A 56586-nucleotide genomic window follows, 5' to 3' on the forward strand; every position below is an offset into this window, starting at 1 on the left:
AAAATTGATCACGCCCGTCCTATCACCCTGCAGACTGGGACGAAATGACGCGCCTCGTTGTGATCTGAGCGTGAGCCCAACGTAACTCAGCTCATCGACTCAATGTCGAGTTGTGGCATCAGCGGTGCTTCCCGAGAAGAATTCGTTCGACCTGCGTTCGGCGTCACGCTGCGGATCGTGGGCGGGCCCTCGTGGAAAACGCGGAGTTATTCGCTGGAACGCCTACGAGCCAGGGCATGCAACTCCCCCGCCCCCACTGGCCAATAGGGATTTCCCGAACCACCCACAGAGAGAGGTCCGGAGTATTCCGGACTTCCGTTTGGGAAATAGGTCGAGACAACCGATATCGGTTGTCCGGCCTATTTTTTTGCCCGAAATCCAGTGCGTGGAACTCCTCGTCGAACAACTGAACCTTTGGTTCGCTTGGGTGCGTCGACGGCAAAAGCGGGAGGCCCGCAAACTTCGAGGCTCGTATTCGCGTTACAGCGGGGCAGACCAACGACCGGCGGCTAACGAGCCTGGCGGCCGGTTGTCCGAGATAGGTGGCAGAAGCCCGAACTGGACTCTCACGCGACACGTGGAACGTTTGACGATCATGGGTGAGCCTCTGACGGTGAGCCCAGTTGGCCGCCCTGCACGCACCCTGTGCCTGAGTCCCACGGTACCCTCGAACGACCGATCCCCTAGATTTGGAGCCCCCTTGTGACCGACGACTCTCTCCGCCTCCCGGACACGGTGTTCCGCGCCGTCCTCGACCTTGGCGTGGTACCGGTGGCCTTGCCGGAGCTGCCCGCCGGCCTGGGGACACCGCTGTTGCACGCGGACTGGGAGGAAGACGAGAAGATCGCGTACCTCTATGTGAGCTTCGACTCCGGCGATATCCACATGGAGATCATGGAGACTGCCCTCGACATCCATTTCGGCGCCGACGGTGAATGCTCGGAGGAGGCCCCGTGGTCGGAGGAGGTGACGGAGGCCATCATCCGGTGGGCGACGACGCTGATGTCCGCAGTCCTCCCGGTCCTCCCCCAACTCGTTGAAGACGCGGAGGAAGCCGCCGCGTGGTCCGATGAGGGTTTGCCCCTCTATTCCCGGGATTACGGCCCGGTCCCCCTCGAGATGCTCGAAGTTCACGTGGAAGGGAAGCAGATGATGCTTCCGTGGCTCGGCTCCGGCCATGTCGACCACCGGCACGCTGACGGGGCGAATCACCCGATCGAGCTGGTCTGGGACCCGGAGCATGAAGAACCGCACATCGTCATCGCCCGGTCGTGGTCGGACCCGAAGTCCGGGGAACCGAGATCCCGGGCGGTACCCGGCACCGACTGGGACGCCGTCGGCCTCACCCGCACAGAGGTCCTCGCGTGGACCGAAGGACTCTACCTGAACGGCCATGTGATCGTTGACGCGGCGGAGCTGATCATCGCCGCTGCACTCGACCGGATCGCCGGGATCACCCGATAGCCCGGCGCGGGGGCACGGGCCCCGACGTGAACCGGCGGCCCTGGCCTATCCTTATCTGGACTCGAACTCGTTCTGTCCCGCTGCCAGAACCGCCTCCGGAGCGTCGCGCAGGCTGAGATTGGAAGGCTTCAAGCATTCGCGGAAGAGTTGGAGTTTTTCTCTGGAACACCCGGGTGACCCACTAGGCAATTCCCCCGCGTCCACTGCCCAGAGAGGATTTCCCGAATGAGCCGCGCCGGGCCTTGCGCCGGTGCGACGGCGACCGCCAGCGAGAAATGATCCCAGGCGACGAAGGCAGGCGATTCCGCGACCGCGCCCGCGAAGGTGAGCGTCCGGATGGACCCGGTCGGAGTGTGCACGTCCACCACCGCGCACTGAAAGTTGACGCACGCCGCGTGCATGCTCGCTGCGTCCTCGCCGATCATCGCGGCCACGTCGGCTGTTAGTGACCGCGCAGTACCCGCGGGTTCTCTTTGACCTACTCATGGGCATCAACCGCTGGATCTACCGGGTGCTTGCTTACGTCGCGCTTCTGCGCGATGAATACCCACCCTTCCGGCTCGATCCGGGTGGGCAGACGTTGGAGGATGCTTCCGCTCAGAATCGGCGCCCGGACTCGAAAACGCGCTGGCCGACGCGATCCGAATTCGGCACTCCGTCGGTCCGGGCTTATCGCGATTGATTCTGCCCCCGGACCCGGTTAGATCGCATCCGTGAGGCCTGCTGCCACCTCCCGGCCGACCAACCACGCACGCAACGAGTCGTTGAACAGCTCGACATTCTCGATGTTCCACTGGTGATGCAGCGCCGGGGCCGTCGCGACGAGACTGCCCCGGATACCCGCGGCCACTCGGTGGAGTGAGGCGCGCACGATTGCTGCGGAGTCGGCTCCGCCTGCCACTGCGATCGTCGGAGCGGTCACGCTTTCGAGGAGGACGGAGGGAATGCCGAGCGCGACTTCCTCCAGAATTGCGCGCGCTGTTTCCCGCTTTATCCCGAGGCCGGTGGTGACGAACAGTTCCGCGTCGTCGCCGGTCAAACCATAGCTTCGTGCCTGAGTCGTCCAGAAGCTGCGCTGGTTCCAGAGCAGCAGCATCAGGCGTCCGATCAGAACGTCGCGTCGGGCGGGCGGCGCGACCTGGGCGCTGGCGAGGAAGAGGCTCGCGACCTTCCGAGGGTGTCTGGCCGCAAGGTGCAGCGCAACGCTCGAGCCGAGGGAGAGCCCCACGATGTGCGCTGCGTCAGGCAGTAGAGTGGCGAGCTCATCGGCTGTCTCCTCTATCGATCTCCACTCAACCTGGTTGCTCGCACCGAAACCGGGTAGGTCGGGTACGAGGACGCGGTATTCGGGGAATGCCGGGATCTGTTGTCCCCACATCCAGCCGGCCACGTTCCCGCCATGGAGGAAGACGATGGTTTCGGTGGAGCCGGTTTCCCCGGCCGTGCGAGGAACGAAGGTGAGCATTTTCACAATCCGAGGATACTGGCTCCGATCCATCAGGCTCGCCTTCTGCCTGGCGACTCGCGGTTCGATCGCCCGAAGTCGTCGCCACGAATCAGTTGGACATCGATGTCGCCCCAACGTCGTTGGCCGTGCAAACGCTCCGGACACAGGCACGGAGCCATCGATGCGCCGGGTCGACCTCCAGCCGCGGGTGCCAGAGCATCGAGACGGTGACCTCCGGTGTCGGGATCGGGAGAGCAAATGTGTGCAGGTCGGCGCGCAGACTCCTCGTGTGCTGTTCGGGAACGGTAGCGATCAGATCTGACGTGCGAGCCAGGGCCAGCGCCGCTCCGAAGTCGCCGACGATCACGGCGATCTGTCGTTCCATGCCATACGGCTTGAGTGCGTCGTCGATGGCCCCTCTCTCAACACCGCGCCGCGAGACACGGATGTGGCTGCCCGACGCATACCGCACGGGGGTGATCCTGGCTCGGGACAGGGGATGTCCCAGCCGGATGACGCCGACGAAACGATCCGTGAACAGGGGCTCAGTGCGCACCTCGTTCGTCTCCTCCACCACGCCGATTTCGAGGTCAGCCGTGCCGTCGCGCAGGGAGGCAGCGTCCTTTTTCACCTTCTGCATGAAGCGCAGTCGAACGCCGGGGGCTTTCATAAAGACCCGGCTGATGAGGTCAGGCCCAAAGCTCTCGACGAACCCATCACTGGTCCGCAGGGTGAACGTCCTGACCAGGCCGGCGAGGTCGACCGTCTCGGGCGGCCCCAGTACCGCCTCAGCCTCCTGCACAAGCTGACCGACGCGTTCGCGCAGCTCGAGCGCGTGCGGCGTAGGTACAAGACCACGACCGGCCCTGACCAACAGCGGATCGCCCGTCGTCACGCGCAAACGGGCGAGCGCCCTGCTCATCGCCGAGGGGCTCAGGTTCAGCCGTTCCCCCGCCCTCGTGACATTGCCCTCCTGGAGCAGCACGTCCAGCGTAACCAGCAGGTTCAGGTCGGGTCTTGTCATAGAACCAACAATCGCACATCAGATTGGACTATGGCGTGAAACGCATGACTCTTTTGCAAACCTTGCGCCTTCCGCCATCTCCGATGCAGCCATACGCTGAAAAAACAATTCAGAAATCGCACGGAAGCAGGATCCAGAATGAGAACGACCAACGTGGAACATGGCACTGTGAACGGGGCTAAGACGTATCGGTGGGCGCTGCTCACCCTCTCGCTGACCATGTTGCTGCCCTCCCTCAGCACCAGCATCGTCAATGTTGCCCTGCCGACCATGGCGGAGGGATTCTCGGCCTCCTTCCAGCAGGTCCAGTGGATTGTCCTCGCCTACCTCCTCGCCATCTCCACCCTGATCGTCGGCATCGGACGCCTCGGCGACATCACGGGTCGCCGGCGGCTCTTGCTGGCCGGAATCGCCCTCTTCACGGCGGCCACGTTCCTCAGCGGCGTGGCGCCGACACTGTGGCTACTCATTGCCGCCCGAGCGGCGCAGGGCCTCGGCGCGGCCAGCATGATGGCGCTGAGCATGGCATTCGTCGCAGAGACGGTCCCGCCGACACGAACCGGCAGCGCCATGGGACTACTGGGGACGATGTCCGCGATCGGCACCGCCCTCGGGCCATCGCTGGGCGGCGTCCTGATCACCGGGTTCGGATGGAGGGCGATCTTCCTCGTCACCGCACCCCTGGGTATCCTGACCCTCGTCCTCGCCTATCGTCATCTGCCTACCGACCGTTCGGCACCGAAGGCCCGACGAGTCGGTTTCGACTACCTGGGGACACTGCTGCTCGCCCTGACGCTGGGCGCCTACGCGCTCGCCATGACCATCCAACACGGTGGATTCGGCGTGCTCGGCCTGGCCCTGCTCCTGGCCGCCGTCGTCGGCCTGGGACTGTTCGTGCTCGCCGAGCAGAGAGCGACATCACCGCTGATCCACCTGAAGAACTTACGAGACCCCGTGCTCAGCTCAGGTCTCCTGATGAGCGCGATCGTCTCGACGGTGATGATGGCGACGCTGGTGGTCGGTCCGTTCCACCTGTCCCTCGCGCTCGGGATCCAACCGGCCCTCATCGGGCTCGTCATGTCGGTTGGTCCCGTCGTTGCCGCACTTACCGGCGTGCCCGCCGGGCGCATCGCCGACCGACTGGGCACCGGACGCATGGTTATCGTCGGGCTCATCGGAATGGCCATCGGGTCCCTCTCCCTGTCCCTGGTCCCGGTAACGCTCGGTATTTCGGGCTACATTGCTTCCCTCATCATCATCACCGCAAGCTACGCAGTGTTTCAGACGGCCAACAACACCATGGTCATGACCGGCGTCCGCGCCGACCAGCGCGGTGTCATCTCCGGGATGCTCAACCTGTCCCGCAACCTCGGGCTCCTGACCGGTGCCTCCGTGATGGGCGCTATCTTCGCATTCGCCTCAGGGGCGAGCGACATCACCACTGCGGGGGCAGGTGACGTTGCGACCGGCACGCGGTGGACATTCGCGGTCGCGGCAGCACTCATCGCCGTCGCGCTCGCGGTCGCCGTAGCAAGCAGAATCCGCGCAACGCCCGGCTCGTTGCCGAAGGAAATGTCGCGGTAGGCACAAGAACTTCGACATCGCATTTGCGAGTCGCTGCTGACCGAGATCCCTCGGTCGATCAATCGAAAGGAAAAAACCATGTCACTAACCAGCACTCCCCGAGGCAATGCCGGGCCGCCATCGGTCCACGCGAGGGCGGTGATCACGTGGATCGCCATCTTCCCCCTGGTCACCCTCGGCTTCTTCGCGATCGCGCCGTTCGCCGGCGACTGGAACCCCGTTCTCCGCGCCTTCGTTCTGTCCATCGTCGTCGTGCCGGTCGCCGTTTACCTCGTTGTGCCCCAGTTGATGCGGGCCCACGGCCGCATCCGAGCAACGCGTCGGTAGAGCAGCAACCCATCTGGAGGGTGCGGAATTATCTCGTGAAATAGCTTCATGAGTGGGCTCAGCACTCCCCCGTGCGTCCGGCCCCAAATGGATTCCCCGAAGCCCTCCCCGAGAGAAGCTCGGAGAGAAGCGGGCTTCAGTCTGGAAAATAGGTCGAGACAGCCGTTACGCGGATGTCCGGCCTATTTTTTTCGACGGGTCCGACATCTCGGCCGGGTCTTGTCCTGGCGCTGCCGCTACGGATCTGAACTGAGGCCTCGGCGATGAACTGCATGTCCGGGTCCTCGATGCCGGGTCCTCGATGCCGCCGTGGATCAACGTGACAAACATTCACGCGGCCGGTGCACGACCTTGTTCGTGTGGAATCATTGAGCGATGACCGATTCTGCCCCGGATTCTTCGCGCGCGCTCCGTCTGCGGCGAATGACAGGGCGCAATCCACGCGAGGTGAACCGGGCGGCGACGCCACTGGAACTACTCTTCGATCTCTCGTTCGTCGTCGCACTCGGCGTGGCCGCCGACCAATTCGCGTACCTCGTCGCGGCCCGCCATTTCGGGGAGGGGCTGCTCGGATTCGCCTTCGCGATGCTCGCGATCTGCTGGGCCTGGATCAACTTCTCCTGGTTCTCCTCCGCCTACGACACCGACGACTGGTTCTACCGCCTGGCGACGATGGTGCAGATGGTCGGCGTCATCGTGCTCGCGCTCGGACTTCCGGCGCTCTTCCACTCGCTCGACGAAGGCGCCCACGTCGATAGCCGGGTTGTTGTCGCCGGGTACGTCGTGATGCGGGTGGCGCTGATCACCCAGTGGCTCCGCGTGTCGGCGCAGGATCCAGTACGGCGCCTCACCTCGCTGACCTATGCGGGGTGGGTGGGCCTCGCGCAGGTCGGCTGGGTCGTTCTCTCCATCATCGACCTCGCCCTCGTTCCCACGGTCGCACTGGCGGCCGTGCTCTTCATCGTCGAGTTCACCGGCCCCGTCATCGCCGAGCGTCGGATCGGGGGGACTCCGTGGCATCCCCTCCACATTGCCGAGCGCTACGGACTTTTCGCTATCATCGCGCTCGGCGAGGGGGTCTTCGGCACGGTCACCACCGTTTCCGCAATCGTGCAGCGCCAAAGCTGGAGCGCAGAGTCGATCATCATCATCATCGCCGGGATGGGGCTGACCTTCGGGATGTGGTGGACCTACTTTCTCCTTCCCTCCGGAACTCTGCTGGCCCATCGCCGCGGCAAACGGTTCGTCTGGGGCTACGGCCACATCCTGGTCTACACGTCGATCGCGGCGATGGGCGCCGGGCTTCACGTCGCGGCCTACGTGATCGAGGGAGAAACGGCGCTCGGCACCCTCGGTGCGATCCTCGCCGTCTCGATCCCCGTCGCGATCTACTCGATCGCCCTCTTCGCGTTGTATTACTACCTTCTCGAGGAGTGGGACCCGCTGCACGTCGTGCTCTTGATCGGCGCGATCCTGGTGCTCGTGATCGCCGCCGGGCTCGCCGTAGCAGGGGCGTCCCTCGGACTCTGCCTCATCATCGTCACGCTGTCGCCGGCCGTCGTCGTCGTCGGTTTCGAGACAGCCGGTCACCGCCATCAGGCGGCCGCGCTTGGGCGCCTCGAGGCGCCCGACACCGCGTCTTAGAGCGGCTGGGGCGTCGAATCTCGACTCCGAGATCGGCTGGATTGGACTGCATGGTCGCGTCCGTCAGTGTGTCGCTGAGGGCTGCGGCCAGCAGCTGAATCGCGGGTTGCCGGCGCGGAACGGCTGCGTCGGCGCTCTACGCGGGCTGCGCCGCTCTGGAACTGCACCTTTCTCTGGTCGCCGCGCTCGAATCTGCGCCACGGCCGGATGCGCGAGACTGGGCGTATGCCCGATCTCACACTGCACGGCGGCGTCGGTAGCCGCGTTGACGCCGAGATCGAGGTAAAGCGATCCAGATTTCTCTGCCGCCTGGTCCGAACCGCGACCGAGGATGCCGCGCGTGCTGCGATCGACGACGCACGCAAGGAACACTGGAATGCTCGCCACCACTGCTCGGCATTCGTGATCGGGCCGACCGGGGCTCCCGATCAGGTGCGTCGTTCCAGTGACGACGGTGAACCGTCAGGAACCGCGGGTCGGCCCATGCTCGAGGCGTTGTCCGGGCGCGATTTCGTCGACTGCGTAGCCGTCGTCACCCGCTATTTCGGCGGCACGCTTCTCGGTGCCGGCGGCCTCGTGCGCGCCTACTCTGAGGCGGTTCTGACCGCGATCGACCAGGCCCAGTCTCTTGGGCTGGTCGTGGAGCTCGAACGCCGTGAACTGTTCACGCTCGCACTCCCCCACTCGGATGCCGGTCGTATCGAGGCCGAATTGCGCCAGCGCGGAGTGCTCATCCTGGGTACGGACTACGGTCAGGCGGCCGTGCTCCACATTGCGGACGACGACGCCGCACGTCTGGCCGCGATCGTCGCCCGTGTGACGGCCGGAAGCGCACAACTGGAGCCCGTCGGCCACGAATGGGTCGACGTCGAACGGTAGTCACGCCACGGCCTCGGGCCCACAGGGGCTCCCCGGCGGCGCCTCAGCTTTGCGGGATGCGGCACGCCTCGCACTGCCCGGGAGGCGGTGGCGGTTGCGGTAGAAGGTTGCCTGTCGGAGCGATGCGCTTCGTCATGCGGTCGGCAATGTCTCCTTGTGCTTCGGGTCAGGTTCCTCCACCCGGTGGTTGGCCTGCAAGTCCTGGTTCGGTGGGTAGCGTGATCGTGAAGCTGGACCCAGTGCCGGCTCCAGCGCTCTCGACTCGGATGCGACCACCGTGCGCCTCAACCAGGGCCCGCGAGATGGCCAGTCCGATGCCGCTGCCGCCCCGGGCCCGAGAGCGGCCGGAGTCCACGCGGTAAAATCTTTCAAAGACCCGTGGCAGGTGCTCGGCCGCGATGCCTTCGCCGGTGTCGGTGACGCGTAGCCGGGCGGTGTCGTTGCTGCAGGCGGCGCTCAGAGTGACCCGACCCCCGGCCGCGGTGTGGCGTAGCGCGTTCTCGAGCAGGTTGGTCAGGATCTCCTGGAACCGATCCGGGTCTGCCATGACGACGCAGTCGTGCGGAATATCACAGGCCAGGGTCACGCCGTGTTCCTGAAAGGACCGGGCGGCAGAGGCACTGGCGGTTTCAAGCAACTCCGTGACGTGAACCCGCTTCAGTCGAAGCTCGTAGCGGCGTTCCTCGATGACCGAGACGCGGGCGATGTCGCCGACCAGTCGTTCCACACGGCTCAGTTCGGCCTCGATCACGGCGTAGGTTTCCCGGTTTGCGGTCAGCACGCCGTCGGCCAGCGCCTCATGGTATCCGCGGATCGTGGTCAGCGGCGTCCGGAGTTCGTGGGCCAGGTCGCGCAGGATCTCGACCCGCGTGCGTTCGGTGGCTGCGAGAGTGCGGGCCATCCGGTTGAAGGCCTGGCCGACCGCGTCAAACTCAACTCCGAGCCCGGATTCGGTCAGCCGCGCGTCGTATTGGCCCTCGGCAAGGTCTGAAGCAGCCCGCGCCATCGCCGTGATCGGGCCCATTACCCGGCGGGTGACGTACCAGCTGACCGCCAGTCCGGCGAGGGCGGCCACCAGGATGCCGATCAGCAAGGAGGTCAGCGTCGCACCGGCGAACGCGATCTGCAGGTGCCGCGCGAGGTCCTCGGGGATCGGTCCGACGGTCTGGTCGATGTGGGCACGAAACAGTCCTGGTGCGAGCAACAGTGAAACTGTGAGCAGGGTGACGCTGCCGGCCAGGATGACCAGCCCCTGGGCCATCAGCAGTTTGGGCCCGAAGCCCGCTGCCGGGCGCCGTCTGCCGCCCATCAGCCCGCGCCCATCCGGTAGCCGACCCCGCGGATCGTGCGAATGTAGCGCGGCGCCTGGGGATCGTCGCCGAGTTTGCGACGCAGGTTGGCCACGTGGACCTCGACCACATGGTCGTCACCGAACCAGTCTCCACCCCAGACATCCTCGAGCAGGAGACGCCGCGCGAAGACCCTGCGCGGATGGGCCGATAGCCCCTCCAGCAGGTCGAATTCGGTGCGGGTCAACTCGACCAACTCGCCGTCGAGCAGCACCTCCCGAGCCACTGGATCGATCTGGAGGGCGCCGAACCGCCGGATCGGCTCGATACCGGGATCCGCTGCGTGAGGACGGCGCAGCATCGCCCGAATCCGTGCGACGAGCTCTCGCGGAGAAAACGGCTTGCCGATGTAGTCGTCGGCGCCCACCGACAGGCCGATCAAACGGTCGATCTCCTCGATCCGCGCGGTCAGCATGACGACGTAGGCATCGGAAAAGGTTCGGATCTGGCGGCAGACCTCGATCCCGTCCATTCCTGGGAGCATGAGATCGAGTACTACGACGTCCGGCCGCCAGGACCGGGTCAGCTCCACAGCCGTTTCGCCGTCACCCGCAACATCGACGAGGAAGCCCTCTCGCTCCAGGTAGCTGGCGACCAGCTGGGAGATGGACGGGTCGTCCTCCACGACCAGAACCCGCGCCCCTGACGGGTGCGGGTCCTGGCGGGCTGGCCCAGGGGACGGGGTTGCGCCGCTCACGAGTGCTCCGACATCTCCACGAAATCACCGTGCCAGGAGTGGAACCACACATCACCGGTGCTGGCACGTACCGACAGCATCCCGGTGATCTCACCATCGCGCACGGTGTGAAGCGTGTAATATCCGGGGAACTTTGTGGCGTCCTCGGAGGTGAGCCCCTCGTCGTGGTCCGCCAGCCAGCGATCGGCGATCTGCTGGGCCTGGGTGGCGCTCATGTCCGACTCCGAGCCGGCACTGCCGCCCATCATCGAGAACCGGGTGTTCCACATCGTGGCCGGACCCATCTCGGGCTGCACCGCCCCGGAGCGGGAATTGATGAGCACTTCGGTGACCTTCGACCCGTCGGGCTCCTGCAGGTCAGCGTAGTAGTGGTTCTCAAACCGCATCACCTCGCCGACCTCCAGCCCGGGCTGGAGGGTCTCCGCATAGGCTGCGGCTCGCTCCCTGGCCTGCTTGAGGTTCTCAACCGGGCCGGCTCCGTCGTCCACCCAGCCGTTACCGCCCATCCCGCTCTGATCCCAGCCGGACCCCGGACCCCAGCCGGAAGAGGGCTGCTGGCTGACCAGCCAGCCCCCTGAGATCAGTAGTGCGACCAGCGCGACAGCCGGAATCCACCACCTGCGACGCCAACCACCTCTGGTGTCTGTGCTTGCCATGATGGCCTCACTGTCCCATGCTCTTCGGCGAACGTCCTGAGCGGAGGGTTTCACGCGTGCGGTGGTAGGTGTCCTCGTCGATCTCACCGGCGGCGAACCGGCGGTCGAGCACCTGATCGGCGCTCTCCTGCCACCCGCTGTCCTGGCGAGACTGAGGCTGGTTTCTTCCGGGGCTGAAGGCACGCGCCACCAACCAGACGATCAAAACCAGTAGGGCAACCCAGAAGATCGCCATGGCAATCCAACCGCCGACACCCATTCCCCATCCATAACCCATCATCACGAACTCCTCTCTTCGTTACCTTGTGTTGATAACTCCATCCTCCGCCACCGCCCTCAGGGTCCTGTCCGGTCTTTCCTCAAGATCGGCTCAACATCGATCAGGGCCGTGCGAAGAAGAGGCTGTGCACCCCGTGGTAACGGCTCACGCCCGCAGCAGCACCTTACCGATTCGCCCGGCCTCGCCGCTCGCTGCGACCGCAGCACCGATCTCATCGAGGTCGAAGGTCGCCGACACCGGCAGGGTCAGCGTTCCGTCGAGAACTCGCCCCATCAGCTCCTGGAAGAGCTGCCCCTTGATTTCGGCGGGCATCTCTCGGCTGACGACGCTGCCCCAGAAGCCCTTGACCGTGGCCTGGTTGAAGATGAGGTCGCCGGAGGCGAGCTGGAGGCTCGGCGACGCCATCGCGCCGAAGACCACGAGAGTGCCGTTGGTCGCCAGGGCGGACAGGACGTCGCCCGCGGATGTGCCTCCGACGGAGTCGACGCCCACGTTGATGGGGGCGCCGCCAGTGATTTCGGCGAGAGTGGCGCGCCAGTCGTCGGTGTCGGTGGCGATGACGCGCTCGATGCCCTGGGCGCGGAGTTCGTCGACACCGGCTGCTCGACGGACGAGCCCGACGACGTTGATGCCACGTGCCTTGCCCAGCTGCGCGACCATCCGGCCCACTGCGCCGTTGGCGGCGTTCTGAATGAGCCAGTCCCCCGCGTGGAGGTCGAGAGAATGCAACAGGCTGATGGCGCTGAACGGCATGGAGACAAGTTGGGCCGCGGACTCGTCAGGCAGGCCATCCGGCACCCGGATGAGACCGGCCGCATCGGCCACGAAATGCTCGGCCCACACGCCGAAGGTTCCGCCCGTGGCGACCCGCTGGCCGACCTCAAGCTGATCGACGCCGGCGCCGAGCGCATCTACGACGCCGACGGCCTCGGTTCCCGCCAGGGCCGGCAGGTCGGGCTTGAAGCCGTAGGTGCCGCGCACGGTCCAGAGATCATGGTTGTGGATGGCTGAGAGCAGGGTGCGTACGCGGACCTGGCCGGGGCCGGGCTGCGGGAGAGGTTGTTCCTCGACCGTGAGGACAACGGCGGGGTCGCCGAACTCGTGGTGGACGAGGGCGCGCATCGTATTGGCGGTCATCTGCTCAATCCTCCGAAACCGTGATGGTGACGTCGATGTTTCCGCGTGTGGCGTTGGAGTACGGGCAGACCTGGTGGGCTGCGTCCGCGAGCGACTGGGCCTGGTCGAGCTCGATCCCGGGCAGCACGACCTCCAGCAGCACGGAGAGCTGGTAGCCGCCCGCTCCGTTCGGGCTGATCTGAACGCGGCTACCGACCGATGAGTCCGAGAGCTTCACCTTCTGGCCGCGCGCGACGGACTGCAGAGCAGAGTGGAAGCATGCGGCATACCCGGCGGCGAAGAGCTGCTCGGGATTTGTGCCGGTGCCGGAGCCACCCATCTCTTTCGGGATGGCGAGGTCGAGGGCGAACGAGTCGTCGCTGGTGGCGACGCGCCCGTCGCGGCCGGCGCCCGTTGAGAGTGCTTCTGCGGTGTAGAGAACGTTCATTGCTGCTTTTCTGCTTTCGGTTCAGTTTCGTCGCCCGTGTGCTGAGGGCTCACGGCGTGCATCGTCTCGGTGAGACGGTGAAGTGTTTCGATGAGGGCGGTGGCGGATTGTTCGTCGGGCAGCCCTGTGCCAGCGGCGATCCTGGCCGGAATGTGAGCCAGTTCGGCTCGGAGGTCATGACCTCGATCGCCGACCGTCACGGTCACGATGCGCTCGTCGAGGAGTCGTCGCTCGCGCCGGACCAGACCCGCCTGCTCCATCCGCCGGAGCAGCGGCGAGAGCGTTCCCGAATCCAGCTGCAGGTGCTCCCCCAGCGATGACACCGTCTGATCGCCCTCGATCCACAACGTCACCAGCACCAGGTACTGCGGATAGGTCAACTTCCACGGTTCGAGGAGGGAACGATAGGCCTGGGTCGTCGCTCGGGTGGCGGAGTACAGGGCGAAACACACCATCTCATCGGTTACGGGCATGGTTATATCATTGCACGCAATTGAATTGTGCACAATTCAAGTACAGCGAGTGGGGGCCAGGGACGCGCTCGTCGTGCCGAGCGGCGTCCGTGAGACCGGCCCTACCCGGTAGGCAGCGGAGGGAGCAAGACGAGGGCGACTACGAGTGCCGGCTCACTCGCCGTGCGTCCGCACGCGGGTCGCGATGGTCTGCTCGATGATGATCGCCGCGGCGACCGATACAGCGACGATCACGGTGAGAAGGTCGTTCTGAAGTTTCAGGGTCGTGAAGGGGATCAGGATCGCGAGATCGAGCACGATTGTCAGTATTGGAACCCAGGATTTCGCCTGGATCTTCGACCGGAGGTGGCGGATGACCGCCCACTGTACGGAGATGTCCATGGCCAGGTAGAGGAATGCGCCCATCGAGGCGATCTGGCTGAGGTCGAGGAATGCGGTGGCCAGGATGCCGAGACTCGCCGTGATGATCATCGGCTGGTGCGAGATGCTCCTGGGTAGTGATGGCGCCTGCTTCATCTCCTGCAGCATCTCGTAGAGGCGTGACACCGAGTAGAGGCTGGCGAGGAGACCCGACAGGGTCGCGACGACGGCGATCGCGACGGTGATCCCGACTCCCCACGCGCCGAAGAGAGGTTCGGCGGCTTGCGCGAGCGCGTAGTCGCGCGCTTTGACGACACCGTCGGCGCCGATGCTCGACGCCACCGACACGGTGATGAGCAGATACAGAATCGTGCAGATGAGCAGCGAGATGATGATCGACCGGGCGATATTCTTCTTCGGGTCGCGGATGTCGTCGCCCTGGTTGGTGATGGTGGTGAAGCCCTTGTAGGCGAGAACGCACAGTGTCGTGCCGGCCAGGAGCCCGGCGATGCCGAGGGAGCCACCGGACGATTTCGAGAAGAGCCCGTCGCCGGATACCGCAGTGCCGATGAGGCCGGCAATCGCGAGCACGGCGATGCCCAGGATCTTCAGCACCGCCGTGCTGGTCGCTGAGCCTTCGACGATCTTGTTGCCGATGAGGTTCACGATCGCGGCGGCGACGATCGCGGCCACGCCCAGCACGGGCACGAGTATCGCGGAGTCCTGCAGGCCGAAGGGGCGAAGCAGGTAGGTGCCGAATGTGCGCGCGAGGAGGCTCTCCGCGACCACCATCGACACGTACATGAACAGCGAGAATGACCCGGCGACCACACCTGATCCATACGCATCCTTCAACAGCATTGCGATGCCGCCGGAGGAAGGGTTCACGCTCGAGTAGCGCACATAGGAATAGGAACTCACTCCGGCGACAATGGCGCCGAGGAGGAACGCGAGTGGGAACCAGTCTCCGGCGAATTCGGCGACCTGGCCGACGAGTGCGAAGATCCCCGCGCCGATCATCACCCCGGTACCGAGTGAGATCGATCCTGTCAGTGAAATCTTGTCTGCGCGCTTGGACATGGGGACATTGTCCCCATGGCTGTGCCTTCTCTGCTCGGACCGTTGACGGCGAGTCGGCCAAAACGACCGTGGTTCACGTCGTCCGACCGTCCCGCTGTCCCTCCTGAGAGACTGGAGTGATGAGCAAGCGACAGACTAATCACGCCCCCCGCGCGGACGCGGTGACCATGACCGCCGTCGTCACCAACGGTGTTGGCGACTTCGACCAGCTTGTTGTGCGGGAGGTCCCCAGGCCCGCGGCCGGCCCCGGAGAGGTCCTCGTTCAGGTGCTCGCGGCCGGCGTCAACAACACCGATATCAACACTCGACTCGGCTGGTACTCGTCGACCGTGTCCACGCCCACCAACGAATCATCCGACGGGATCGACGATTTGGAGGCGGGTCGCACGGACGGCGGCTGGAACGGGGCAACACCGTTTCCGCTGATCCAGGGCGCTGACTGCTGCGGTCGTGTCGCCGCGGTCGGCGCCGGCGTCGACCAGGGAATCGTCGGCGCACGCGTGCTCATCCGTTCGTGCATGCCACTGGACCCGGCGGATTCACCCGCGACAGAGTGGCTCGGTTCAGATCGTGATGGCGCATTCGCACAGTTCACGGTTGTGCGGGCCCGCGACGTGTTCCCGGTCGAGACCACGTGGAGCGACGCCGAGCTCGCAACGATTCCCTGTGCCAACGGCACCGCGGAGAACATGGTGAGCCGCGCCGGGATCGCCGTGGGCACGCGGGTGCTCGTCCCCGGCGCATCGGGCGGCGTCGGATCGGCCGTCGTGCAGCTTGCGAAACGACGTGGCGCGTACGTCATCGGGATCGCGAGCGGCGCGAAACGTGAGCGTGTCCTCGAGATCGGTGCGGACGAGGTCCTCGAGCGGGGCGAGGACCCGGTTGCGCGACTCGGCGCCCGGAGCATCGACGTCGTGATCGACAACGTGGCAGGCGACGGGTTTGGCAGCATGCTCGGCGTGCTCCGCAACGGAGGCGCCTATGTGACGTCTGGCGCAATCGCCGGCCCCATCGTCGAGCTCGACCTGCGAACGCTCTACCTGGCTGACCTGAGGCTCATCGGCTGTACCGCCTGGGACGAGCATGTGTTCGCCGACGTCGTCTCGTACATCGAACGCGGCGAGATTCGACCGCTGCTCGAGCGCACCTACCCGCTGGACGACATCGTCGCCGCGCAGCGCGATTTCCTGAAAAAGCGCCACGTGGGAAACGTTGTGCTGCTTCCGCCCGAGTGAGAACGTCGGATCTTCCGAACGCTCACAGCGCGAAAGCAGGAATAGTCAGCATGACGGTCGTCCCCTCGCCCGGCTTCGACTGCAGCGAGACATGCCCGTGATGTGCGGCACAGATCTGTTTCACCAGCGATAATCCCAGGCCGTGGCCCGGCGTAGCTCGTGCATCCGGGGCCCGCCAGAAGCGGTCGAAGGCGTGGTCGATTTCGGCTGGAGTCAGACCAACCCCGTGGTCTTCAATAATGAGCTGAACGAACTTTCCCTTCCGCCGCACGGTAATCCGGATCGGCTTGTCGGATGCCGTGAACTTGATCGCATTATCGAGCACGTTGGCGGCCGCCCGCCCCAGCAACTCTGCCGAGCCAATCACCCACAGGGGTTCGTGTGCGGTCACCGAGATGTCCCGCCCCGCGCTGGCCCGCACGCCCACGGCCGAATCGACGATGTCGGTGAGCAACACGCGCTCGAAAGTGGCTTCGAGTTCACTCGGGTCGTCACGCGTGAGCAGAAGCAGGTCGTTGGTCAGGCGGATCAGGCTCCCGACCGCATCCAGAGAGGTCGCCATCGCGGCCCGGTATTCCGCAGGGGTTCGCGACCGGGACAGCCCGAGTTCCAGCTCGCCCTGGATCACGCTGAGGGGGCTGCGGAACTCGTGGGACGCCCCCTCGACGAAGCTCTGCTGGAGGTCGTAGCTGCGCCGAATCGGTATGAGAGCGGTTCGCGCCATCAGGTAGCTGGAGAGGGGGAGCAGGATCACCAGGATGCTGTATCCGACGATGAGGCCAACGCGCAGATTGGCGAAGCCCTGTTCGGCGGTAGTGATCGACGTGCTGTTCCGTTCCCCCGAGTCCAAGTCGAAGGTGCCGGTGACGTAGCCGTAGATCCCGAGCGCAAAGCCACCAAAGAGCAACAGCTGAACGACGGTGTACGTGAGAGTGAGGCGGATCAGCGCCCGACGAAAAATCACCGGTCCGCGGCGATCAGATAGCCGGACCCCCGGCGGGTTTCGATGATCTCCACCTCACCGGGGAGGGTGAGTTTCTGGCGCAGATACCGGATGTAGGTCTGCACGACGTTGCTGAACCCCTCGTAGTTGCTGTCCCAGGCATGATCAATCAACTCGGATGAGCTGATGATCTGGCCGGCGTTACTCATCAGGTATTCGAGCACGGCGTACTCTTTGGCGGTGAGGGCGATGCTGCGTCCGGCTCGCGTCGCGGTCCTGGTCGCGGGCTCCAAGGTCACGCCCTGGGCGTGGAGCACCGGCGAGAGGGCGCGAGGTGCGCGACGGAGCAGTGCTCTCACTCTCGCGAGAAGCTCCACCAGGTGGAACGGCTTGACGAGGTAGTCGTCGGCACCCGCGTCGAGACCCTCGACCCGGTTTCGTGCGGAATCCAACGCGGTCAGCATCAGGATGGGAATGTTCTTGTTCAGGTCCCGGATTCGATCGCAGACATCCATCCCACCGCGCGGCAACCCGGGCAACATCAGATCCAGCACGACCAGGTCGTAGGTCTCGATCTCGAAGGCTTCGACGCCGGCCGGCGCCGAGTGCACGACGTCAACGGCGTACCCGGCTTCGGCGAGCGTGCGACGGACGATGTCGGCGATCCGCAGGTCGTCCTCGACTACCAGTAGCTTCATGGGTTTCCGTTCCAGGCCAAGGATGCCAGTTAGTCCGCTGCATCACCAGCGCCGGAGCCCTTTGTCGCCGTCGCGTGGGCGGGCTTCACTCCGGGCGCGCTGACCTCGAGGGTGAAATCGACCTGGTTCTTCGAACTTCGGTAGATGCTGAAGGAATTCTCCGGAAAGTGCCCCGGCCCGGATTCCGAATCGAACGAGACGGTGGTTTGGGACTTCGGCGCCAGCGTCACCCCGGCGAGTGCCTGATAGTAGGCCTCGCTCTGCCTGGTGGTGACGTCGGTCATCACATAGTAGATCTCGAACGACGTCAGTTCGGCGTCGGTGTCGTTGCGCAGGGTCACCTGCAGGCGGTCCTTGATCGCGGCGTGGGTCCGGGGATCCACGTTGTCCTCAACCGCGGCAGACACGATCGTGAGCCCGGGAGCCGTGCTGGTGTTGGTGATCGGGTTCGAATTGACCGGGAGCACCGCGGACGCCGACGTTTCGGACCCGGCCGGTGCCTGCGAGCTCGAGGGAGTCGCTGCCTGGCAGCCGGTCAGACCGGTCACCGCGAGCGTCACGATCAGTGCGACGGGGAAAAGGAGTCGTGCTTTCATGAGATCTTCCTTTGGAGAGTGCGACGAGTTGTTGCGCCGACGGCGAAGGTCACGGAGGCGAGAGTCGCGACCGCGAGGGTGAACGCGTAGCCCCACATGTCAGCCCAGACGAAGTCCAGGGGCTGCTGGTTGTACTTGTCCTTGATTCCCAGGAAGGTAAACGACAGCCTCTCGAAGTGCTTGGTTATCGACGAGACTTCCAGGCCGTTACGGATCCCGTCGAAGCCGGCGAAATTCGCGAGAACCGTCAACTCATCGGCTTTCTTGATCTGAAGCGTCGCGAACAGCCCGCCGGGCACCTGATTGTCGGGGTCCATCGTATCGCCGATCTGGGGAATGATCAGCACAAATGCGAGCCACACCACGATTGACACGATCAGGCCGGTGCTCAGCCTCGGCGCGAGGGCCGTGATGCCGATCGCCAAGGCGCTCCAGAAGGTGAGGTAGAGCCAGGCGACGATCGCCGCGATCAGGATGCGGGCCCCATCGATCGGCTGTAGCGGGGCGTTACCGATGACCACGATTGCAATGGTCGTCGCGACGGTCAGCAGCGCGACCACGGCGGCCCAGACGAGGGCGAGGCCGGCCACTTTTCCCAACGGAATGGCGAAGCGGCCGATGGGGCGGCTGAGGATGAGCTGCAGAGTGCCGCGGTGCTTCTCCTTCGCGATCGTGCCGTAGGCGAGCACGATGGCGAACAAGGCACCCAGAATCTCCAGGTATTCCACTCCCCCGCGCAGCAGCTGCAGCGGGAAGAAGGTCGGTGCGGCCGGCTTGGTTGTGCTGCCCGCCGCGATCAGCTGCTGAACGTAGAGGTTGTAGGCATCGATCTGGGTACGGAAACTCGCCGCGGCGACACCCACCGAGATCAGCGTGGCAATCATCAGGAACACCATCAGTACGGCGAAAAGACGATCCCGACGAAGATCCAGGAGTTCCTTGCGGGCGACGACCCAGGCGCGCAACGCAGGGTTACTCATTCAGACCACTCCTCATTCTGGCGCGTGGGGTCAGGGCGACGACCACGGTCATCAGCACCAGAAAGGCCAGCAGGATCAGCACACTTGACGTGGCATCGCCGGTCACGGTGGAGTCCTGCAGCACAATACTGGACGCCCGTTTGAATTGCTCGGTGACCGAGAGCGGGTCGGTGAGAACAGACACCAGATCGAAGTACCCACCGGGCGGATTCACAGCAGGAACCGGATTGAGCAATGAGACGGGTCGTGCCGCCGTGCCGATCTGGGGAAGGACGAACGCCACCAGGCTCCAGATCACGAACGGGACCAGCAACGCCGTCGTTTCCTGTCGGCTGCGCAACCCGGTCAGCATGCCCAGGAGCGCGAAGGACTCGAGCAGCATCCACGACAGCGCGCTGAACGCAACGAGCCGTGCCGTATCGCCCCAGCCCAGCGGTGCGCCGGTGATGCTGCTGATGATCACCCAGCTGATGGACATGCTGATGCCGATGGCGACCGCCAGAATCATGCCGAGGCCGGCCAACTGGCCGAGCAGTCGTGCGCCCGATCCCACGGGACGGCTCAACACGAGGTCCGAGGTTGCCGCCCGGCGATCCCGCAGGGTCGACTGAACACCCAGCACGATGGCCATGAGCGAACCGATCAGGAGAACATAAATGACGGCATTGCGCGCGTAGTAGAGCGGCGAAATGCCGGCGAACGGATTGACAGCTGAGCTGAGGCCGTCGGCAATGACCTTGTCATAGACATCCGTCACCGTCTGGTGGGTCACCCACCCGATCACCGAGGACGCGATCACCATGCCGATGAACACCACCAGGAGCAGGTTGGACGTGTGAGTGCGTCGGGCGGTGAGCATCTCGTGCCGCGCGCTGACCAGGAAAACTCTCACGCGGCCGACTCCGACTCCACCTGAAAGTAGATCGCCTCGAGCGAGTCCTCGCCGGGGAACGCCGCCAGGGTGCGCTCAAGGGAGTCGTGATGCACGAGGTGCCCGCCCTTGAGGATTCCGATGCTCGTGCAGGTCTTCGTCACCTCCGCGAGCAGGTGGGTGTTCATGAAGATCGTCATCCCGAACTCGGAGTTCAAGTGCACGATCGTCTCTCGAAGAGTGCGGACCCCCTCGGGGTCCAGACCCGACGTCGGTTCGTCGAGGAAAAGCACGGACGGGGAGTGCAGGATCGCCTGGGCGATGCCGACCCGCTGCCGCATCCCCTTACTGAAGGTTCCCAGCCTCTGACGGTCGTGACCTTCGAAATCGAGAATGCGCAGTACATCGCGGATGCGCGCATCGGGTCGACGAAGACCCGACAGCTGAGCGAAGAACCTCAGGTTCTCCATCAAGGTCAGATTGTCGTAGAACTGGACGTTCTCCGGCAGATAGCCGATCGACTGGCGAACGCTACGAGGATCGCCCGTGACGCTATGGCCGCCCACCTCGGCGCTGCCCTGAGTCGGTTCCAGCAGGGTGGTCAGCACATTGACGGTCGTCGTCTTGCCGGCACCGTTGTGCCCCAGTAGCCCAAAGACCTCCCCCGCCGGAACCTCGAGGGTCAGGGCATCGAGCGCCAGTTTCGGGCCGTAACGCATCGAGAGCTGGTTGGTCGAGATAGCTGGGGTGGTCATGATCTGACCGTAACCGGGCGACCGTGAGACCACGATGAGAAGGCTCTGGGGCCGATGAAACGATGGTGAGGGATCACGGTAGCGGACGTGAGGGGTCCGGCACCCGATCACCGTGACATGGACGGCATGACCTCGATCGTGATGACGCGCAGCCCCTCGATCTCGGCGACCCTGAGCCGCCGCGTCCCGACGGGCACGAAGTCGCCCACGACCGGGAGCCGGCCCAGCCTGTGTATGAGGAAACCGGCGGCGGTCTCATAGGGTCCATCCTCGAGTTCTATCCCGGTGAGCTCCGCGAAGTCTTCGATGTTCAGGCCGGCGTCCACCAGCCGCACGGTGTCCAACCCGGCGGCGCCCGCGGCCGGCCCGTTTCGGTCGCGGTCATCCCGCATCTCGCCGACAAGTTCCTCGACGAGATCCTCGAGTGTCACGATGCCATCGGTCCCGCCGTATTCGTCGATCACAACCGCGATGTGCACGCCGGTGTGCCGGAGTCGGGTCAGCGCGGGCAACAGACGATTCGTTCCGGGGAGGCACTCGATCGGCCGCGCGAGGTCGGCGACGGTTTGCGCGCCTGGACTCGACTCCGGATCGAGAAGATCCCGCACGTGCACGAATCCGATCACGTCGTCAACCGATCGGCCGGTGATCGGGTAGCGCGTGTAGGGAGTCACGCGCACCTCTGCGATCGCCTCCTCGATCGATTGCGTCCCTTTCAGGAACGCGACATCCGCTCGGGGACGCATGACCTCCCTGAGGGTCCGATCCGTGGCGGTGATGACCTCATCGAGGATCTTTCGCTCGTCGCCGGCGAGTCCCGGATGCGCCCCGAGCAGGTCTCGGAGTTCCTCGACGGGCATCTCCTCCTTCTTCAGCTGCGGATCACCGCCGAGCATCCGCACGACGGCGTTCGTCGTCGCCGACAGCAACCAGATCACCGGTCGCATCAGGTCCGCAAAGATGAGCAGCGGCGGGGCCAGCGCAAGCGAGAACCTGGCAGCCCGCTGCAGCGCAAGCCGTTTGGGAACGAGTTCGCCCAGTACGAGGGACAGGAACGCGATCAGCAGGGTGACACCAATCAAAGCCAAGACATCGGCGACGCCCGCGGCCAGGCCTGCCGATTCCAGTAGCGGCGCCACTCCCGGGGCCAGGGTCGAAGCGCCGAAGGCCGCGGAGAGGAATCCGGCGACGGTGACCCCGATCTGTACCGCCGCGAGAAAAGTGTTGGGATCCCGCGCGAGCGCGGCGACCTTGGCCCCGCGGGCGCCCTGTCTCCTCAGCCCGTGCAGCTGGCTTTCGCGGAGGGACACCAACGCGATCTCGGTTGCGGCGAACACTCCCCCGATGAGCACGGCGAGCAGCACGAGCCCGAGATTTACCCACGTGATCGCGTTCACGAGTCCTCCGCATCCAGAAACATCCTCGGTATCCCCACCCGTTGTCAGCTGGTGGAATTGTCGAGCAGGCGCTCCAACTCGCTGTCCACGTCCTGTGACGACCTCGGATTGAGAAGGACCGCCGGAAGCTCCCAGACCACCAGCGCCGCAATGGGCAACAGCGGCCACAGTCCCCACGGGATCAGGTACAAAGCGAAGATCATGGCAGTGAGGACGACAAATTTGACCACGGTGCAGACCCCTTCCCGGCGATGTCTTGCGTCGGGTCAATTAGGCGCCCGATATCGCTAGGAAAACAAGGCCGGGAGACTGTCAATCGCCCTACAGATCCACCGCACGCGGGACTGAGATGCCGGCGACGCAGATCGGACCGTCGACCGGCGCCTCAGGGCAGTCGGTCGGCGGCCCGAGCGGCTACATCACGCTGTCGAGGAAGGCTCTCGTGCGTGGGTTCTGTGGATTGTCCAGCACGCTGGACGGCGGACCGGACTCCACGACGACGCCGCCGTCCATGAAGACCACCTGGTCCGCGGCACCGCGGGCGAAGCCGACCTCGTGGGTCACCACGATCATGGTCATGCCGTCCGCCGCGAGGGTGCGCATGACGTCGAGCACGTCACCGACGAGTTCCGGGTCGAGGGCGCTCGTCGGTTCGTCGAACAGGAGCAGCTTGGGGTCCATGGCCAGGGACCTGGCGATCGCCACCCGCTGCTGCTGGCCGCCGGAGAGTTGCGCCGGATACGACTGGGCCAGATCGGCCAGGCCAACCCGGTCGAGGAGTTCCTGACCGCGTGCCAGGGCCCCCGGCTTCGCCAGCTTGCGCACGCCGATCGGCGCCGCCGTGACGTTCTCCAGGGCGGTCATGTGCGGGAACAGGTTGAAGCGCTGGAACACCATGCCGATCCCCCGCCGCTGCCGCGCCACCTCCCGGCGATTCATCTCATAGATCTTGCCGCGACGCTCGGCATAACCGATCAGTTCGCCGTCGACCGATATCCGGCCGCCGTCGATGCGTTCCAGGTGGTTGATGCAGCGCAGGAACGTCGATTTTCCTGACCCTGACGGGCCCAGCAGGCACATCACCTCGCCGACATCCACGGTGAGCGAGATGCCTTTGAGCACCTCGACGCCGCCGAAGCTCTTGCGCACCCGGCGGGCGACGAGCAACGGTTCCGAGCCAGGCACGGGCTCGGAACCGGGGGTGGAGGCTCCGGGTCGCGGATTGCTCAACAGATCGGTCACGAGGCATCCGTCCTTTCACTCTGGTTCTGTCCCTGGGGTGCCCGCCGCGGCGTGCGAACGCGGCGCGCGGCCGACCAGATCCGTTCGAGCGGGGTGGGCGGAAGGCTGCGCGCGTTGCCCCGGCCGAAGTGGCGTTCCAGGTAGTACTGCGGGATCGACAACATGGTGGTGAGGAAGAGATACCAGCAACTGACCACAACCAGCAGTTCCACCTGGCGAAGGTTCTGGGAGGAGATCTGCGTGGCCACCGTGTACACCTCGAGGACCGCGATCACCGAGAGCAGCGAGGTGTTCTTGAGCATCGAGATCGTCTCGTTGCCCATCGGCGGAATGATCACCCGCATGGCCTGAGGGAGCACCACCTTGAACAGGGTGAACGTGGGACTCATCCCCACCGAGTAGGCGGCCTCGTGCTGTCCCTCGTCGACCGAGAGCATGCCGGCCCGCACGATCTCCGCGGAATAGGCCGCCTGGTTGAGCGTGAGCGCGAGCAGGCCCGCGGCGAAGGCGGGGATCAGGGTGTTGGTTTCCATCGAGAACACCGTGAAGTCGGTGAACGGAATCCCCAACGAGATCTGCGAGTAGAGCAGGCCGAGATAGCCCCAGAACACAATCTGGATCAGCAACGGGGTGCCGCGGAAGACCCAGACGTACAGCCAGGACAGGGTGCCCATCACCGGATTGTTCGAGAGCCGCATCACGGCCAGCAGCACGGCCAGCACGGTCGAGATGACCATCGACACGATGGTGAGCACCAGTGTCAGCACCACCCCGTCGAGGATGCGCTTGTCGAGGATGAACTCGCTGATCGTGGGGTGGTTGACGTTCTCGTTCGCCCAGAGGGACGCGGCCATGAGGGAGAAACCAATGGCCAGCAGCGCGGCGAGCACCCAACGCCACGGGTGCCGGAGCGGCACCGCGACCACGTCGTGGGCCTCCGCCTCCTCGGCCCTGGTCTGCTGCTCGTGCGTGGTGTCCGGGGGCGTTACCGACGTGGGCAGCACCGGGTCACGACCCGAGGTTGAAGCCGGCTTCGTCGAGACCGAAGTGACCAAGGTCGTACTTCTTCAGGATCTCGTCGTAGGTGCCGTCGGCGATCGTCGCGATGAGGGCCAGGTGCAGTGCCTCCGCCAGCTTGTCGTTCTCCTTGAGAATGCCGATGCCGGTGTAGACGGGACTGTAACCGTTCGGGTTCTCCGGGTCTGTCACGAGATCGAACAGCTTGCCGTCCCCGGCGGTCTGGGCGGTGTAAGCGGCGACGGCGGAGTCAACCACCTCGGCGACGGCGCGTCCGGAACGCACGGCGGTCTGCACATCCGTCTCACCGGGAAGTTCGGAGACGTCGACAACGTCTTTCCCCGCGGCGATGCAGGCATCGTCGTAGCTGCGCAGGATATCTCCCTGCACGGTGGCCTTGGGAACGGCGACCGTCTTACCGCAGAGATCCAGCACTCCCGAGATGTTCTCGGGATTGCCGGACTGAACGAGGATCGAGAACCCGGCATGGAAATAGTCGACGAAGTTGAGCGTCTTCTGGCGTTCGGCCGTATCGTTCATGCCCGACATGATGACGTCGTGCTTTCCGGCCAACAGCGAGGGGATCGCCGCGGCGAAGGACTGCTTCTGCAGCTCCATCTGCACCCCGAGCTTTGCGCCGAGCGCCTGGGCCAGGTCGTGGTCGAATCCGGTGACGTTCTGGTCCTGGTCAAACATCTCCATCGGCGGGTACGGGATGTCCGAGGCCGCCTTGATGATGCCGGCTTCCTTGTACTTCGCCGGGAGCATTGCCGCGGCCGTGGCATCGATATCGGATGCCGCAGCCGGCTCCTCCGAGGCTGCGGGAGTGGCAGCGGCCGAACAGCCGGACAGCGCGAGCGCTGCCACGACGCCCAGGGACGCCATTGTCTTCCAGCGGGGGCGGGTCTGCTGTGTCGTGTGCATCTTGATCATGGTGCTCTCCGAACTATGGGGCGGAAATGGGGGTCAGAAAGTGAGGTTGGTGACGGCGGAAGTGACGTCGGCCAGTACGTCGGGCAGAACCTCGACGCCGATGCCCGGGCCGGTCGGCACCCGCAGATGCCCGTCCTCCAGTACGAACGGGGCCGTGAGGTCCTGCGCGTAGTAGCGGTTGGACGCCGAGGTGTCCCCCGGCAGGACGAAGTTGGGCAGCCCGGCCAGTGCGACGTTCGCGGCCCTGCCGATGCCGGTTTCGAGCATCCCGCCGCACCAGACCGGAACACCGTGGGCGGCTGCGACGTCGTGAATGCGCCTGGCCTCGAGGTACCCGCCGACCCTGGCCGGCTTGACGTTGATGATGCTGCACGCGCCGAGGGTGATCGCCGTCGCCGCGTCCCTGGCCGATTCGATCGACTCGTCCAGGCAGATGGGCGTCGTGATCAGCCTGGCCAGATTGGCGTGGCCGAGCATGTCGTCCTCCTTCATCGGCTGCTCCATCAGGAGCAGGTCGAAGGGGTCCAGTCGGGCCAGGTGCCTGGCATCGGCGAGGGTATACGCCGTGTTCGCGTCCACCTGGAGGAGCATCTCGTCGCCGAAGCGTTCCCGCACGGCGCGCACGGGTTCGAGGTCCCAGCCGGGTTCGATCTTGAGTTTGATCCGCAGGTAGCCCTCGGCGAGGTATCCGCCGACGGCGTCGAGCAGTTCGTCGATCGAGTCCATGATGCCGACCGAGACTCCGGCGGGCACCGTGTCGTGCACGGCGCCGAGGTAGCCGCCGAACGAGACCCCGGTCTCCTTCAGCTGGGCGTCGAGGATGGCCGTTTCCAGGACCGCCTTGGACATCATGTGCCCCTTCACCGGTTCCAGGGCGCGGGCGACCTGCTCGGCGGTCAGACGATCGCCGAGGGCCTGAAGCCTGGGGATCAGGTGGTCACGGATAACGAGGTCGCTGGCGTCGAGGAACTCTGAGCTGTACAGCGGGCTCGATTCGGCGGCGCACTCGGCCCAGCCCTCGGCATTCGCGGTGGTCACCCTGACAATGGTCACTTCCCGCTCGGTCGAGGTGCCGAAGGACGTCCGAAACGGCCGCACGAGCGGGATGTGCGCCCGTCGCAGCTCGATGTTCTCAATTCTCATTGCTGCTCCTTTGGTACGAGCCGATACCAGCCCGTTCGGGTGACCCCGCGGGCGGTGTGCCCGGAGGCGAATGCTTCGGTGAAGGTTCGACGAACGCTGCGGCGCCAGGCGGCGGCCTGCTCCGGGTTCGTGGTGCGCAGGGCGACGATGTCGACGGGAACGCGGCACCACAGGGAACCGTCGGCGTCGATGACGCAGGGCAGGCCGTCGGGCCCGACAGCGCTGGCGCCCGTGGGCACTGAAACGGCATCGGCGTCCCCGGTCACGATCAGATCGACCGGTTGGGGGTGCCCTTCACTGGCTCTGACGGCCGCCCCGGAATCGAGCGGCCAGACCGCGATCAAACGGTCGCTCTCATCGTTGGCGTTGATCGCCCCGTGCATCGGACCGTAGAAGTCCTGGGCATACTCCGCCGCATGGGCGCCGAGCTTGGTGAGATTGAACCGGGCATTGCGGCTGACCAGTGGGTCGAAGGTCCAGGTCATGGTGGTCAGCCCGCGGGCCAGCCCCCACGCGCGCTGGTGTTGTTTGAGCGCGAAGCCGATGCCGGTGTCGGCGACCCCCGGAAGCACACCCGCGATCAACGAATACATCGATGAATTCTGTGGCGAAACGATCGCCACGGCCGCACCGACCAGCAGCCCGTCGTCGTCTCGGGCCACGGTGACGTTGCACCCGGCATGGCTGATGCTGCGGAGGAGTTCTGCCGGGATGGCGGTCTCCCCATGCGGCAGACCCCACACCGAATTGAACAGGGCCTCCGTCTCGGCCAGGCCCGTGAGCGCGCTCTCGTCACCCACCCGGATCCGTGCCGTTGCCGCCGCCTGGACGGCAGCGGCGTTTGCCTGGTCGGTCATCGCGGCGAGGCTGGTGGGGAGAGGCATCTGCCTAGTTTGCTGCAGACGCGCCGCCGGATCTTTAGCGTCCGGCATGAATATTGCACCGAAACCATGTCGTCCAGCACAACCCGAGCGGGTCAGACCGTCTACGGTTGACCGATGACGTCACTTCCCGCTCGTCCGGCCGGCATCGCGGTGTCCGAGTTGCTCACCGTTCTCGACGGTTCGGGGTTGCGTCTGGCATCCGGCCAGGCGCAGTTGCGGCTGTCGTTGACGAGCCCCACCCTGTTTGACCCGTTGGTTCCCTTCGCCGGTCGACGCAGCGGCATCCTGCTCGCGATCGGGGTGCACCCCCTGGCGGTCGAGTCCGCCGAAGTTCTCCGAAGTGCGGCCCGGAGCGGGTTCGGCGCCGTCGTGATCAAGGCGCTTGGCCTCAGCGTTGAAACGCTCGCAGCCGTGGCGGATGCAATCGACATCGCTCTCTTCGTGGTGGATGACGAGGTCGAATGGCGGCAATTGGATTCCCTGATCACGTCGGCCCTCACCACAGCGCCCGAGGACCCCGGCTCCCTGTCCGGCCTCGCGGTCGGCGACCTGTTCGCCCTGGCGAACGCGATCGCCGCCATGGTGGGTGGCGCCACGGCGATCGAAGATCTGCAGGATCGGGTGCTCGCCTACTCCACGCTGCCCGGCCAGCCCACTGACGAAACGCGCCGGGACGGAATCCTCGGCCGCCAGGTTCCAGACCTGCCCGACAATGCCGAGGCCTACGCTTCCCTTTTCCAGGCGACGGGGGCGGTCAGGCTTCCGGGTGCGGTGCCTGAGCGCCGGCCCGGCCTTCCGACGGGAGAAAAGGGGCTGCCCCGGCTCGCGATCGCGGTGCGCGCCGGCACGCAGCCGCTTGGTTCGATCTGGGTGATCGACGAGGCCGGCACCCTGGATTCTGATGCCGAAGGCGCGTTGGAACGCGCCGCCGACATCGCCGCGCTCCACATCCTGCGCGCGCGCAGCGCCGCGGACGTGGCCCGCCAGCAGCGCGCCGAACTGCTGCGCCGCCTGCTCGAGGGGGGCGAGGATTCCCGCCTCGTGGCCGGGCAGCTGGGCATCGATACCGCCGGGTCCTTTGTCGCTGTCGCCTTCCAACCCGATTTCGGGCCGGCCGGTGACGAGTTGCGGCTGAACCGCCTCGTCGACCTCATCGTCATGCACTGTGAGACGCACGAACAGGGCACCGAGTGCGTCGTGATCGGCAACATCGTCTATGCGCTCTTCACGGGGGTGACCGGATCCCAGCCTTCGGGGGCGCAATTTCTGGCCGCCCGGCTTGCGGGGGTGGAAGCCATGGTCGGGCGACTGGTCGCGCGGGCCGCGACCGCCCTGCGGATCGTCGTGCGGGCATCCATCGGGTCCCAGGTGACGAGCGTCGGACGGATCAGCCGTTCGCGACGCGACGCCGACCTGGTCCTGCTTCTCCTGGCCAGCGGGCCGGCCGCGGGAGCGGTCGCGAGTGCGGGCGACGTGCGCAGCCATCTGACGCTTCTCGAACTGGCCGGAATCTTCAGGGACAACCCCGGGCTGCGGTCGCAACAGGCCGTGGCCGTGCTTGAATTCGACGAGCGGAGCGGCACCGACTACGCCAGAACCCTGCGCACCTACCTGGATTGTGCGCGCGATTCGGCGTCGACCGCCCTACGGCTCGATGTACACCAGAACACCCTGAGATATCGGTTGCGTCGGGCGCACGAACTCTTCGCCATCGACCTCGCCGATGCCGAGGACACGCTCACTCTCTGGCTGAGCCTTCGGGTGGCGGAATTCGACTGAGTCGGCCGCTGGGATCCACAGGCTCGCTTCGGTCCCCCGCCGCCCGGCAGCGCCCCAGCGACGAAATCGCCGTATAATCAGGGTACTTGCATGTTGCAGGGGAGGTGCCATGGCACGGCCGAACATTTTGGACCGCTTCCGTCCTGCCGGCGCGCCGGGCGCGGCGGGCCCGGCCGGTGTCCCCTCCTCTGATCGGCTCGGACCGGCCGCGGAGCTGGCCGCCGTCTTCGCCGCACTCGCAACCGACGTGGAATCCTGTCAGGGGCTCGTACAGGCCGCCCGGCTGGCTTCGGAAAGTGAGTTGTCCCACGCCAGGGAGAGTGCCGACGCGCTGATCGCCCAGGCCCGATTGGATGCGGGGGCCGAACAGTCGCGCGCCGCAGCACGCGTCCTGGACGCCGCTTCGGAAACTGATACCCAGTTGCTGGAGCGGGCCGATGGGGAGGCAGCCGAGCTCCGGGAAACCGGCACGGCCCGGATGCCCGCGGCGGTCCGGCAGGTCATCGATACCCTGCTGGCCGAGCAGCTGACTCGGCCATGAACGCGGATTGGGTCGCTGCCTCCGTCCGGGCGCGATCCATGGCCGAGCGCCGGGTCGGGGCGGGCACAAGCCGCACTATCGCGGCCCAGCCCAGTTTGACCGCGGGTCTTTCCCTGCTCGCGGACACCGTTTACGCCGATCGAATCGGCGATCTCACCGCTCTCGCCGCTGCGGAACGCGCCACCCGCGAGACGGTGCTGTGGCATCTCCGGGTGCTCGCAGGGTGGATGCCGGCTACCGGCACGCGGCTGGCGCGGGCGGTCGCCGCCGCGTACGAGCGCGACAACATCCTCGGTCTGGCCCGCAGCCTGGCTGAGGGCGGGGCCGCGGCGGTGCCCTTCGATCTTGGATCGCTGGGGACGGCGTGGTCGCGGCTGCAGCGGGCGTCGACCCCCGATGAGCTCACCGAAGCCCTGCGCACGTCCTCCTGGGGAGACGCGGTGCATGGTGGCGGGGCCGCGTTGCCGGACATGCTGACCCTGGTCTGGCTGCGTCGGCTCGCCGAGGTCACGGCGGCGGCGCGGCCCTGGGCCGAAGCCGTGGCGGCCCTGACCGTCGCACGGTTACGCCTGGTCGATGGAGCCGAACCCGGAGTGGGCATGCGGCGGCTGGTCCGCCCGCTGTTGGGCGAACGGTGGCAGGACGCCACGGATCTCACCACGCTGCGTCCACTGTTGCCGCGCTCCGCCGGGGCCGTGCTCCAAGGCGTCGACACGCCCGAAGACCTGTGGCGCGCGGAGTCTCGGCTCCGGGCGACGGTCGAAGCCGACGGTTTTCGCCTGCTTCGTGGTTCCATGCCCGGCCCCGAGGTCGTGCTCGGCGGCATTGCGGTGCTGGCGATGGACGCCTGGCGGGTTCGGGCAGCCCTGGCAGCCACGGCCTCCGGAACGGGTTCCAGCGAGGTGCTCGATGCCGTGGCGTGAATCCCTCAGCCCCATTCAGATGAAGCGGGTGGCTCTCGTGGCCCCTTTGGAGCGACGGAGCGACGTGCTCCTTCTCGTTGCCCGCAGCGCCAACGTGGAGCTTGACCTGCCCTACCCGCCGGGCGACGGCCAGGAGGAACTCGACCGGGCGGTGGAGTCGGCCGTCGTGTCCGCTCCGATCGCCGGGTGGGTGGGGTGGATCCCCGCCAGGGAGCTTTCCGCCCTCACCGAAGATCTCGCGGGCCTGGGTGCGGCCGTCGTCCCCCTGGAGCGACCAAGGGGCGTGCAGCCTCCGACGCTGCTGACCGGGCTCGGCGCAGGCCGGGCAGGGCTGTCCCGCACCTTGGTTGATACCTACGGGACCGTGCCGTACGCGGACGTGGACCCGTCGCGGCTGGCCGGAGTGGCGTACGTGGTCATGTTCGGCATGATGTTCGGTGACCTGGGCCACGGCGCGGTTCTGCTCCTGGCCGGTCTGCTTCTCCGCAGTGGCCGGATCCGACGGTTGAAGAGGCTCAGGAAAACCTGGCTCTTCGTGGCGGGAGCCGGGCTGACCTCGATGATCTTCGGCGCGCTCTACGGGGAGGCCTTCGGCCCCACCGGGTTGGTGCCCGTGCTCTGGCTTGAGCCCATGACCAACCCCATTCCGCTGCTGGTGACGGCCCTGGTCTTCGGCGCCGTGCTGCTCGCCGGCGCTTACGCGCTGGGAACGATCAACCGGGTGAGGGAGGGCGGCTGGGCGTACGCGCTGTACGCTAGTTCCGGTGCGGCCGGCTCCGTGCTGTTCGTGGCTGTTGGCCTTCTCATCTGGGGAATCCTGGCCAGCCTCTCCCCCGTGATCGTGATCGCCGTCGTGCTGGCCCTGGCCGCGCTGACCTTTATCTTCATCGGCTTCTTCGTCGATGCCGGTGGCGGCGGAACCGGCGTCGTCCAGGCCGTCATCGAGCTTGTGGACACCGTGATCCGGCTCGGCTCGAACGTCGTCTCGTTCGCTCGGCTTGCGGCGTTCGGGCTCACCCACGCCGCGCTGTTGACCGTCGTCTGGACCGCGACGACGGCGCTCTGGGCTCCGGATTGGCGGGCAGCGGCCGCCATACTCGTCTTTCTGGTCGGCAATGTGCTCACCTTTGCGTTGGAGGCGTTGGTGGCCGGAGTTCAGGCCCTTCGGCTGGAGTACTACGAGCTTTTTTCCCGAATTTTCCAATCGGAGGGGCGTCCGTTTCATCCTTGGGCGCCGGTCCTTGCCCCCGAGCTCCACCCCGACAGTTCCCTCGAAAGGCGTCAACCGTGAACATTTGGCTCGGTACCATTCCCGCATTGCTCCTGGCCGCCACCGGCGCCATTGTGTTGCTGAAGCGCCGGGGGAAGTCAGGCGTCACCCTGCTGGTCGGGATCAACGCAGCCGTGATGGTCGGCGCGTTGGCCCTGGTGGCCGCGGCGTTGAACCCGGGTCCCGCTGTGGCCGCCAATCTGGTCGTGCCGGCAGCGACGGCGGCCACGACCACCGGAAGCGGCGGTGCCGCGCTGATCGCCGCCGCAATCGCCGTGGCCGGATCGTCCATCGGGGCGGCGTTCGCCGTCGCCTACACCGGGTCCGCTGCGCTCGCGGCGATGAGTGAACGCCCCGAGATCTTCGGGCGCGCCATGGTGGTCGTCGGGTTGGCCGAAGGCATCGCCATTTACGGACTGATCATTGCGATCATCCTCATCGGCAAGGCCTGAGGCGGATCACGATCATGCCGACCAGGATCGCCGCGCTGGGCGAACAGTCACTACTGGAAGGGTTCACGCTGGCCGGGGCCGGCGTCTATCCCGCCGAAACCGACGAGGAGGTACGCCGGGCGTGGGCCGAGCTGCCGGAAGGGACCGGCATCGTGCTGCTGACGCCGCGGGCTGCGGAGGCCCTGGGGGCCATCATCGCGAACCCGCACGGCCCGTTGACCGCGGTGCTGCCGTCATGACGGGTCTGCCGACCGGGGCGGATGCCACCCTGGCGCCGGTTCGTGATTCGTTGCGCGCCGCTGCCCTCGCCACTGTCGCTGAGATCGGGCACGACGCCCGCGAACGGGGGCAGGCGCTGCTTGCCGCGGCAGGGCGGGAGGCCGACGGGATCCGCGCGGCGGCGGCCGCGGCCGGCGAGGACGCCGCCCGATCCGAGGCGACGATGCGCTCCGCCCGGGTACGCCGACAGGCCCACGAGACCGTGCTGACCCAGCGCAATGCGCTGCGACTGGAGCTCCAGGAGAAGGTGCGCGTGTCCGCAACAGCGCTACGGACCGACCCGCGTTACCCGGACCTGCTCGCCGGGCTCATCGAACGAGCCCATGCCCTGCTCGGACCCGACGCGACCGTCACCGAAAACGAGGACGGCGGTGTCACCGCCGAGGCCGGCTCGCGCCGCCTGGATCTGTCTCTGCCGACCCTGGCCGCCGACACACTCGCTCAGATGTCACCGGAGGTGGCTGACCTGTGGCGACGCTAGGTGAGCCACAGGCGGGAACCGTCGTGAGAGTGAGCGGTCCGCTGATGGAGGTCGACGGGGTGGAGGGCGTTGCCATGCTGGAAATTCTGGCCGTCGGGCCCCAGCGGATCAGCGCGGAGACCGTGGCGATCGCGGGCAACCGGGCGACGCTGCAGGCCTACGAATACACCGGCGGCGTCAAGGCCGGCGACGCGGCGGTCGCCACCGGCAATCAGCTCACCGGCCTGCTCGGGCCGGGCCTGCTCGGCCAGGTCTTCGATGGGTTGATGCGGCCGCTGTCCTCGGCGCCGCTCTGGCTGACGCCGGGAAGGTCGACCTCCGAGGAGGATCCCGGCATCCTGGCACGAAAATGGACCTTCGTTCCCTCAGCGGCGGTCGGCGAGCAGGTCTCACCCGGCGACGTGCTCGGCACCGTGCCGGGTGCCGGCTCTGTGGAACACCGAGTGCTTGTGCCACCGGGGATTTCTGGTGAACTGGCCTGGCTGGCGTCGGAGAGCCAGGTGCGCGCGCTCGATCCGGTCGCCCGGATCGGCTCCCGGGAAGTCAGCTTGGCGGAACGCTGGCCGGTGCGCTCCGCCCGTCCTTTCCGGGACCGTCCCGCGGGGGCCGTCCCCCTGCACACCGGTCAGCGCGTGCTCGACCTGATGTATCCGCTGGCCCGCGGTGCCGCCGCCGCCGTGCCGGGCGGATTCGGCACCGGCAAGACCATGCTGCTGCAGCAGATTGCCAAGTGGAGTGACGCGGATGTGATCGTCTACGTGGGCTGTGGCGAACGGGGCAATGAGATGGCCGACGTGCTGGACGGCCTGTCACAACTCGTCGACGAACGCACCGGAGGCAAACTCATCGACCGCACGGTCATCATCGCCAACACCTCCAATATGCCGATGATGGCGCGCGAAGCCAGCATCTATACCGGAATTTGCGTCGCCGAGTACTACCGGGACATGGGGTACGACGTCGTTGTGATCGCCGACTCCACCTCTCGCTGGGCCGAGGCGCTGCGGGAGTTCGCCAACCGCAACGGTGACCTTCCGGCGGAGGACGGCTACCCGGCGAACCTGGCTTCGGCGCTTGCGGCCTTCTATGAACGGGCCGGACGGGTGACCACCCTCGGCGGGCGCACGGCATCCGTCACCGTGATCGGGGCGGTGTCCCCACCCGGCGGTGACATGACGGAACCCGTCACCACCGACACCCAACGATTCGTCCGGTGCCTGTGGCTCCTCGACCGGGACCTGGCCTACTCACGGCACTATCCCGCGGTCAGCTGGACCGGTTCCTTCACGCGCGACGAAGAAGCGGTCGGGCGCTGGCACACCGCGAACGGAGACCCCGGCTGGGCAAAGCGGCGCGCCCGGGCCGCGTCGCTCCTGGCCGAGGCCGACCGGCTGGGTGACCTGGCCGACATCATCGGCGCGAACTCGCTCCCCGGTCACGAACGGATGGTGCTGCTGGGTGGGCGTCTGCTGCGGGACGGAGTCCTGATGCAAAACGCGCTGAGCGCCAACGACGGCTTCTGCTCGGCGGAGAAGGGTGCAGCCCTGCTGGATCTTGTCCTCGACGTCGTCGACACCTGCCAGAAACTCGTCGAAGACGGCGTCCCCGCGACTTCGATCGAACAGGCCGATCACGGGCCGGTGCTCCGGGCCCGCGAAGAGACCGGACCGAGGGACGCCGCTGCCGTGTCTTCCCGCCGGGCCGAGATCGTGCGCGGGCTGGAGGCACTCAGATGACGGACAGAACGACGACGCCCGGCGCAGCAGACTCCGAGAACTTGCCCCGCAAGGCCGAGGGGCGCATCTCGCACGGCGACGTTCGCGAGCTGCGCGGTCCCCTGTTGGTGATGGGAGACGTCGCGGGCGTCGGGTGGGACGAGTTCGCCTCCGTGGACGTCGCCGGCCGGGAACGGCACGGACTGGTGCTCGAGGTCGACCATGACCTCGTGACACTACAGGTGCTGGAAGGAACCGATGGGATGGCGCCCGGAAACATCCGGGTTCGATTCGCGGGTCAGCCGCTGCGGATTCCGGTCGGGCCCGGCTGGCTCGGCCGGGTGTGCAATGGCCGCGGGGAGCCCCTTGACGGAGGCCCACCAGTCACCGGGGACACCACACTGCCCGTCAGCGGCTGGCCCCTCAACCCGGTGCACCGCGAACCACCTCAGGAACCGGTCCTCACCGGCATCTCCGTGATCGACGCCCTGACCACCCTGGTCAGGGGCCAGAAACTTCCCATCTTCTCGGTGCCGGGGCTGCCCCACTTAGCCCTCGCGACCCAGATCGCCGCCCAGGCCACCTCCGGCGGCACCGCGTTCCGAGTCGTCTTCGCGGCCATGGGGCTGACCCACGCCGACATCGCCTATGTACGCGACCGGCTGGAGGAACGGTCAGCGGCCGGCGAGCTCGTGCTGTTGCTCAACGCCGCCGATGACCCCGTCATCGAGCGAATTCTCACCCCCCGGATCGCGCTGACAGTTGCCGAACACCTGGCCTACACCGAGGGTCACGATGTGCTGGTCATCATGTCGGACATGACCAGCTACGCCGAGGCCGTGCGCGAGGTCTCGGCCGCCCGACGTGAGATCCCGGCCAGGCGCGGCTACCCCGGCTACCTCTACAGCGACCTGGCCAGCCTGTACGAACGCTGTGGCCGGGTCCGTGGGCAGAACGGCTCGGTGACGATCGTGCCCGTGCTCACCATGCCCGCCGGCGACATCACGCATCCGGTTCCCGATCTGACCGGCTACATCACGGAGGGTCAGATCGTCCTGTCGGCGGAGGTCGCCGCGCGCGGGATCTACCCGCCCGTGGACGCATTGTCTTCATTGTCGCGCCTGATGCGCAGCGGCGCCGGCGCGGGGCGCACCCGCGAGGACCATCTGGACGTGGCCGCCCAGGTTCTCGCTGCCCTGGCCAGGGCCCGGCAGGCCGCCGAGCTGGCGGAACTGGTCGGTGCCGGAGCTCTCAGCGAAACGGACCGCAGCTACATCGCCTACCGCGGCCAGGTCGAGAGCGGACTGCTGAATCAGGGACACGATGAGCTGCGCTCCCTGGACGACACGCTGGGCCGGGCCTGGTCAGCGCTGGCCACGCTGCCCCGCCAGGAACTGACCATGCTGTCCACGGAGTTCCTGGACCGCTACCTGCCGGAGGGGTCGGAGGCGTCGTGACGGACACGGGACGATCGGGAAAGGTGCGCCTCGAGCAGCGCCTGATCACGGCCAGACGCGGCGCCGCCCTACTGGACCGCAAACAGCACATCATGACCGATGAACTCGATCGTCTCCAGTTGCACGCCGACGGCATCCGCCACGAGTGGGAGGACCGGGCGCGGGACGCCGCCGTGTGGCTGCGCCGCGCCGCGGCTCTGGACGGTCGGGAGCGCATCGAGGCCGCCGCGCCCGTCGAGCCGGCCGTGGTCGAGATCCACTGGGGCGGTGCCATGGGCGTCACCTATCCGGAGGACGCCGACTGCCGACTACCGGACGCCACGGAGCACGGCGGCAGTTCGGCGCTGTCCTACGCGAGGATCGCCCACCGATCCGCTCTCGCCGCAGCGGTCCAGCACGCCGCGGTCCAGCGTGCGGTGTTGCTTCTGTCCACGGAACTCACGGCAACCCGAACCCGGCAGCGGGCCGTTGAGAACCGCTGGATCCCCAGGCTGGAAGAGAGGCTGAGCGCGATTCAACGCAAGCTCGAGGACCAGGAACTCGAAGAAGGCCTTCGGGTGCGGTGGGCTGCGGACAGGCAGACGAGTCCCGGCAGCCAGGCCACCCGGCCGAGAACGTCTGAACGGAAGGAGTCTTGATGAGTGACACCATCCTGCTGGCCGTCAACGATTCGCCTGCGGCGTTCACTGCAGTAGACGCGGCCGTCGACCAGGCCAGGCGGCTCGGCGCCCGACTGTGTGCCGTGATGGTCATCGAGGAAAGTGAGATGGACCGACACCTCGATGAAACGGAGCCCTTGGCCCGGCGTCGGGAGCTGGCGGCTGAGGCGGTTCTCAACCACGTTCTCACCGTGGCTACCCGGGCCGGGGTCGAGGTCACGGCGCGTCGACGCAACGGCCGGGTTGCCGCGGAAATTCTCGCCGAGGCACACGAGGTCCACGCAACCATGATCGTCATGGCCAGGGTCGATCGCCCCGGCCATGCCATGCCGTTTATCGGCAGCCATACCCTGCGGGTACTGGAGTTTGCTCGGGTTCCGGTGTTGGTGGTGCCGGAGGGTTGACCGCACCGGTCTCGTCTGTGGAGGAACGTCCGGCGCGGTCGCGTGATCTCCCGTGGTTCTAGGCTCGGTCGTCGTTGATTCGAATCCCGTGCTGAGGAGCGAACGCGACCATATCCCTGATCCGCCAGGCCAGCGGGGAGGGCAACGGGTAGGACCAGGCGGCATTCGCCAAGTGCTGTTCTTCGGCCGCAACATGATAGTAGCGGGCGATTCCCTTCCAGTAGCACAGGGTGCGCACCCAGCTCTTGCGCAATATAGCGGGGGCAACTGACTCGCGGGGAAAGTAGTGGTTGCCCTCGAGGTAGATCGTCACCTCCGATTGGGCGAGGATGGTGCCGTGGTAACTGGCGGTGATCATGCCGTTCTCCTGGCTATGGTGTGCAGGCCGTCGGTGTCCTGGATGATGATGCGTCCCCGGCCCTGCCTGATGAGGTTGCGGGTGGCGAAATCGGCCATGGTCTTGCTGGTGGCTTCCCTCGTCGCACCGAGCAGCCCGGCCAGTTGCTCATGCGTGAGCCGCAGAATGGCACCGTGGCCGAACCGGGGTGTCCGTGTCCCCTCGGCGAGCGTGAGCAAAGTGCCGGCGGCACGTGCGGCCAGTGGCCGGAGGGCGAGATCGGTCAGCCGTCCCTCGAGCCGGGCGACCTGTTCCCCCAACAGCCGGGAGATGCGGACGGCGATGCGGGGGTCGGAGAGGAAGTACCGCTCGACCTCGGCGACGCTGAGCTGGCAGATCGCGGCGTCCTCGATCGCTTCGGCATAGTTGTCGTACATTCGCTGGCCGACGAGGAGCATCTCCCCGAACACGGCGCCCGGGTCGAGGATCGCCATGGTCAGCGCCTTCCCGTCCTCCGTCACGCGGAAGACACGAACCCGGCCGGCCTTGAGGATGAAGAGCGCGGTGACCGGCTGGCTTTGACTGAAGACGAGTTCCCCGGCCCGGAACGTGCGAGCCGGGGTCATCAGGTTCATCGCGTCGATCTCGGCCGGGCTCAGGTCCGCGAATAGTTCAACCTCGGTCAGGCAGCTGAACGGTTCGGCGGGTGTCGATACCAACGGGTTCACCTCTCGAGCGTCTGGAGACCAGGGACGGACGTCCCCGGTCGGGGCCGCGCTCAGCTCGTCCCCGCAGCACTCACGCACGGCTCTTCAGGACGCGCACGGCCGTCAGACCAAGAATAGCCCCGTAGATCAGGTGTCCCATCAGGGAGAACACACTGCTCATATCCACGCTGAACACGGGCATACCGAGCATGAGGGGCATCATCACCAGGGGGCCGAGAAGCCACCAGATGGCTCCGTAGCTCATGCCGACGAGGGCGCCTCGGCCGTAGCCGGTGAGGAGGCGGTTGCCGAACAGAACGGTCAGACCCAGGCCGATCAGCACGGAAATCATCAGGTGCACGGCCAAGCCGACCCAGGGCGACGTCGAGCCGACCATGGACGCGATCACGGTCAGCATGCCCATCATGGCCATCAGCATGCCGAAGACGAGCCCACCGGCGAGTCCCCCGATCACTCCGGCGAGGGTGCGTCTGCGAAACGTTGCGGACACGGCAGTGGACGGGTGAGACAAAACGGGTGAAGCAGTCATGGTGCGAACCTTTCATCAGGGGAAATCTTCCAGGGTCTGAAAGCTATTCCGCGGCCGAACCACAGTTCTGCGATCTGGGACACACAACCAGGAAAAGGGCCGCGGGTCAGGGTCACCCTCGAACCGGGAACGAGGGAGGAGGATGGGACGATGAATCAAAAGCGCGCTCCGCGGCCACCGGCCGGAATCCTGCGTTGGCTGCTGCACCTGCCCGTGCACGCGTTCCACGCGAGACTGGGGTTTCTGTTCGGGCACCGATTCCTGATGTTGGTTCACCGGGGGCGCAAGTCCGGAAGAATATTCGAGACTCCCCTGGAGGTCGTTCACTACGACCGGGATTCGCGGGAGGCCGTGGTCATGGCGGGGTGGGGATCCCGAACCCAGTGGCTGCACAACGCCGAGGCGGGACTGGCGACGGAGATCTGGATCGGCTCGTCACGGTTCGTTCCTGCAGTGCGCCGACTCGGTCTGGATGAGGCCCAGAAGGTCTTCGAGCACTACGAGCGGCACAGCGGACTGCCGCGCCGCCTCGTCCGGCGGGTTCTGAGCCGGCTCCTCGGCTGGCGCTATGACGGCTCTCCCGAGGGTCGCCGACGGGTCGTCGAACAGCTGCCACTGATCGGATTCCGCCCCGCCTGAACGGTGGGCCGTCCGGCTCCGCTCACCGCCTCGGCGATGGTCTTCCAGCCCAGGTGGCCGACGGATCGTTGATTCAGCCGAGCGTGCCGACGCTGAGGTTGACGACGTCCCCCGGCTGGGCGAGGGTCCCCGCAGCCGGCGTCATCGCCGTGACGGCCCCGACCTGTGCTGGATCGGTCACGACCTCGTCGATGGTGACGACGGAGTAGGCGCTGAGCCGGGCCCTGGCGGTGCGTTCGCGCAAACCGATGACGTCGGGCAGGGGTTTCTGAGACCCGTCGCTCGTGTAGACGGTGACGCTGGAACCCGGGTTGGTCCTCGTGCCTGCGGCCGGGGCCGATCGGACGACCGTTCCGGCCGGCAATTCCGAGGCCGTGGCACCGCCGTCTGTCAGAGCGAATCCGGCCGACTCCAGGGACCCTCGCGCTTCAACGAGTGACGTGCCGCGCACGTCCGGCACGGGCACCGGGACACCGTAGATGGTCTTGTGCGACGCTTCGGCGAAGGGCGCCCCGCCGTATTTGGCATTGGCGACCGACATGACGTCTGGCCACATCCGATGGCGTGCGGTTGCAGCCTGCCCGCCATCGAAGTAGATCCCGCGCTGGTTGGCTGCCCCGGTGACGCTGACCACTCCGACGACCGTTGCGACCGTCGAACTGGCCCCGCTCATCCAGGTGTCCTTGTTTTCGTCGGTTGTTCCAGTCTTTCCGATCATGGGAACCCGCGGAGACGTAGCCCGATACGACTGCCTCGCCGTTCCACTGGTCATGACCTGATGCATCGCGTAGGTCATCCCCGCGTCGACCGCAGGCGAAACTGATTGGGAGCACTCGGACTGCGAGATGGGGATTGCCGCGCCGTCCGGGCCCGTGATCGAGTCGATGGCTACCGGAGTACAGGTGGTGCCGTTGTTGGCAATTCCGGCGAAGGCAACGGCCATCGTCAGAGGTGCGATCTCGTTGGTACCGATCACGGTCGCGGCGCTTTGCAGCAGCGGGTCACCGTCGGCCCGGTGCACATCAAAGGCCTCGGCCCGCTTGCGGATGGCACAGAGGTCGAGCTGCTTTGCCATGCCGATGAAGCCGGTATTGATCGAATCGATCGTCGATTCCAGGGCGCTGTAGTGCGCACCGTTCTCACGGCTTGAGTCATTCTTCGGGTTGTAGCCGGGGTAGGTTTGCGGTCCCCGGCAGCTGTCAGCGAACGTGCCCCAATGGCTGGTGCGCCGGGAGTTGACGCGTTCGCTGAGCGCGTGGCCGTCGGCCAGCCACTGCGCCAGGGTGAAGACCTTGTAGGTAGATCCCGGCTGAAAGCCGCGGGATCCGCCGTCCGTGAAATCAGTGTTGTAGTTGATACCGGTGGAGCTTGCTCCCGTGGACAGCACGGCCGGATCCTGGCTGTAGTCCTTGTTCTGGGCCATCGCGAGCACCCGCCCGGTTCCGACTTGAACGCTCGTGACCACGCCGCCGACGTCCCAGCCGGGATACGTTTTGGGGACGTTGGCCGTGAGCGTGGCGACCGCCGCGTTTTGTAGGTCAAGGTCCAGGGTTGTGTACACGTTGTAGCCGCCTCGCCGGAAATTGAGCAGCCGGGTGTCCTTCTCTTTGCCGAACGCCGGGTCATTGCGCAGTTGCCGGGTGACGTAGTCGCAGAAATAGGCGCTGGCGCCGGCCGTCTTGCAGCCCGTGCTCGGCTCCGTGATGGCGGGCTCGATCGGGACCGCACGGGCCGCGGCGTGATCGGCCTGGCCGATCAGGTGGAGCCCCAGCATCTCGTCCAGGATGTAATCGCGTCGGCTCTTGTTGGCCGCATAGCCGTTGGCGGCGCCGTTCGTTTCGCTGGCCGGATCGTCCAGTTGAAACTTGACCGGGTTGTTCACGATTGCGACGAGACTGGCGGCCTGCGGCAAGGTCAGACTCGCGGCCGACGTGTTGAAGTAGTAGTTCGCGGCCGCTTCGATTCCGTAGACGGTTCCCCCGAAACCGGCAATGTTCAGGTATTGACGAAGGATGTCCTGCTTGGAATATTTCTTCTCCAGACCGATGGCCAGCCTCATTTCCTTCAGCTTGCGGTCCACGGTCGTCTCGGTCGCGGCCAGGTAGCAGGCGCCCCGTGCTTTCGCGTCGGTAAGGACCTCGCACTTCTGCACGAGTACGTTCTTGACGTACTGCTGAGTGATGGAGGATCCGCCCTGGGTGGCACTGCCGGTTGCGGTCCTGAGGGTCGCCCGAACGGTTCCTTGCAGGTCGATGCCGCCATGCTCGTAGAAGCGGGGGTCCTCACCTGCGACGGCGGCGTCCTTGACGAACGGGCTGATCGCATCCCACGACACCTCAACCCGGTTCTGGTCATAGAACGAGGCCAGGAGGACCGGCGTGCCGTCACTCTGCGTGGCGTAGATGTTGCTCTTCTGAGAGAGCGGTTCAATCGCCAGGTAGCTCGGAAGGTTCTCGAACGTGGCGACGGCGTTCGAGGCCGCCAACCCGGACAGGGCCAACGCCGGAGTGACAGACGCAGTTGCAAGTACTCCGGCAACGGCGCTCAGTGCGACGAAGCCGAGGAATCCCCCCAGAGCTCCGTGAACGGTCCGGGGTGGTATCGAGGCATTGTTCCTCATCACGGCAGGGTGTCCTCCAGGTCAATCGCGGGTAGATAAAAGGTCACGGTGATTCAACAGTCGAGACCGTCGGCGATGTCGATGCCACCGAACCGCGAACGTCCCTGGCAGCGATCGCGGCGAGATACTCGTTGTAGGCGAGACGTTCAGCGTCGCCGTTGTTCGCTGCCTTCCTGTCGGCGAAACGATCACGCCGAGTGGCCGAACTCTGCCAGCGCATGAACAACGCGCCCAACACGAGCAGGGTCGGCAGCTCGGTGAACCCCCAGGCGATGCCACCGCCCATGGCCTGGTCGGCCAACGGCGAGATGTTCCAGCCGGGAACGGGGTGCGCGTAAAAGCCGACGATCGGGGCCACCGACATCATGACGATGACGCCAAAGAAGGCGTGAAACGGAACAGTGATGAAGAGTTCCAGGATGGCCAGCACCGGCGCGGCGAGCCTGCGCACCCCACGCCCGGCTTGCCGTGGTGACGGGTCAACGCCCATGATGCCCCAGAAGTAAAGCATCCCGACCAGCAGGAAATGGACCAGCATCAGGTTGTGCCCCCACATGCTCCCCATCAGGAAATCGAAGACGGGAGTGAAATAGAGTCCGTACAGGCTCATCAGGAACAGGCTTGTGGTGATCCCCGGATGCGTCAGGAAGCGGGCGAACCGACTATGCAACAGGGTGAGGAGCCCCCTGCGCAGGCTCCAGCCGCCGCCGTGTCTGGCGCGGAGCACCCGAAGCAACAGCGTCATCGGTGCACCGAGGGCGAGCAGCACCGGTGAGAACATGCTCAGTGTCATGTGCTGGACCATGTGCACGCTGAAAAGTTGCATCCCATAGCCGTCGAGTCCTGTGGCAGTCATCAGGACGAGCGTTGCCACACCGAGCATCCACCAGATTGTCCGTTGAAAGGGCCAGCGTGTACCGGTGCGGTGAAGCTGCCACACCGCTGCCAGATAGAGCACCGCCAGAAGGAACGCCAGCGCCGGCAGGACGGGAAACGGCTGCACGTGCCAACGCAGCAGATTCGACAGAGTCGGCGCTTGCGTCGGCATCCACATCGAACCCGACATGGTGTGAATGGTTGCGCTCACGCTCGGGTCCGGAAGCGGGAGTGGAGTCGGATCAGATCCCAAGGGTCAACAAATCCGGTGCCGGAGGCTCGCCTGCCGCATCCGCGAAGGCCTGGAATGCCGCTCCGACCGCGGCCTGCTGTTCACCCGTCATCGAGGAGAGAACGGCCGAGATATCGGACCGGCGGCGCGTGGTGACCTCCTCGACAAGGTCACGGCCGCTCTCGGTGAGTTCAAGGAGCACCTCGCGGCGGCTGTCCGGGCTCGAGGCGCGCTCCACCCAACCGCCGGCAACCATCCGGTCGATGAAGCGACTGAATGTCGACGGGATGACTCCCATCCTTTCCGCGACCGCGCCCATGCGCATCGGTCCCGCTGAACTGAGCACGACGAGCACCCGAAACTGCGGAAGGGTGACATCGTCCAGGGCGGAAACCATCGAGCGGGCCACCACTCCGAGGAGGGCGCGGGAGGCGGCAAGGGTGGCGTCGGCAGCCCGTGTGTCGGCTGTCGTGGGGTGGTCCATCGGTGGAACTCCGTTCCTGCAGGTGATAACCTGACTCTTGCACAAATGCAATAGTTGCAATAATACACATTTTGGAGCCCTGATGGCACAGCCCACTCTGCGCCTGCGGGGACTCCTGTCCCCGTTGCTGCGGTCAATCCACGCGTCGTTCGACCGACTCAGCACTGGGTCGACTCGGTTGCTGTTCATGGCGATCGTGGTCGGCGCGGGCGTCGGGTTCGCGGCCGTCGGGTTTCGGTGGCTGGTGACCGCGGCAACCGTAGTCTTCACCGGAACGGTCGACTACTCCGCGACCCAGGGCCACCCGGCCAATCCGTGGGTTCCGTGGCTGGGCGGCGCGTTCATCATCCTGGCCCCGGCGATCGGCGGGTTGCTCTACGGGCCCCTGGTGCACAAGTTCGCACCGGAAGCTCGCGGCCACGGCGTCCCTGAGGTCATGTACGCCGTCACGAAGCGAGGCGGACGCATCCCGGGCAAGGTTGCGATCGTCAAATCGCTTGCGTCGGCCATCACGATCGGATCCGGTGGTTCCGTGGGCCGTGAAGGCCCGATCGTGCAGATCGGCTCTGCACTCGGTTCGAGCCTCGGACGGGCGGCACGAATGCCGGAATCGCACCTGCGCACCCTGGTCGCCTGTGGTGCCGCCGGTGCCATCGCGGCGACCTTCAACGCACCGATTGCGGGCGTGTTCTTCGCCCTCGAACTGCTGCTTCGCGACTTCGCTGCCCGATCGTTCGGTGTGGTGGTCCTGTCCTCGGTCACCGCCTCGATCGTCGGCCGGTCGCTGCTGGGCGACCACCCGTTTCTCACTCTGCCCACCTTCACCATCGTCGACCCGTCGGAATTCGCCCTCTTCGCGGTGCTAGGCCTCGCGGCCGGACTGACCGGGGTCGGATTCACCAAGATCCTCTACGCCGTGGAAGACGCCTGCGACTGGGCGTGGCGAGGCAAGCCGGAATGGCTTCGCCCGGTGGCGGGTGGCCTCCTCCTCGGTCTGCTCCTCTTCGCCCTGCCCCAAATGTACGGGGTGGGCTATCCGGTGCTGGAGAGGGGCGTCCAGGGCGGATATGCGCTCGGTTTCCTGGCGCTGCTGCTCGTCGGCAAGGTCCTGGCCACGAGTCTGACCATCGGAATCGGCGGGTCGGGCGGGGTGTTCGCTCCCTCGTTGTTCATCGGAGCGATGCTTGGGGCCGCATTCGGCCAGATCGCCGGCACGCTGTTCCCCGTCTTCGCCGGGCAGACCGGCACGTTTGCCCTGGTCGGCATGGGTGCCGTCTTCGCCGGCGCCACGCGTGCGCCGATAACCGCCGCGATCATCTTGTTCGAACTGACCGGGGAATACTCCATCATCCTGCCCCTGCTGCTGGCCATTGTGATCGCGACCGGGGTGTCCCGAGTGCTCAGTAAGGACACGATCTACACCCTCAAACTTCGCCGTCGCGGGGTCGACGTGGATGGCGGGCCGGGCGGTGTCATCCTGCATTCGACCCTCGTGCGAGAGATCATGACGGACGCGCCGGACGCAGTGAGCTCTCGGCTGACCCCGGCCGAAGGAGCACGGATGCTGCTGGCCGCGGGAAAGCGTGCCCTGCCGGTCGTGCATCGCAACGGCGAATTCATCGGAATCGTGACCGTAGCCGCGATCTCGGACGCGATCGGGAATGACGAAGACGCCGCGCGGATCACGCTGAGCAACCTGATCGAACTGCCGACGGTTGCTCACCCTGACACCACGCTGGACGCCGTGCTCGAATCCGTCCTCGCCGCGAACGAGAGCGACGGCATCCCGGTCGTCGACTCAACCGGTAGGCTCCAGGGCTGGCTGACCCCGGACGCGGTGCTCCGCACGCTGACGACCGCACGCTCGTCGTAGGCCTCTTCCACTGCCGCTTGCCGATCGTCCTGCACCGAAAGGTGTGGCGTTTTTGCGTTGGACTTGCTAGGTTGAACGCCATGCTCCTGAGAGCGCTCTCTATGGTCCCCTATCCCACTCGAGAATCGGACAACTCATGACCTCGGAAACCTCAACCCTCGCCGGCGATTCGGCGCACGCCGAGCACCACCATGACGGCGGTGACCCGTTCGACGAGCTGCGGCAGCGGAGGCTCACCCTGTTCCGGGAGCGCCAGATCGACCTCGAAGCCGACGACGCGATGGCGGGTCGCTAGAAGTCGATCGCCGCCGACGCGCGCGCGGAGCAGGCGAGGCGGCGTGGGCTCCGTGGACGACTAGGTGTGGTCTCTTCTGCCCCGGTGTTTGCTAGGCTGGATCCAGCGCCCGTGAGAGCGCTCTCATTCAGACGAGGTCCGGGTGCAGCGACGGTTTTGACCCACGATGAATCGCCGCCGCGGCTGGTCCGTGGATATCGAAAAGGTGCACGCATGCGGTTCGGCCACTTCGACGACGAAGCCCGGGAATATGTCATCGAGACTCCGGTGACTCCCTACCCGTGGATCAATTACCTGGGCAGCGAGGACTTCTTCTCGCTGATCTCGCATACGGCGGGTGGGTACACCTTCTACAAGGACGCGAAAATGCGTCGCCTGACCCGGTATCGCTACAACGACATCCCCACCGATTCCGGCGGACGGTACTTCTTCATCAACGACGGCGGCGACGTCTGGACTCCCAGCTGGCTGCCGGTGAAAAAAGACCTCGATTTCTTCGAGACCCGCCACGGCATGGGCTACACCCGGATCACGGGCGAGCGAGGCGGACTCCGAGTCTCCACACTTTACTTCGTTCCCCTCGGCGAAACGGCGGAGGTGCAGAAGGTCACGATCACGAACACCTCCGACGAGGTGAAGTCCTTCTCCCTCTTCTCCTACCTCGAGTTCTGCTTGTGGAACGCCCAGGACGATCAGACCAACTACCAGCGCAATCTATCCATCGGCGAGGTCGAAGTCGAGGGCAGCGCGATCTACCACAAGACGGAATACCGGGAGCGTCGAGACCACTACGCCGTTTACGGTGTGAACACCGAGATCGCCGGCTTCGACACTGACCGGGAGACCTTCGTCGGCCTGTACGAGACGCTGGCCGAGGCGAAGGTCCCCCTGGCCGGCACGGCTGCGAACTCAATGGCGTCGGGCTGGTACCCGATCGCATCGCACCAGGTCGACTCGACCCTCCAGCCGGGCGAGAGCCGCGACCTCGTCTTCGTCCTCGGCTATGTCGAGAACAACGCGGAAAACGGCGAGGAGAAATGGGCCGACGACGCCAAGCAGGTCATCAACAAGAACCGCGCCCGGGCCCTCCTCGACCGGCTGGGCACGACAGAGGCAGCGGATGCCGCCTTCGACGCGCTCGGCGAACATTGGCACAACCTGCTCTCCGCGTATACGGTGGACTCCCCCGACGACAAGCTCAACCGGATGGTCAACATCTGGAACCAGTACCAGTGCATGGTCACGTTCAACATGTCCCGCTCGGCCTCCTATTTTGAGACGGGCATCGGTCGCGGGATGGGATTTCGCGACTCGACCCAGGACCTGCTGGGCTTCGTCCACCTGATCCCCGATCGGGCCCGCGAACGCATCCTCGATATCGCCGCCACACAGCTCCCCGACGGGTCTGCCTACCACCAGTACCAGCCGCTCACCAAGCGCGGCAACAACGAACTCGGCAGCGGCTTCAACGACGACCCGGCCTGGCTGATCATCGGGGTCGACGGGTACCTCAAGGAGACCGGCGACTTCGGCATCCTCGATGAGCTCGTCCCCTTCGACAACAACGACGATCTGGCCGAGAACCTCTACAGCCACCTCACCCGTTCCTTCGAGTTCACCCTGGGCAACCTGGGACCACACGGCCTGCCCCTGATCGGGCGCGCCGACTGGAACGACTGCCTCAACCTCAACTGTTTCTCCACCACCCCGGGTGAGTCCTTCCAGACCACCGAGAACCAGGCCGGTGGCGTAGCCGAGTCGACATTCATCGCCGCCCAGTTCGTCCTCGCCGCCGGTCACTACGCACGCATTTCCGCCCTCCGGGGCGACGAGGCCGAGGCGGCGCGGGCGCGGTCCGCCGCCGATGACATGAGCGGTGCCCTGCTCAGCCACGGCTGGGACGGCGAATGGTTCCTCAGGGCCTACGACTTCTACGGCAACAAGGTCGGCACCCACGAGGACACCGAGGGCCAGATCTGGATCGAACCGCAGGGTTTCGCCGTGCTCGCCGGGGTCGGTGTCGAGCACAATGCCGACGGAACCCCGACGGCCACGAGCCCGGCGGCTCGCGCCCTGGATTCCGTTGACCGGTTGCTCGGGTCCGAGCACGGACTCGTGCTGCAGTACCCGGCGTACCAGAGCTATCGAATCGAACTCGGCGAGGTCTCCACCTACCCTCCCGGATACAAGGAAAACGGCGGCATCTTCTGCCACAACAATCCCTGGGTCATCATCGGTGAGACGGTGCTGGGTCGTGGCGCCAGAGCGTTTGACGACTACCGCAAGATCACTCCCGCCTATCGGGAAGAGATCTCCGAGGTCCACCGGGTCGAACCCTACGTGTACGCGCAAATGATCGCCGGCAAGGAAGCCAAACGGCACGGGGAAGCCAAGAACTCCTGGCTCACCGGCACCGCCGCCTGGAATTTCGTCGCCGTGTCCCAGTACCTCCTCGGCGTGCGCACCGACTACGACGGCCTCGTCATCGACCCGCAGATCGGTCCGGATATCCCGGAGTTCACCGTGACCCGTCAGGCCCGTGGTGCGACGTACGTCATCAGCGTCGCCAACTCCGGGCGTGACGGGGCGCGGGCCCAACTGGTCGTCGACGGGGTGGCGATCGAGGGGCGCACGGTTCCCTATGCCCCCGCGGGCTCGGTTGTGCGGGTGCAGGCGAGACTGTAGACGTCAGGCAGGTCGTGGGGACGGCTTGAACTTCCGCGCCTGTATGCTGAAGCAAGACTTCCGTGAGCAGCTCTGCTGTGAACGGACGAGCGCTGGTTGAGACAGTGCATGAGGCCCCGGCGTTCGTCGCCGGGGCCTTTCTCATTCGAGTGTTGCCGGCTCCTGGTGCGCGCCCACCGAGCGTCCCCGGCGCGGCCGGGAATGCCGGGCCGCCTCCACCGCTTGCACTGAAGGTGGTTCAGTTCCACGCGGAAGGGGTGCGGGTGAGCGAGATCAACGTGGGCTTCAGGTCGGAGCGCGGTCCCGTGCTGATCGCGCTGATGCTCACCACGGGACTGGTCGCGATCGACGCGACCATCCTGGCCACGGCGGTGCCGACGATCGTCAAGGATCTCGGCGGATTCGCCCAGTTCCCCTGGTTGTTCTCGATCTATCTGCTCGCTCAGGCGGTGTCCGTGCCGGTCTACGCGAAACTCGCCGACACTGTCGGACGCAAACCGATCGTACTCGTGGGCATCGGCCTGTTCCTGCTCGGCTCGGTGCTCTGCGGGCTGGCCTGGAGCATGCCGGCGTTGATCGCCTTCCGGGCGGTGCAGGGCCTGGGCGCCGGGGCCGTGCAACCGATGGCCGTCACGATCGCCGGAGACATCTACACCGTCGTCGAGCGCGCGAAGGTACAGGGATACCTGGCCAGCGTGTGGGCCGTCTCCTCCGTCGTCGGGCCCACCCTGGGCGGAGTGTTCTCGCAGTTCCTGTCCTGGCGTTGGATCTTCTTCGTCAATATTCCCCTGTGCATCCTGGCCTCCGCAATGCTGCTACGCGCCTTCCAGGAGACCGTCGTGCCTCGCCGGCATCGAATTGATTTTCTCGGTGCCGGCCTGCTCACGACCGCGCTCAGCCTCCTTATCCTCGCCGTGCTCGAGGGCGGTCAGGCCTGGGCCTGGAACTCGCCGCAGAGTATCGGTGCCTTCGGCCTGGGGGTTCTCCTACTCGTCGGCTTCGGGTTTGCCGAGCGCAGGGCAGCAGAGCCGGTATTGCCGCTTTGGGTGTTCCGACGCCACCTGCTGCTCAGCAGCGCCCTGGTCTCGGTCGGCGTCGGTGCGATCCTGATCGGGCTCACCTCCTTCGTTCCGACCTACCTCGAGGGGGCCCTCGGTACGGTGCCGCTCATTGCCGGCCTTGCGCTGGCCGCGTTGACCATCGGCTGGCCGATTTCGGCGTCGCTGTCCGGGCGCCTGTACCTCCGGATCGGCTTCCGGTCCACCGCGCTCATCGGGATGGTGTTCGTGATCTTCGGCGTCGTGACCCTCGCGGCCACCTCGGGAACGCCCTCGGTCGCCCTCGTCGCGGCCAGCTGCTTCGTGGTGGGCCTCGGCCTCGGCCTCGTTGCGACGCCCACCTTGATCGCCGCCCAATCGAGTGTTGCCTGGGACGAGCGCGGGGTCGTCACGGGGGCCAACCTGTTCTCCCGGTCCGTGGGCAGCGCGGTCGGGGTCGCGATCTTCGGGGCGGTCGCCAACGGCATCTTCCTGGCCGCCGGGTCCTCCGCCGCACGGTCATCGTCGGGATACCCGGCCACCGTTGAAGCAGCATCCGGCGCCGTTTTCCTCGCCCTTGTCGTCATCGCTGCTCTCACCGTAGCGGCGGCCATTTCCATGCCGCGCACGCCCCGGCAGAAGAGCCCGGCCTAGTCGCGGAGGCCGAACCTGGCGTGGAGCGGATGCAGCCACCGTGGCGCCCACCAGAGGATCCGCTCCAGCGATGTCATCACCGAAGGTACGAGCACGGCCCTCACGAGTGTGGCGTCGAGCAGCACCGCTACCGCCAGTGCGATGCCGATCTGTTTCATCTGGAGCAGATCTCCGGTGGCGAACCCCGCGAACACGAGCACGATGATCAATCCAGCCGAGGTGATGATCCGGCCGGAGCTCTGCAGTCCGGTCTCGATCGCCAGCCGGGTGTCTTCGCCCTGATCGTGGTGCTCCTTGATCCGGGACAACAAGAACATCTCGTAGTCCATGGCGAGGCCGAACCCAAAGGTGAGCACGAGGGTCAACACGAGCGGGTCCACGCCGGAGATGGTCGCCGGATCGAAGTTGAGCACCCCGGAAAGGTGGCCCTCCTGGAACCCCCAGACCAGGACGCCCACGGAGGCGCCGAGGGAGATAGTGCTGATCACGAGAGCCGTGAGCGGAACAATGACCGACCCGGTCATCAGGAACAGGAGCACAAAGGTGACCACTGCGATGATCAGCGCGGCCCAGGGTGCCCCGCGGAGGAGCGAATCGGTGTAGTCCACCGACGCCGCGTCGGACCCTCCCACCCAATGGGCGAAGGCGGGACGGTCCGCGCGGATCTCGCGAACGACGGACGGACCCTCGTGGGTCTCGACGCTGACGCGGGAAACCCAGTGACCGTTCACGTCGACGGGCTGGGTGACAGCGGTGACATTGGGCAAGGCCTTGACCTGGTCGGCCCAGCCCGCGGCCGAGGTCTCGTCCGTGTCGGCGACCAGCTGCACCTTCGCCCCCGTCGCCAGCGGAAAGTTCTCGTTCAGGGCGGAGACGAAGCCGTATTGGCTCGCCGACTTCGGGATGGCGTCTGCGCCGCTGTTCGTGACGTTCATGCCGAGCACCGGGCTCCCGAGAACGAGCAGAACGGCTATCCCGACCAGGGCGATCAGAGTGGGGGCGCGCTGCACCCATCTGGTCAGTTTCGAGAAGACTCCCTCCTTGGGCGCGACGTCCCCGAACCGGGTCAGGAGTCCGCCGAGGCCGGGGATGCGGGTGAGCAGACCGGGTTGGAGCAGACGTTCACCGAAGTAGCCGAGCAGCGCCGGCACGAGCACGAGCGCCGTCAGGATGGCGATCAGCACCACCGATACGGCGCCGACGGAGATGGCCCGGATGATCGTGGGTTCGAAGACGAGGAGACCGACAGTCGCAATCGCGAAGGTCAGGCCGGAAAACAGCACCGTGCGCCCCGCGGTGTCGATCGTGATGCCGACGGCCTGAAGCATGAGTTCGTGGCGGAAGTGCCGGTCGTGGTGGGCCTGGTCACGATCCGTGCCGTGCCTGCGGCGTGGAGCCTGGGCACCCGGCGCGACGGCAGCCGGATAGGGCTGCGCTGGTGTGCGCAGCACGAGCGCCCTGAACTCCTCGCGGAAGCGGCTCACGATGAGCAGCCCGTAGTCGACGGACAGACCAAGGCCGATCACCGTGATGACGTTGAGCACGGTCGTGTCGATGTCCATCAGAAAACTGAACGCGTAGAGGGTACCGAGGGCGCCAAGGATCGAGGCGATGGCGCCGATCAGGGGAATGCCCGCGGCCAGGAAGCCGCCGAAGATCAGAAGCATCACCAGCAACGCGATCGGGAGGGAAATCAGCTCGCCCTTTTGTAGGTCGGCCTCGGCGACGGCGACGAGCGATTCAACCAGGAGCGGGGTGCCACCGACCTCGACGGTCGCGGCCGGCGCGGCCTTTCGCAGGTCGCTGGCGGCCGCCTCGAGCCGGTCATGGACCGGGCCGAGCACGGAGTCGCTCAACCGCCCGTTACTGGTGGACATGGCGACGTTCAGGAGCAGACCGTTGCCGTCTGGAGCGAGTAGAACGGCGGCGGCCGGATTCGGCTGTCCGTCGGGCAGCGCCGGGATTTCCAGCGGGTTGGCCACCTGCGTCACCCCATCGATCTTGCGCAGGTCGGCGGCGGCCTCTGCGACGATCGAGGTGGGACCGACCTCTCCCCCCTGGGCCACCGGCAGGTCGATACCGTAGACCAGAAGCGACAGCGATTCGGTTTCCGTGTTGCCCGCGCCCTGCACGAGCTGTTCCGCTTCGCTGGCTTCACCCTTCACGGTCGGGCCGGCGCTGGAGAGCCGTTGGAACAGGGTCTCCCCCGCAATGCCGCCGAGGGAGGTCGCGACGAAGACGCCGAGCACCACGGCCCAGGCGATGAGCACGATGAATCGGTGCCGGGCGATGAAGACGCCGAGGGTATGGAGCATGTTCAGTCGTCCTTTACGGGTAGGAGAGGCTAACGCCAAAGTACTCCAGCCGTCACCGCTTGCACCCTCGAAGCACCCTCTCTTCCCGACACGGCCGCCAGATGACGACCGGCTGGTCGACGAGACTCGCGTTGAACCGCCCGATCCACTGGGCGATCTGGGCCGCCGACCCGGGCCGGCGAACGGATGCGGCTCTTATGCGGCCAGCGAGGCACGCAATCGAACGGCCCGCCCGCCGCCTGGGAATCGCCGCCGCGCCTACTTGAAAGCGGCCTGGAGCGCCTTGACGCCGACCTTCGGGTCGCGCATACCGCGGTAGATCGGAGGAATTGGCCGGTCAACACCGAGCAACGTGTACACCGCGTGCATGGCGCCGTGGATCGAGTACTCCACGGTGAACACGACATCCCTGGGGAGCTCGGTGAACTGACCGAGGAACGCAAAGTTCCGCGATTCTTCAGGGACCACCCGGGGACGGTCTTCCGGCACTCGACGGCTGAACAGAGCCGAGGCGTATGGCATCATCACGGTGGTGACGTCAGTCGTGGCGAGGACCTCGTCCAGGAGGTCCTCGAAACCGAGCTGGTGGACCAGCTCGGTGAGGATCTCCGTGCCCGTCGCCTGCGACATTTTCTTCTTGACGTAGTCGCCTTCGTTGTCGATCTCGAAGCCATAACCCCACAAGGTGTAGGTGTTTTCGGGCAGGTTGGGGAAGTGCGGCTGCTGTCGGCCGTGATGGACCCGATGGTGATGAACGTGAAATCGTTCTCGCTCAGCTTGATGGTCGAGCTGCCCTGCTGGTCCTCGAGATGCAGGCGGGTGGCGCGACGTTCGGGGCGATCGGTGAAGTCGACATCGGCGACCCGGGTGCCGAAGCGGACGTCGACGCCCTGGTCCACCAGCCAGCGCTGCAGCGGAACGATCATCGAGTCGTACTGGTTGTACTTCGTGCGGCAGATCCCACCGACCGTGTCGAGGAGGTCGAACTCCTGAACGAAGCGCACGAAGTAGCGGCGCAGCTCAGTGGCCGAGTGCCACTTCTGGAAGGCGAACATGGTTCGCCACATCTGCCAGAAGTTGCTCTCGAAGAAGTGCTCGCCGAAGATCTCGTCAATCCGGCGTGCCCCGAGGGTCTTCTCGCTCATCGCCAGCATGCGGGTCATTGCGAACCGGTCCGCAGTACTCAGGCCGTAGCTCGAGGCGTCCAGGATACGGTGTTTCCCGTCGACCAGGCGCGCCCGAGCATGGGTCTTGAACGTGGAATTGAAATCGAGGATTTCCTGCCGGACGGTCACGTCCGGGTCTTCCAGAGACGGGATCGTCGAGAAGAGGTCCCAGGTGGTCTGGTACGCCTGTTCTTCGAACATCCGGCCGCCGCGAGTCACCAGGGCGCCGGATCCATAGCTGAGCTTGTTTGGGATTGGTGGTCATGGCCAGGTGTCCTGTTCTTTGTGTTGCGGGTGCGGCAGGCAGCGAGCTGCCTGGGTGCCGCCGGATGGAAAACGGTGCCGCGGGACTGCCGTGCCGCGGGACTGTCAGTTGAACGCAGACTGGAGAGCCCTGACCACGACCTTCGGGTTGTGCAGACCCTGGAAGATCGGCGGAATCTGTCGGTCGACCCCGAAGAACTCATACACCGCGTGCATGGCGCCGTGGATCGAGTACTCCACGGTGAACACGACATCCTTGGGCAGCTCGGTGAACTGACCGAGGAACGCAAAATTCTGTGCGCCGTCCGGGATGACCTTGGGACGGTCTCCAGGAACCCGCCGGGCGAACAGGGCGGACGCATAGGGCATCATCGAGGTCGTCACGTCGGTTGTGGCGAGCACCTCCTCGAGGATGTCCTCGAAGCCGAACTGGTGGATGAGCTCGGTGAGGACCTCGGTACCGGTCGCCTGCGACATCTTCATCTTGACGTAGTCGCCCTCGTTATCGATCTCCAACCCCCAGCCCCACATCGTGTAGGTGCCCTCGGGCTGGTTGACGAAGTGCGGCTGGGCCACCACGACCGCCGACAGGTACCAGGCTGAATCGATCAACGTCGTCATGGCGCCGGTGCCCAACTCGTTGCCGGTGTACTCGACCCAGCGCTTGATCAGCGTGTCGCTGTGCATGGTGAGCGTGAAGGATTCCCACTTGCTCTCGTCGACGTTGCCGCAGAAAGTGTTGGGGCGCCCGAAGTCCGGAGCCTTCTTGGCCAGCTCCTCCCAGAGCGACCAGCCCCCGTCCACCCGGTCCCGGACCAGCGGAGGCACGGTGTCATTGCCGCCATAGCTCGTGTCGGCGACGATGGATCCGATGGTGAGGAACGCGAAATCGTTCTGGCCGAGGTCGATCGTCGAACTGCCGGCCGAGTCCGCCACGTGCAGGCACGTGGCGCGCCGCCGCTGGGGGGAGCTCGTGAAGTCGACATCGGTGACGCGTGTGCCGAAGCGGACATCGACGCCCTGAGCCACGAGCCAGCGCTGCAGCGGCACGATCATCGAGTCGTTCTGGTTGTACTTGGTCCGCCGCACCCCGGAGAGCGTCGAGAGATTGTCGAACTCCTGGACGAAGCGCAGGAAGTAGCGCCGAAGCTCCACTGCGGAGTGCCACTTCTGGAAGGCAAACGTGGTGCGCCACATGTGCCAGAAATTGGTCTGCAGGAAGTGCGCACTGAAGAGGTCTTCGATGCGGCGTGCCCCGAGGGCCTTCTCGCTCAGGGCGAGCATTCGCGTCATCTCAAACCGGTCACGCGCGTTCAGTCCGTAATCGGCGGCGTTCAGGATCTGGTGCCGCGCATCGGCTAGTCGCGTGTTGCCATGGGTCTCGTGTTTGTCGTTCCAGTCCAGCATCTCCTGCCGAACGGTGACATCCGGGTCCTCAAGCGAAGGGATCGAGGAGAACAGGTCCCAGGTGAGCTGGTACGCCTCCTCGTCGAACATCCGCGCGCCGCGTGTCACCATGGCGCCACGAATTGCGGGAGAGTCCATCGCGTCCATGGCGCCGCCGACGTGCCCCAGTTCCTCGAGGATGTGGATGTTCTCGCCGGGTACCCCGGCATCCCGGATCGCGAAGGCTGCGGTCGCCATGCCGGCGATGCCCCCGCCCACAATCCAGAGGTGGGCCTTCTTCGGGTCGATGGTCATGTCGTTCCCCTCGTGTCGTCGTGCAGTTCCAACAAACGGACTGTGCTCATTTAGGAGCGTACTCCGTATGCTAGTTTTACGACAAGTCGACAAGAATGGGGTCGTCCGCGCCCGAGCCGGCCCAGAGAGAAGGACCTGCCGTGGAATCCACTGCCGATTCGCGTGTGCCGGTCCTCAATGGTCGGCGAGCACGGAACAAACACGACAAACACCAGCGGATCTTCGAGGCCGCCTCTGCGCTCTTCACCGGGCAGGGATACTCGTCGGTGACGACACAGATGGTCGCCGAACGGGCGGATGTCGGCACCGGCACCCTGTTCAGGTACGCCAGCTCCAAGGCGGAGCTGCTGCTGATGGTGATGAACGAACAGATGCGCCTCACGACTCGCCTTGGGGTCGCCGAGTCCACGGACGCAGCCTCGCCGAATGACGCGATCATGGCACTGCTGCAACCCCAGATCCACCTCAGCCTGGCGTTCCCGGAGAACACCGCCGTGTACCAGCGAGAGATCCTCTTCGGCACCGAGCAGGGCAGGTACCGCACCGAAGCGCTGGCCCGCATCTCCGAGCTCGAGGACGCGGTCGGGAACATCCTGGCCCGGTTCGCGCAGACGCACCGGATCCGGAAGGACATCGACCTCAACGGGGCGGCGCGGACGGTCTTCTCCA

The 56586-nt window shown here is 65.9% G+C and carries 56 protein-coding genes and 2 pseudogenes (1 of these 58 running past the window's edge); 24 read left to right on the forward strand and 34 right to left on the reverse strand.

What is annotated here, in order from left to right:
- Window positions 1–702: 702 nt before the first annotated feature.
- A complete protein-coding gene (locus QMG61_RS02630; RefSeq protein ID WP_283492778.1) occupies window positions 703–1464 on the forward strand; it encodes a hypothetical protein in 762 nt (253 codons plus the stop codon).
- Between the two features lie 128 nt (window positions 1465–1592).
- Here the strand turns inward: QMG61_RS02630 and QMG61_RS02635 are convergent, their stop codons facing one another.
- On the reverse strand, window positions 1593–1898 hold the full coding sequence (locus tag QMG61_RS02635) for a hypothetical protein (protein WP_283492779.1): 306 nt from the start codon (window positions 1896–1898) through the stop codon (window positions 1593–1595).
- 5 nt (window positions 1899–1903) lie between these two features.
- On the opposite strand from QMG61_RS02635, the pseudogene QMG61_RS02640 reads away from it, so the two are divergent.
- A pseudogene (locus tag QMG61_RS02640) lies at window positions 1904–2146 on the forward strand (DUF4389 domain-containing protein); the annotation flags it as partial.
- Window positions 2147–2164: 18 nt separating this feature from the next.
- Here QMG61_RS02640 and QMG61_RS02645 read toward each other — a convergent pair.
- Both QMG61_RS02645 and QMG61_RS02650 read right to left on the reverse strand, forming a co-directional pair.
- The gene (locus QMG61_RS02645; protein WP_283492931.1) at window positions 2165–2929 is read right to left on the reverse strand and encodes an alpha/beta fold hydrolase; all 765 of its coding nucleotides are present in this window, start codon (window positions 2927–2929) and stop codon (window positions 2165–2167) included.
- Between the two features lie 91 nt (window positions 2930–3020).
- Window positions 3021–3935, reverse strand: coding sequence for a LysR family transcriptional regulator (locus tag QMG61_RS02650; RefSeq protein ID WP_283492780.1), 915 nt, complete (start codon window positions 3933–3935; stop codon window positions 3021–3023).
- 138 nt (window positions 3936–4073) lie between these two features.
- On the opposite strand from QMG61_RS02650, the gene QMG61_RS02655 reads away from it, so the two are divergent.
- The 4 genes from QMG61_RS02655 (at window position 4074) to QMG61_RS02670 (ending at window position 8369) form a co-directional block, all read left to right on the forward strand.
- On the forward strand, window positions 4074–5519 hold the full coding sequence (locus QMG61_RS02655; protein ID WP_283492781.1) for an MFS transporter: 1446 nt from the start codon (window positions 4074–4076) through the stop codon (window positions 5517–5519).
- 78 nt (window positions 5520–5597) lie between these two features.
- Window positions 5598–5846 (forward strand): putative antibiotic biosynthesis monooxygenase, encoded by a 249-nt coding sequence (locus QMG61_RS02660; RefSeq protein ID WP_283492782.1) that lies wholly within the window; start codon window positions 5598–5600, stop codon window positions 5844–5846.
- A 423-nt stretch (window positions 5847–6269) separates the two neighbouring features.
- Complete coding sequence (locus tag QMG61_RS02665) at window positions 6270–7490, forward strand: low temperature requirement protein A (protein ID WP_283492783.1); 1221 nt, start codon at window positions 6270–6272, stop codon at window positions 7488–7490.
- A gap of 225 nt (window positions 7491–7715) precedes the next feature.
- Complete coding sequence (locus QMG61_RS02670; RefSeq protein WP_283492784.1) at window positions 7716–8369, forward strand: YigZ family protein; 654 nt, start codon at window positions 7716–7718, stop codon at window positions 8367–8369.
- Between the two features lie 166 nt (window positions 8370–8535).
- On the opposite strand, the gene QMG61_RS02675 is transcribed toward QMG61_RS02670, so the two are convergent.
- From QMG61_RS02675 to QMG61_RS02710, 8 genes are all read right to left on the reverse strand, one after another.
- Window positions 8536–9678, reverse strand: coding sequence for a sensor histidine kinase (locus tag QMG61_RS02675; RefSeq protein ID WP_283492785.1), 1143 nt, complete (start codon window positions 9676–9678; stop codon window positions 8536–8538).
- On the reverse strand, window positions 9678–10415 hold the full coding sequence (locus QMG61_RS02680; protein WP_502846994.1) for a response regulator: 738 nt from the start codon (window positions 10413–10415) through the stop codon (window positions 9678–9680). The genes QMG61_RS02675 and QMG61_RS02680 overlap by 1 nt, the downstream gene beginning before the upstream one ends.
- The gene (locus QMG61_RS02685; RefSeq protein ID WP_283492786.1) at window positions 10412–11071 is read right to left on the reverse strand and encodes a hypothetical protein; all 660 of its coding nucleotides are present in this window, start codon (window positions 11069–11071) and stop codon (window positions 10412–10414) included. Before QMG61_RS02685 ends, QMG61_RS02680 begins: the two co-directional genes overlap by 4 nt.
- Window positions 11072–11078: 7 nt before the next feature.
- The gene (locus QMG61_RS02690; protein ID WP_283492787.1) at window positions 11079–11351 is read right to left on the reverse strand and encodes an SHOCT domain-containing protein; all 273 of its coding nucleotides are present in this window, start codon (window positions 11349–11351) and stop codon (window positions 11079–11081) included.
- A 144-nt stretch (window positions 11352–11495) separates the two neighbouring features.
- Window positions 11496–12473 carry a zinc-binding dehydrogenase gene (locus QMG61_RS02695; RefSeq protein ID WP_283492933.1) on the reverse strand — a complete coding sequence of 326 codons (978 nt, stop codon included), beginning with the start codon at window positions 12471–12473 and terminating at the stop codon, window positions 11496–11498.
- 19 nt (window positions 12474–12492) lie between these two features.
- Window positions 12493–12915 carry an organic hydroperoxide resistance protein gene (locus QMG61_RS02700; RefSeq protein WP_283492788.1) on the reverse strand — a complete coding sequence of 141 codons (423 nt, stop codon included), beginning with the start codon at window positions 12913–12915 and terminating at the stop codon, window positions 12493–12495.
- On the reverse strand, window positions 12912–13388 hold the full coding sequence (locus tag QMG61_RS02705) for a MarR family winged helix-turn-helix transcriptional regulator (RefSeq protein WP_283492789.1): 477 nt from the start codon (window positions 13386–13388) through the stop codon (window positions 12912–12914). The genes QMG61_RS02700 and QMG61_RS02705 overlap by 4 nt, the downstream gene beginning before the upstream one ends.
- Before the next feature lie 153 nt (window positions 13389–13541).
- Entirely contained in the window at window positions 13542–14828 is a 1287-nt protein-coding gene (locus QMG61_RS02710; RefSeq protein ID WP_283492790.1) for an APC family permease, read from the reverse strand.
- Window positions 14829–14947: 119 nt separating this feature from the next.
- Here QMG61_RS02710 and QMG61_RS02715 point away from each other — a divergent pair, with 119 nt between their 5' ends.
- Complete coding sequence (locus QMG61_RS02715; RefSeq protein ID WP_283492791.1) at window positions 14948–16063, forward strand: zinc-binding dehydrogenase; 1116 nt, start codon at window positions 14948–14950, stop codon at window positions 16061–16063.
- 22 nt (window positions 16064–16085) lie between these two features.
- Here the strand turns inward: QMG61_RS02715 and QMG61_RS02720 are convergent, their stop codons facing one another.
- The 13 genes from QMG61_RS02720 to QMG61_RS02780 form a co-directional block, all read right to left on the reverse strand.
- Window positions 16086–17027 (reverse strand): sensor histidine kinase, encoded by a 942-nt coding sequence (locus QMG61_RS02720; RefSeq protein WP_283492792.1) that lies wholly within the window; start codon window positions 17025–17027, stop codon window positions 16086–16088.
- Entirely contained in the window at window positions 17024–17704 is a 681-nt protein-coding gene (locus QMG61_RS02725; RefSeq protein ID WP_283492793.1) for a response regulator transcription factor, read from the reverse strand. The genes QMG61_RS02720 and QMG61_RS02725 overlap by 4 nt, the downstream gene beginning before the upstream one ends.
- A 29-nt stretch (window positions 17705–17733) precedes the next feature.
- Window positions 17734–18300 carry a hypothetical protein gene (locus QMG61_RS02730; protein ID WP_283492794.1) on the reverse strand — a complete coding sequence of 189 codons (567 nt, stop codon included), beginning with the start codon at window positions 18298–18300 and terminating at the stop codon, window positions 17734–17736.
- A complete protein-coding gene (locus tag QMG61_RS02735; RefSeq protein WP_283492795.1) occupies window positions 18297–19280 on the reverse strand; it encodes an ABC transporter permease in 984 nt (327 codons plus the stop codon). Before QMG61_RS02735 ends, QMG61_RS02730 begins: the two co-directional genes overlap by 4 nt.
- Window positions 19273–20172: an ABC transporter permease gene (locus QMG61_RS02740; RefSeq protein WP_283492796.1), complete on the reverse strand. Its 900-nt coding sequence runs from the start codon at window positions 20170–20172 to the stop codon at window positions 19273–19275. Before QMG61_RS02740 ends, QMG61_RS02735 begins: the two co-directional genes overlap by 8 nt.
- The gene (locus QMG61_RS02745) at window positions 20169–20906 is read right to left on the reverse strand and encodes an ABC transporter ATP-binding protein (RefSeq protein ID WP_283492797.1); all 738 of its coding nucleotides are present in this window, start codon (window positions 20904–20906) and stop codon (window positions 20169–20171) included. The genes QMG61_RS02740 and QMG61_RS02745 overlap by 4 nt, the downstream gene beginning before the upstream one ends.
- A 107-nt stretch (window positions 20907–21013) precedes the next feature.
- The gene (locus tag QMG61_RS02750; RefSeq protein ID WP_283492798.1) at window positions 21014–22303 is read right to left on the reverse strand and encodes a hemolysin family protein; all 1290 of its coding nucleotides are present in this window, start codon (window positions 22301–22303) and stop codon (window positions 21014–21016) included.
- 44 nt (window positions 22304–22347) lie between these two features.
- Window positions 22348–22533: a hypothetical protein gene (locus QMG61_RS02755; protein ID WP_283492799.1), complete on the reverse strand. Its 186-nt coding sequence runs from the start codon at window positions 22531–22533 to the stop codon at window positions 22348–22350.
- Between the two features lie 184 nt (window positions 22534–22717).
- Complete coding sequence (locus QMG61_RS02760) at window positions 22718–23488, reverse strand: amino acid ABC transporter ATP-binding protein (RefSeq protein WP_283492934.1); 771 nt, start codon at window positions 23486–23488, stop codon at window positions 22718–22720.
- Between the two features lie 53 nt (window positions 23489–23541).
- A complete protein-coding gene (locus tag QMG61_RS02765; RefSeq protein WP_283492800.1) occupies window positions 23542–24600 on the reverse strand; it encodes an amino acid ABC transporter permease in 1059 nt (352 codons plus the stop codon).
- Window positions 24554–25495, reverse strand: a complete 942-nt coding sequence (locus tag QMG61_RS02770; protein ID WP_283492801.1) for an ABC transporter substrate-binding protein — start codon at window positions 25493–25495, stop codon at window positions 24554–24556. The genes QMG61_RS02765 and QMG61_RS02770 overlap by 47 nt, the downstream gene beginning before the upstream one ends.
- A 33-nt stretch (window positions 25496–25528) precedes the next feature.
- Window positions 25529–26638 carry an o-succinylbenzoate synthase gene (menC, locus tag QMG61_RS02775; protein WP_283492802.1) on the reverse strand — a complete coding sequence of 370 codons (1110 nt, stop codon included), beginning with the start codon at window positions 26636–26638 and terminating at the stop codon, window positions 25529–25531.
- Window positions 26635–27522, reverse strand: coding sequence for a hypothetical protein (locus tag QMG61_RS02780; protein WP_283492803.1), 888 nt, complete (start codon window positions 27520–27522; stop codon window positions 26635–26637). Before QMG61_RS02780 ends, menC begins: the two co-directional genes overlap by 4 nt.
- Before the next feature lie 114 nt (window positions 27523–27636).
- Between QMG61_RS02780 and QMG61_RS02785 the strand changes: the two genes are divergently transcribed.
- From QMG61_RS02785 to QMG61_RS02835, 11 genes are all read left to right on the forward strand, one after another.
- Window positions 27637–29301: a PucR family transcriptional regulator gene (locus tag QMG61_RS02785; protein ID WP_283492804.1), complete on the forward strand. Its 1665-nt coding sequence runs from the start codon at window positions 27637–27639 to the stop codon at window positions 29299–29301.
- A 109-nt stretch (window positions 29302–29410) separates the two neighbouring features.
- Window positions 29411–29842: a hypothetical protein gene (locus tag QMG61_RS02790; protein WP_283492805.1), complete on the forward strand. Its 432-nt coding sequence runs from the start codon at window positions 29411–29413 to the stop codon at window positions 29840–29842.
- Between the two features lie 38 nt (window positions 29843–29880).
- Window positions 29881–30765, forward strand: a complete 885-nt coding sequence (locus tag QMG61_RS02795; RefSeq protein WP_283492806.1) for a hypothetical protein — start codon at window positions 29881–29883, stop codon at window positions 30763–30765.
- Between the two features lie 64 nt (window positions 30766–30829).
- Window positions 30830–32056 (forward strand): V-type ATPase 116kDa subunit family protein, encoded by a 1227-nt coding sequence (locus QMG61_RS02800; protein ID WP_283492807.1) that lies wholly within the window; start codon window positions 30830–30832, stop codon window positions 32054–32056.
- Window positions 32053–32487, forward strand: a complete 435-nt coding sequence (locus QMG61_RS02805; protein WP_283492808.1) for an ATP synthase subunit C — start codon at window positions 32053–32055, stop codon at window positions 32485–32487. The genes QMG61_RS02800 and QMG61_RS02805 overlap by 4 nt, the downstream gene beginning before the upstream one ends.
- A 14-nt stretch (window positions 32488–32501) precedes the next feature.
- On the forward strand, window positions 32502–32726 hold the full coding sequence (locus tag QMG61_RS02810) for a V-type ATP synthase subunit F (protein WP_283492809.1): 225 nt from the start codon (window positions 32502–32504) through the stop codon (window positions 32724–32726).
- Complete coding sequence (locus tag QMG61_RS02815) at window positions 32723–33247, forward strand: hypothetical protein (RefSeq protein WP_283492810.1); 525 nt, start codon at window positions 32723–32725, stop codon at window positions 33245–33247. Before QMG61_RS02810 ends, QMG61_RS02815 begins: the two co-directional genes overlap by 4 nt.
- On the forward strand, window positions 33235–34983 hold the full coding sequence (locus QMG61_RS02820) for a V-type ATP synthase subunit A (RefSeq protein ID WP_283492811.1): 1749 nt from the start codon (window positions 33235–33237) through the stop codon (window positions 34981–34983). Before QMG61_RS02815 ends, QMG61_RS02820 begins: the two co-directional genes overlap by 13 nt.
- A complete protein-coding gene (locus QMG61_RS02825) occupies window positions 34980–36419 on the forward strand; it encodes a V-type ATP synthase subunit B (protein WP_283492812.1) in 1440 nt (479 codons plus the stop codon). Before QMG61_RS02820 ends, QMG61_RS02825 begins: the two co-directional genes overlap by 4 nt.
- Window positions 36416–37057, forward strand: coding sequence for a V-type ATP synthase subunit D (locus QMG61_RS02830; protein ID WP_283492813.1), 642 nt, complete (start codon window positions 36416–36418; stop codon window positions 37055–37057). The genes QMG61_RS02825 and QMG61_RS02830 overlap by 4 nt, the downstream gene beginning before the upstream one ends.
- Complete coding sequence (locus QMG61_RS02835; RefSeq protein ID WP_283492814.1) at window positions 37057–37482, forward strand: universal stress protein; 426 nt, start codon at window positions 37057–37059, stop codon at window positions 37480–37482. The genes QMG61_RS02830 and QMG61_RS02835 overlap by 1 nt, the downstream gene beginning before the upstream one ends.
- Window positions 37483–37540: 58 nt before the next feature.
- On the opposite strand, the gene QMG61_RS02840 is transcribed toward QMG61_RS02835, so the two are convergent.
- From QMG61_RS02840 to QMG61_RS02850, 3 genes are all read right to left on the reverse strand, one after another.
- Window positions 37541–37840: a DUF427 domain-containing protein gene (locus tag QMG61_RS02840; protein WP_283492815.1), complete on the reverse strand. Its 300-nt coding sequence runs from the start codon at window positions 37838–37840 to the stop codon at window positions 37541–37543.
- Window positions 37837–38547, reverse strand: coding sequence for a Crp/Fnr family transcriptional regulator (locus QMG61_RS02845; RefSeq protein ID WP_283492816.1), 711 nt, complete (start codon window positions 38545–38547; stop codon window positions 37837–37839). The genes QMG61_RS02840 and QMG61_RS02845 overlap by 4 nt, the downstream gene beginning before the upstream one ends.
- Window positions 38548–38617: 70 nt before the next feature.
- Window positions 38618–39076 carry a hypothetical protein gene (locus QMG61_RS02850; protein ID WP_283492817.1) on the reverse strand — a complete coding sequence of 153 codons (459 nt, stop codon included), beginning with the start codon at window positions 39074–39076 and terminating at the stop codon, window positions 38618–38620.
- 150 nt (window positions 39077–39226) lie between these two features.
- Between QMG61_RS02850 and QMG61_RS02855 the strand changes: the two genes are divergently transcribed.
- Entirely contained in the window at window positions 39227–39715 is a 489-nt protein-coding gene (locus QMG61_RS02855; RefSeq protein ID WP_283492818.1) for a nitroreductase family deazaflavin-dependent oxidoreductase, read from the forward strand.
- Window positions 39716–39788: 73 nt separating this feature from the next.
- Here QMG61_RS02855 and QMG61_RS02860 read toward each other — a convergent pair whose 3' ends face one another.
- The 3 genes from QMG61_RS02860 to QMG61_RS02870 are packed head-to-tail and all read right to left on the reverse strand — an operon-like array spanning window position 39789 to window position 43927.
- Window positions 39789–42335 (reverse strand): transglycosylase domain-containing protein, encoded by a 2547-nt coding sequence (locus QMG61_RS02860; RefSeq protein ID WP_283492935.1) that lies wholly within the window; start codon window positions 42333–42335, stop codon window positions 39789–39791.
- Window positions 42336–42378: 43 nt separating this feature from the next.
- On the reverse strand, window positions 42379–43422 hold the full coding sequence (locus QMG61_RS02865; protein WP_283492819.1) for a cytochrome c oxidase assembly protein: 1044 nt from the start codon (window positions 43420–43422) through the stop codon (window positions 42379–42381).
- 31 nt (window positions 43423–43453) lie between these two features.
- A complete protein-coding gene (locus QMG61_RS02870; RefSeq protein WP_283492820.1) occupies window positions 43454–43927 on the reverse strand; it encodes a MarR family transcriptional regulator in 474 nt (157 codons plus the stop codon).
- Window positions 43928–44009: 82 nt separating this feature from the next.
- Between QMG61_RS02870 and QMG61_RS02875 the strand changes: the two genes are divergently transcribed.
- The 4 genes from QMG61_RS02875 (at window position 44010) to QMG61_RS02890 (ending at window position 50471) form a co-directional block, all read left to right on the forward strand.
- Window positions 44010–45800 (forward strand): chloride channel protein, encoded by a 1791-nt coding sequence (locus tag QMG61_RS02875; protein WP_283492821.1) that lies wholly within the window; start codon window positions 44010–44012, stop codon window positions 45798–45800.
- Window positions 45801–45936: 136 nt separating this feature from the next.
- Complete coding sequence (locus QMG61_RS02880; protein ID WP_283492822.1) at window positions 45937–46095, forward strand: hypothetical protein; 159 nt, start codon at window positions 45937–45939, stop codon at window positions 46093–46095.
- Between the two features lie 213 nt (window positions 46096–46308).
- Window positions 46309–48780: a glycoside hydrolase family 94 protein gene (locus QMG61_RS02885; RefSeq protein ID WP_283492823.1), complete on the forward strand. Its 2472-nt coding sequence runs from the start codon at window positions 46309–46311 to the stop codon at window positions 48778–48780.
- Between the two features lie 320 nt (window positions 48781–49100).
- Complete coding sequence (locus QMG61_RS02890) at window positions 49101–50471, forward strand: MFS transporter (protein WP_283492936.1); 1371 nt, start codon at window positions 49101–49103, stop codon at window positions 50469–50471.
- On the opposite strand, the gene QMG61_RS02895 is transcribed toward QMG61_RS02890, so the two are convergent.
- The 4 genes and pseudogenes from QMG61_RS02895 to QMG61_RS02910 all read right to left on the reverse strand — a co-directional run bounded on the left by QMG61_RS02895 (window position 50468) and on the right by QMG61_RS02910 (window position 55917).
- A complete protein-coding gene (locus tag QMG61_RS02895) occupies window positions 50468–52786 on the reverse strand; it encodes an MMPL family transporter (RefSeq protein ID WP_283492824.1) in 2319 nt (772 codons plus the stop codon). The genes QMG61_RS02890 and QMG61_RS02895 overlap by 4 nt on opposite strands.
- A 258-nt stretch (window positions 52787–53044) precedes the next feature.
- Entirely contained in the window at window positions 53045–53470 is a 426-nt protein-coding gene (locus tag QMG61_RS17500) for an oleate hydratase (RefSeq protein ID WP_283492825.1), read from the reverse strand.
- A gap of 35 nt (window positions 53471–53505) precedes the next feature.
- A pseudogene (locus tag QMG61_RS17505) lies at window positions 53506–54171 on the reverse strand (oleate hydratase); the annotation flags it as partial.
- A gap of 150 nt (window positions 54172–54321) precedes the next feature.
- Window positions 54322–55917, reverse strand: coding sequence for an oleate hydratase (locus tag QMG61_RS02910; protein ID WP_283492826.1), 1596 nt, complete (start codon window positions 55915–55917; stop codon window positions 54322–54324).
- 140 nt (window positions 55918–56057) lie between these two features.
- Here QMG61_RS02910 and QMG61_RS02915 point away from each other — a divergent pair, with 140 nt between their 5' ends.
- Window positions 56058–56586, forward strand: the 5' portion of a protein-coding gene (locus QMG61_RS02915) for a TetR/AcrR family transcriptional regulator (protein WP_283492827.1). It continues 116 nt past the right edge of the window; 529 of the gene's 645 nt are visible here — the first part of the coding sequence; its start codon is at window positions 56058–56060; the stop codon falls past the right edge of the window.

Source organism: Cryobacterium sp. PH31-AA6, from assembly GCF_030063195.1.
In the GTDB taxonomy this organism is placed as follows: Bacteria; Actinomycetota; Actinomycetes; order Actinomycetales; family Microbacteriaceae; genus Cryobacterium.

Coding starts and splice junctions, on each gene's coding strand:
- QMG61_RS02645 (WP_283492931.1), bottom strand. CDS start 2,929: ATGCTCACCTTCGTTCCTCGCACGGCCGGGGAAACCGGCTCCACCGAA.
- QMG61_RS02650 (WP_283492780.1), bottom strand. CDS start 3,935: ATGACAAGACCCGACCTGAACCTGCTGGTTACGCTGGACGTGCTGCTC.
- QMG61_RS02655 (WP_283492781.1), top strand. CDS start 4,074: ATGAGAACGACCAACGTGGAACATGGCACTGTGAACGGGGCTAAGACG.
- QMG61_RS02660 (WP_283492782.1), top strand. CDS start 5,598: ATGTCACTAACCAGCACTCCCCGAGGCAATGCCGGGCCGCCATCGGTC.
- QMG61_RS02665 (WP_283492783.1), top strand. CDS start 6,270: ATGACAGGGCGCAATCCACGCGAGGTGAACCGGGCGGCGACGCCACTG.
- QMG61_RS02670 (WP_283492784.1), top strand. CDS start 7,716: ATGCCCGATCTCACACTGCACGGCGGCGTCGGTAGCCGCGTTGACGCC.
- QMG61_RS02675 (WP_283492785.1), bottom strand. CDS start 9,678: ATGGGCGGCAGACGGCGCCCGGCAGCGGGCTTCGGGCCCAAACTGCTG.
- QMG61_RS02685 (WP_283492786.1), bottom strand. CDS start 11,071: ATGGCAAGCACAGACACCAGAGGTGGTTGGCGTCGCAGGTGGTGGATT.
- QMG61_RS02690 (WP_283492787.1), bottom strand. CDS start 11,351: ATGATGGGTTATGGATGGGGAATGGGTGTCGGCGGTTGGATTGCCATG.
- QMG61_RS02695 (WP_283492933.1), bottom strand. CDS start 12,473: ATGCGCGCCCTCGTCCACCACGAGTTCGGCGACCCCGCCGTTGTCCTC.
- QMG61_RS02700 (WP_283492788.1), bottom strand. CDS start 12,915: ATGAACGTTCTCTACACCGCAGAAGCACTCTCAACGGGCGCCGGCCGC.
- QMG61_RS02705 (WP_283492789.1), bottom strand. CDS start 13,388: ATGCCCGTAACCGATGAGATGGTGTGTTTCGCCCTGTACTCCGCCACC.
- QMG61_RS02710 (WP_283492790.1), bottom strand. CDS start 14,828: ATGTCCAAGCGCGCAGACAAGATTTCACTGACAGGATCGATCTCACTC.
- QMG61_RS02715 (WP_283492791.1), top strand. CDS start 14,948: ATGAGCAAGCGACAGACTAATCACGCCCCCCGCGCGGACGCGGTGACC.
- QMG61_RS02725 (WP_283492793.1), bottom strand. CDS start 17,704: ATGAAGCTACTGGTAGTCGAGGACGACCTGCGGATCGCCGACATCGTC.
- QMG61_RS02730 (WP_283492794.1), bottom strand. CDS start 18,300: ATGAAAGCACGACTCCTTTTCCCCGTCGCACTGATCGTGACGCTCGCG.
- QMG61_RS02735 (WP_283492795.1), bottom strand. CDS start 19,280: ATGAGTAACCCTGCGTTGCGCGCCTGGGTCGTCGCCCGCAAGGAACTC.
- QMG61_RS02745 (WP_283492797.1), bottom strand. CDS start 20,906: ATGACCACCCCAGCTATCTCGACCAACCAGCTCTCGATGCGTTACGGC.
- QMG61_RS02770 (WP_283492801.1), bottom strand. CDS start 25,495: ATGATCAAGATGCACACGACACAGCAGACCCGCCCCCGCTGGAAGACA.
- menC (WP_283492802.1), bottom strand. CDS start 26,638: ATGAGAATTGAGAACATCGAGCTGCGACGGGCGCACATCCCGCTCGTG.
- QMG61_RS02780 (WP_283492803.1), bottom strand. CDS start 27,522: ATGCCTCTCCCCACCAGCCTCGCCGCGATGACCGACCAGGCAAACGCC.
- QMG61_RS02785 (WP_283492804.1), top strand. CDS start 27,637: ATGACGTCACTTCCCGCTCGTCCGGCCGGCATCGCGGTGTCCGAGTTG.
- QMG61_RS02790 (WP_283492805.1), top strand. CDS start 29,411: ATGGCACGGCCGAACATTTTGGACCGCTTCCGTCCTGCCGGCGCGCCG.
- QMG61_RS02795 (WP_283492806.1), top strand. CDS start 29,881: ATGGCCGAGCGCCGGGTCGGGGCGGGCACAAGCCGCACTATCGCGGCC.
- QMG61_RS02810 (WP_283492809.1), top strand. CDS start 32,502: ATGCCGACCAGGATCGCCGCGCTGGGCGAACAGTCACTACTGGAAGGG.
- QMG61_RS02815 (WP_283492810.1), top strand. CDS start 32,723: ATGACGGGTCTGCCGACCGGGGCGGATGCCACCCTGGCGCCGGTTCGT.
- QMG61_RS02825 (WP_283492812.1), top strand. CDS start 34,980: ATGACGGACAGAACGACGACGCCCGGCGCAGCAGACTCCGAGAACTTG.
- QMG61_RS02835 (WP_283492814.1), top strand. CDS start 37,057: ATGAGTGACACCATCCTGCTGGCCGTCAACGATTCGCCTGCGGCGTTC.
- QMG61_RS02840 (WP_283492815.1), bottom strand. CDS start 37,840: ATGATCACCGCCAGTTACCACGGCACCATCCTCGCCCAATCGGAGGTG.
- QMG61_RS02850 (WP_283492817.1), bottom strand. CDS start 39,076: ATGACTGCTTCACCCGTTTTGTCTCACCCGTCCACTGCCGTGTCCGCA.
- QMG61_RS02855 (WP_283492818.1), top strand. CDS start 39,227: ATGAATCAAAAGCGCGCTCCGCGGCCACCGGCCGGAATCCTGCGTTGG.
- QMG61_RS02860 (WP_283492935.1), bottom strand. CDS start 42,335: ATGAGGAACAATGCCTCGATACCACCCCGGACCGTTCACGGAGCTCTG.
- QMG61_RS02870 (WP_283492820.1), bottom strand. CDS start 43,927: ATGGACCACCCCACGACAGCCGACACACGGGCTGCCGACGCCACCCTT.
- QMG61_RS02875 (WP_283492821.1), top strand. CDS start 44,010: ATGGCACAGCCCACTCTGCGCCTGCGGGGACTCCTGTCCCCGTTGCTG.
- QMG61_RS02880 (WP_283492822.1), top strand. CDS start 45,937: ATGACCTCGGAAACCTCAACCCTCGCCGGCGATTCGGCGCACGCCGAG.
- QMG61_RS02885 (WP_283492823.1), top strand. CDS start 46,309: ATGCGGTTCGGCCACTTCGACGACGAAGCCCGGGAATATGTCATCGAG.
- QMG61_RS02890 (WP_283492936.1), top strand. CDS start 49,101: ATGCTCACCACGGGACTGGTCGCGATCGACGCGACCATCCTGGCCACG.
- QMG61_RS02895 (WP_283492824.1), bottom strand. CDS start 52,786: ATGCTCCATACCCTCGGCGTCTTCATCGCCCGGCACCGATTCATCGTG.
- QMG61_RS02910 (WP_283492826.1), bottom strand. CDS start 55,917: ATGACCATCGACCCGAAGAAGGCCCACCTCTGGATTGTGGGCGGGGGC.